This is a genomic window from Polymorphospora sp. NPDC051019 (assembly GCF_040683055.1).
Taxonomy (GTDB): domain Bacteria; phylum Actinomycetota; class Actinomycetes; order Mycobacteriales; family Micromonosporaceae; genus Polymorphospora; species Polymorphospora lycopeni.
On the sequence record NZ_JBFBCH010000003.1, the window covers coordinates 161,435 to 217,769 of the forward strand.

Below are 56,335 nucleotides of genomic sequence, written 5' to 3' on the forward strand. Positions count from 1 at the left end.
GGCATCCAGACCATCCGCGACCTCGGCGCGGCCAACAACTTCACCGTCACCACCACCGAGGACGCCGCGGCGTTCACCACCGCCAACCTCAACCAGTACGAGGTGGTCGTCTTCCTCAACACCACCGGCGACGTGCTCAACAACACCCAGCAGGCGGCGTTCGAGGCGTACCTCGCCGGCGGCCGGGGCTACGTCGGCGTGCACGCCGCCGCCGACACCGAGTACGGCTGGTCCTTCTACGGCAACCTGGTCGGCGGCTACTTCGCCTCGCACCCGGCCATCCAGCAGGCGAACGTCAAGGTGGAGGACCGGGCGCACGCCGCCACCGCCCACCTGCCACAGACCTGGACCCGCACCGACGAGTGGTACAACTACCAGACCAACCCCCGCTCCGGCGCGAAGGTGCTGGCCACCCTCGACGAGTCGTCGTACTCCGGCGGGTCGATGGGCGCCGACCACCCGATCGCCTGGTGCAAGTCGTACGGCGGCGGCCGCTCCTTCTACACCGGCGGCGGCCACACCCAGGCGTCGTACGCCGAACCCGCGTTCCGGACCCACCTGCTCGGCGGGATCCGGTACGCCGCCGGGCGGGTGCGCGCCGACTGCCGCGCCGAGACCGGCTACACCCCCCTCTACAACGGCTCGACCACCGGCTGGTCGCAGGCCGGGCCGGGCAGCTTCACCAACTCCGACGCCACCCTCACCTCGGTCGGCGGGATGGGCCTGTACTGGTACAGCGCCCGGCAGTTCACGTCGTACTCGCTGAAGCTGGACTGGCGGATGGCCGGCGACGACAACTCGGGCGTCTTCATCGGCTTCCCGCCGTCGACCGACCCGTGGTCGGCGGTGAACAACGGCTACGAGATCCAGATCGACGCGACCGACGCCGCCGACCGCACCACCGGCGCGGTCTACACGTTCAAGTCCGCCGATCTCGCCGCCCGCGATGCCGCGCTCAACCCGCCCGGTCAGTGGAATACGTACGAGCTGCTGGTCGAGGGGGAGCGGCTGCAGATCTTCCTCAACGGTGTGAAGATCAACGATTTCACCAACACCGACCCGGTCCGCTCGCTGGCCGGCCACATCGGGCTGCAGAACCACGGTACGGGCGACGACGTCTCGTTCCGCAACGTCCGGATCCGGGAACTCGGCGGCCCGCCGCCGACCGGCGGCACCGGTCCGGTGGTCGGGCTGGCCGGCAAGTGTCTCGACGTACGCAACGCGGCGAGCGCCGACGGCACCCAGGTGCAGCTCTACACCTGTAACGGCTCGGCGGCGCAGACCTGGACGCGTAACGGGCAGACGTTGCGGGCACTGGGCAAGTGCCTGGACGTGTCGGGCGCGGGTACGGCGAACGGGACGAAGATCCAGTTGTGGACCTGCAACGGGACCGGCGCGCAGAACTGGACGCCGCAGGCGAACCAGACGCTGGTGAACCCGGCGTCGGGCAAGTGCCTGGATGTCTCCGGCAACAACTCCGCCGACAGCACCCCGGTGCACCTGTGGGCCTGCGGCAGCGGAGCGAACCAGAAGTGGACACTTCCCTGAGTTAGAGTGTGGTCGGCGACCCTCGGCGGTGGCCGGTGACCTGGCGGGAGGCGCAACCCGCTGGGCCCAGGTGTGAAAGCACCTGTCGGACCGGGTGTGAAAGCACCCACCGGTGACCGCCGTGGCCGCCACGCACCATGGCCTCCTCGCGCCACCCCACCGGCGCCGCGTCAGCGTGCCGCCGCCCGCGAATCCCGCGTCACGACAGGGGAGTAGGACAATGGCGCGACCCATCACGCTTTTCACCGGTCAGTGGGCCGACCTCCCGTTCGAGGAGGTGTGCCGGCTGGCCTCCGAGTGGGGCTACGACGGCCTGGAGATCGCCTGCGGCGGTGACCACTTCGAGGTCGACAAGGCACTGTCGGACGACACGTACGTCGACCGCAAGCGCGAGACGCTGGCCAAGTACAACCTCCAGGTCTTCGCGATCTCGGCCCACCTGGTCGGTCAGGCCGTCTGCGACCACCCGATCGACGAGCGGCACAAGGGCATCCTGCCCGGCCGGATCTGGGGGGACGGCGAGCCCGAGGGGGTCCGGCAGCGGGCCGCCGAGGAACTCAAGAACACCGCCCGCGCCGCCGCGAAGTTCGGCGTCAGGACCGTCATCGGCTTCACCGGGTCGTCGATCTGGCACACGCTGGCCATGTTCCCGCCGGTGCCGCCGGAGATGATCGACCGCGGCTACCAGGACTTCGCCGACCGCTGGAACCCGATCCTCGACGTCTTCGACGAGGTCGGCGTCCGCTTCGCCCACGAGGTGCATCCCAGCGAGATCGCGTACGACTACTACACCACCAAGCGCACGCTGGAGGCGATCGGCCACCGGCCGGCGTTCGGCCTCAACTGGGACCCGTCGCACTTCGTGTGGCAGGAACTCGACCCGGTGAACTTCATCTTCGACTTCGCCGACCGGATCTACCACGTCGACTGCAAGGACGCGAAGGTCCGTACCGGGGACGGCCGGCGCGGCCGGCTCGCCTCCCACCTGCCGTGGGCGGACATGCGCCGGGGTTGGGACTTCGTCTCCACGGGGCACGGAGACGTGCCGTGGGAGGACTGCTTCCGGGCGTTGAACGCGATCGGCTACGACGGCCCGATCTCGATCGAGTGGGAGGACGCCGGCATGGACCGCCTGGTCGGTGCGCCCGACGCGCTGGCGTTCGTCCGTAGGCTGGCCTTCGACCCGCCGACCGCCGCGTTCGACGCGGCCTTCTCGACCAAGGACTGACCCGGCCTCTTTCGACCAGGGACTGACCCGGTCTTCTCGATCAAGGAATGACCTGGACGAAAAAAGGGGGGCCGGTCGCCAGGCGACCGGCCCCCCTTTCGCTACCCGGGATTAGAGGGTGCTGCCGTTGGTGTTCGGGCTCGACGGCTTCGGCGTCGACGCCTTCGAGGTCGAAGCCGATCCGCTGCCCACGGACGAGCCGGCGAAGTCGTCGACCGGGCTCGCCGAACCGCCGCCGATGCTCAGCTTCTCGCCGAGTCGGGTGTGGCTCAGGCGGTCCCTGCCCTCGGTGTAGAGGCGGTTCGCCTGCGCCTGGGCGACGCCGGCGGCCTCCTGCACCGTCGGATGGTCGAGGACCTTGCGGCCCTTGACGACCAGCTCGTCGTACTTTTCGCGGCCCGCCCGGGCGCCGAGTACGAAGCCCGCCGCGACCCCGGCGATGAACCAAAGCTTTCCGCGCATTGCGGCTCCCTCCATGCCTGACGCGGTGTTGCTCCCCGGGACCTGCCCGGCGGTCAACGGTGTCGCGCCTGCGTCGTCTGTCCTGCGTTACCTACCCATCCTCCTCCGAGACCATGCACATCTGGGTGCGCCACGGTGATTTGCCCAGATTTGATGGGGTGGCGTGTCGCGAAGAACCCCCTGGACCGAAGGTGGGGGAGTTGCTGTAAAGTTGTGCCGGCACCAGGGGCCGGAGAGATCCGGAACCCGGCGCACAGCAGTCCCCCGTAGCTCAATTGGCAGAGCAGCCGGCTGTTAACCGGCAGGTTTTTGGTTCGAGTCCAAACGGGGGAGCTTTTTGTGGGCACACCCATTGTCGACACCGATGTTCTCGTCATCGGCGCCGGTCTGGCCGGCCTCGCCGCGGCCCGCCGACTGCACCGGCTCGCCAACCCGCTGCGCGACCCCACCGGCGCACCCTTCGCCGCCCTGGCCGGCATCGGCCGGCTGTCCGACCGGCTCCGGTTCGCCGCGCTGGCCACCCGGCTCGCCACCACCGACCCGGACCGGCTGCTCGCCGCACCCGAGGTCAGCACCCAGACCGCGCTGCGCCGCGCCGGTCTGTCCCACCGGATCATCGAGGAACTTCTCCGGCCGATCCTGTCCGGCGTCTTCGCCGACCGCGAGCTGACGACCTCCAGCCACGTGTTCGCGATGGTCGTCCGCTCGTTCGCCCGCGGCCGGATCGGCGTACCCGCCCGGGGGATGGCCGCCCTGCCCCGGGCGCTGGCCGCGCCACTGCCCGCCGACCGCATCCGGCTGGACACCCCGGTCGAGCGCGTCGCACCCGGCGCCGTCCACACCGCCGCCGCCCGGATCGGTTGCCGGGCGGTGCTGATCGCCACCGATCCGACCACCGCCGCCCGGCTGCTCCCCGATCTGTCGGCTCCCCGGACGCGGGCCCTGACCACCTACTACCACGCCGCGCCCGAGGCACCGCTGCGCGAACCCGTCCTGCTGCTCGACGGCGACCGGCGCGAACTCGTCGCCAACACCGTCGTCGTCAGCAACGCCGCGCCGACGTAGGCGCCACCCGGCCGGCACCTGATCGCGACCTCGGTCGCCGGTCCGGCGGTACCCGAGCCCGTCGTACGGGCCGAACTCGCCCGCCTCTACGGGCGCCCCACCGCCGACTGGACCCGCCTGACCACGATCGAGTTGCCGTACGCCCTGCCGGCCGCCGACCCGCCCCAGGGGCACCTGCGCAAACCCGTCGCCCTCGGCGACCGGCGCTACGTCGCCGGTGACCACCGGGACAGCCCGTCGATCCAGGGCGCCCTGGCCAGCGGCTGGCGTGCCGCCGGCGCCGTCCTGCGCGACCTACGGGCTCACCACGCCGACGGGAAGTAGTCCTTCAGGAAGCAGCCGTACACGTCCTCGCCCTGCTCGCCGCGCACGATCGGGTCGTACACCCGGGCCGCCCCGTCGACCAGGTCCAGCGGCGCGTGGAACCCCGCCTCGGCCAGCCGCATCTTCGTCGGATGCGGCCGCTCGTCGGTGATCCAGCCGGTGTCCACACTCGTCATCAGGATGCCCTCGGCGAACATGTCGGCCGCGCTGGTGCGGGTCAGCATGTTCAGCGCCGCCTTGGCCATGTTGGTGTGCGGGTGGCCGGCGCCCTTGTAGCCCCGGCTGAACTGGCCCTCCATCGCCGAGACGTTCACCACGTACTTGCGCCGTGCCGGTGCCGCCGCCAGCACCGGCCGCAGCCGGCTGACCAGCACGAACGGGGCGGTCACGTTGCACAACTGCACCTCGAGCAGTTCCAGCGGGTCGACCTCGTGCACCCGCTGGCTCCAGCTGTTGACCGGGTCCAGGTCGGGCACCAGACCGCCGGCGTCGATCGCCGTCAGGGCCGCGATCCGGTCCGGGGTCGCCGACCGGCTGGTCAGCGCCAGCGCCGTCAGCGCCTGGGGGGTGAACATGCCGCCGCCGGCCTCACCGGCGGTCAGCTCGGACCGGCCGGCACCGCCGAAGATCACCAGCTCGGGCAGCGAGCCCTCCGGCAGCGGCGCCGATTCCGCCGCGACCAACTGCGCGTACGCCCCGGCGGAACGCCGTACGGTCTGCGCCGCGTTGTTGATCAGGATGTCCAGCGGGCCCTGCCCGGCGACCGAGTCGGCCAGGGCGACCACCTGCGCCGGGTCCCGCAGGTCGATGCCGACCACCTGCAACCGGTGCAGCCAGTCGGCGCTGTCCGGCATCGCCTTGAAACGGCGTACGGCGTCGTGCGGGAACCGGGTCGTGATCGTGGTGTGCGCCCCGTCGCGCAGCAACCGCAGCGCGATGTACATGCCGATCTTCGCCCGGCCACCGGTCAGCAGCGCCCGCCGCCCGGTCAGGTCGGCCCGGGCGTCCCGCCGATCCCGGTTGATCTTCGCGCACGCCGGGCAGAGCTGGTGGTAGAAGGCGTCCACGTCGTGGTAGCGCTCCTTGCAGACGTAGCAGGCGCGCGGACGCAGCAGCCGGCCCGCGCTCGCCCCGCTCGTCGGCGACACCAGCGGGATGCCCTTGGTCTCGTCGTCGATCCGGCCCGGCGCCCCGGTCGCGGTCGCCGCCGTCACCGCCTCGTCCGCGGCGAGCACCGCCTCCCGCCGGTCCCGGCGCCGGTGCTTCTTCACCGTCTTGAACAACCGGGCCGTCGCCCGCCGCACCCGCACCGCGTCCGGATGCTCGACCGGCAGGTCGTCGACCGCGGCCAGCACCCGCAGGCACACCTCGAGATCCGCCGGGTCGATCCCCGCCGCGCCCGCCGCCTGGTCGTACCCGTTCGCCGTCATGTCCCGAGCCGCTTCCGTTCCGCTTCCACCGGGCCGCCGACCAGCCCGCCCTGCGGACTCTACGCAACCGCCCGCCGCCCGCGAAAACCCGCCAAGATCCGCGTGATCAGGGAGCTGGGCCGTCGCCACGCCGGCGACACTCCCGACCTGGTCCCTGATCACGCGGATCTTGCGAGTGGGTCCGGAAAGAGGGACGTGGAAAGGAGCCGTCCGGCGTCCCAACCTGACCGGACGTCGCCCGAAAGTGGATCTCGCCGGAGTCGACCCGCCTCTAGGATCGCCGCCATGCCCGCACCCCTGCTCGCCCCCGACTTCGACGCCGCGACGGCGTTTCCCGAGGTGGCCGCGCTACGCACCGCACTGGCGGCGCACGACCTTCCCACCGTACGGGCCGTGTTCGACGCCGCGGACCCGGACACCCGCACCATGCTCGTCTGGGAGGCCGGCGAGCAGCGCGGGATCGAAGATCACCTGCTGCGGGCCGTCGACGCCGACCCGGCCGACACGCTCGCGGCCACCCTGCTGGCCGTCAACCACATCTCGATCGGCTGGGAGATCCGCACCGACGCCCGGGCACAGCACGTCAGCGCCGGGCAGTTCGCCGCACTGCACGACCACCTGCGCCGGGCCGAGCGACTGCTGATCGACGTCACCGCCCGGGAACCCGACAACGCCCCGGCCTGGAACCTGCGCATGACCACCGCCCGCGGACTCCAGTTCGGCCAGGCGGAAACCCGCCGACGCTACGACCGGCTGGCCCGGCACCACCCCCACGACCTGGCCGCCCAACGGAACCTGCTGCAACAGCTCTGTCCGAAGTGGAGCGGCAGCTGGCCGGCGGTGCACGCGTTCGCCAAGGAGTGCGCCGACGCGGCCCCACCCGGCGCCCCCAACGCCGTACTGGTCCTCGACGGCCACCTCGAACGTTGGCTGGACGCCGGCGACCAGGGACAGCGGTACCTGGCGGAGGCCACCGTCCGGCAGGAGATCCGGGAGGCCGCGCAACGTTCCGTGCTCCACCCCGACTTCCGGGAACGGGTCGGCTGGGTCGGGGTACGCAACACCTTCGCGATGATGTTCTGGCTCATCGACGACTACACCGCCGCGGCCACCCAGTTCACGGCCCTCGGCAACCTCGCCACCGAAAGCCCGTGGCACTACCTCGGCGACGCCGCCACCCAGTTCCAACGATGCCGCGCAGAGGCGTTCGCGAAAGGCGGACAGCAGTGATCACGCAGACCGAGGTCGACGGCGTACCGACCCTGCTCGCCCCCAACCCCAACGGACCCCTGATCGCCGGGCTGACCTTCCGGGTCGGCCAGGCCGACGAGACCCTCGCCCGCGCGGGAATCACCCACCTGCTCGAACACCTCGCCCTGCACCAGTTCGGCCTCACCGACTACCACTACAACGGCAGCACCGGCGCGGTCGTCACCCATTTCCACACCCAGGGCAGCCCCGAGAAGGTCACCGCCTTCGTCAACGGTGTCTGCGCCGCGCTCGGCAACCTGCCGATGGACCGCCTCGACATGGAGAAGGGCATCCTGCGTACGGAGCGAGGCAGCCGCGTCCCCGGCTACGGTGAGCCGCTCGCGGTCTGGCGGCACGGCGCGATCGGCTACGGCCTGCCCGGCCATCCCGAGTTCGGGCTGCGCTCCGTCGGCCCCGACGACCTGCGCGCCTGGGCCGCCCGCTACTTCACCCGGGACAACGCCGTGCTCTGGATCGCCGGCGACGCCGTCCCGGCGGGCCTGCGCCTCGACCTGCCCGGTGGCACCCGGCAACCGGTTCCCCCGGCCTGGTCCGCGCTGCCGGAGACGCCCGCCTACTTCTGCGGCGGCGCCTCCCGGATCGTCGCCTTCGACGCCGTGGTCAGGCGCTCCGTCGCCGCCGGCATCTACACCGCCGTCCTCGAACGGGAATTCTTCCGCGCCCTGCGCCAGGAGGACGGACTGTCCTACATGGCCACCGCGACCTACAGCCCGCGCGGCGACGACCACGCCATGGTCACCGCCGCCGCCGACGCCCTGCCCGACAAGCACGGCGCGGTACTCGGCGGATTCGTCGACGTCCTCGCCAAACTCCGCGTCGGCCGAATCGAGCAGGCCGACCTCGACACCGTGTGCGCGGCGACGGAGGAGACCTACAGCCGGGCCGACTTCGACGCCGCCCGGCTGCCCGGCGCCGCCCTCAACCACCTGACCGGCCAGCCCAACCTCAGCACCGACGAGATGCGTGCCGAACTGAAGGCGGTCACCCTCGCCGACATCCACGCGGTCGCCGTCGAGGCCGCCGGCACCGCCCTGCTGATGGTGCCCGGCAGCCGTGGTGCCGAGTGGGCCGGGTTCGCCGCCGCCCCCACCCACTCCACGTCCGCCGTCACCGGCCGGCGTGCCGCCTCCCGTACCGCGGGCGACGGGACCGGCCTCGTCATCGGCCCGTACGGCGTGACCCTCGACCAACCGGGCGCCCCGGTCACCGTCGAGTACGCCAACTGTGCCGCCCTGCTCGTCTGGCCCGACGGCGGCCGCCAACTCATCGGCGCCGACGCCCTCTTCGTACCGGTCGAACCCACGATGTACGGCGTGACCGCCGCCGACGTCGCCGCCATCGACAACATCGTGCCCGCCGACCGGCACGTGCCGATGCCGGCCCGCGACCCGGAGAGCATTCCCGTGCCACCGGCCGAGCAGGCCGTCGTGCCGAAGGGGCTGCGGCTGCCCAGGTGGTACGAGGCACTGGGGCTGCTCTTCTTCGGCATCCTCGCGCTCCCGTTGCTTCTTCTCATCGTGGTGCAGGGCATCCTCATCGTCACCGGTGACGCCGACGATCCGGACAGTTGGCTCTTCATGGGCGTGTTGCTCGGCCTGACCGCCGGAGTCGCCTGGCCGATCGTCGCCCTGCTGCGCCGGCTCCGCCGGCCGTTGCGGAGGTAGCCGGCGGGCCGGTGGGTCCGCCGGCGGCCGGCCGGGCCAACGTGAAGATGGTGGCAGGGCGGCTGGTCGCGGGTTAGGATCCCCGCGCCGGCACGGGGCGGTAGCTCAGCAGGTTAGAGCAGTCGACTCATAATCGATCGGTCACGGGTTCGAGTCCCGTCCGCCCCACTTTGATATTGCATGCGAACCACGGCCCCGGTGGTTCGCTGTCATCGGCTGCTGGTGACAGTGCTGGATGCAGTTATCTACGCTGCGCGGGTGTCTTCTTCGCTCAGTGCTGCCGAGCTCGACGCCTTGGTCGCCGAGGCGGTCGTGGACTGCTACGACGAGCATGAGCAGTTCAGTGGCCTCTTCATCATGATTCAGGACAATCTGGCGGCGCCTTTCGAGACCGAGGTTCTCGGTGTGCCGGTGGTGCTCCGGAAGGTGGATCTGCGCTCGTCAGGGATCGTAGCGATCTGCCATCGTGGCCGGCTGCGGCAGGCGATCGGGATTCTGGACCTTCCGTTGCCGGATCCTGCGCCGGATGGCGCGCAGTGGATCGAGGCGTACCGGCGGTGGGCGGGGGCCCGGTGAGCGAATACCAGTACTACGAGTTTGTGGCGCTCGACCAGGCGTTGACGGCGAAGCAGCAGGGCGAGTTGCGGGCGGTGTCGTCTCGGGGTCGGATCACGTCGTCGAGTTTCGTCAACGACTACCAGTGGGGCGATCTCAAGGCCGATCCGGCCAAGTGGATGGAGCGATACTTCGACGCGCACCTCTATCTGGCGAACTGGGGCACGCGGCGGATCATGCTGCGGTTGCCCCGAGCGTCGCTGGACCCGGGGACAGCGGCGAAGTTCTGTGTCGGTGAGTCGGCCGGCTCCTGGGCGACCCGTACCCATGTGATCCTGGACCTTCGTACTGAGGACGAGGACGGCGACGAGGAGTGGTGGGACGAGGAGGGGCGGCTCGCGGCGATCGTTCCGGCCCGGGCGGAGCTGGCCGGCGGTGATCGGCGGCTGTTGTATCTGGCCTGGCTGCTGTGCGTACAGAACCGGGAGTTGGATGATGACGAGCCGGAGCCGCCGGTCCCGGCCGGACTGGTGAAGCTGAGCGGGCCGTTGCGGGCCTTGGCCGATTTCCTTCGCCTGGACGCCGATCTGCTGGACGTGGCGGCAGCGGCGAGTCGGCCGATGACCGAAGCGGCGCCTTCGGCCGCTGTTCTCCGCCGCTGGGTGAAGGGCCTGCCGGTGGCGGACAAGGACGAGTTGTTGCTGCGGGTGCTGCGTGGTGAGGTCGGGTTGCTGCGGTCGGAGTTGTTGCGGCGGTTTCACGGTGCGGCGGAGGAAAATCCAACCGGGAAGGGCCGGACCGCCGGGGCACTGCTCGCCGCCGCCGAGGAGCGCTGGGCTGGGCGGCAGCAGCAAATGCGGGAGCGTGAGGCGGGCGAGCGTAAGCGTCGTGAGGAAGCGGCAGCCGCGGCCCGCGAGCAGCGTCTGGACAAGCTGGCACGGAACCCGGTGGCCGCTTGGGACCAGGCGGACAAACTGATCGCGACGAAGCGTCCGAAGGACTACGACACGGCGGTCACTCTGCTTTTGGATCTTCAGGCGCTGGCTGTACGGGAGGGCGAGATCTTCGAATTCGCGGAGCAGATGACCCGGTTGCGGGAGCGTCATGCCCGGAAGCCGAGCCTGATCGACCGTTTCGACCGGGCCCGGCTGGACTGACTCACCTGTCGGGCTCGCGGCGGCCGGCGTGTGAAGATTGGCCGGTGGTGTCCGTTGACGCGGTGACTGACGACGAGGTAGCTCGACTGCGGCGTGAGTTGGAGCGGGGCTGCGGGCGGGGAACCATCGGCTGTCGTGTCTGCTGGATCTGCGAGGTCAGGACACCGCTCCGGCTCCGGAGCAACTCGCCGTGATCGCTACGCCGGGACGAGGCGCACCGTGTCGAAGAGGAGGAACGGGAGCTTCGTGAGCATCTGGGCTGGAGTCAGTCGCAGCTTGCCCAGGCGGCGGGAATGACCCAGTCGGCGGTTGCCCGGCTCGAGGCGGGTGGCAGGGGTGGTACCTCCGGTCCACTCAAACGGATACCCGAACAGCCGTAGGCTACGGCTGATCTTCCGCCGCACTGCCATACCTGGGTCGGACACCGTACCTGGGGCAGTTCGGCGAGCGCGTTGTATGACTTGATCGCGCTGTGGAGCTGTGCCACCGCGGTCCGTGTGACCGGAGGATGTGTCCGGCGGGTGCCGAACGCCGGACGTGCGGTGTTGGTCAGATCTTGAGGACGTCCACGTCGTACAGCGCTATTGACGTGTCGCGGGAGGCGAGAGTCAAGCCTTCGGTGATCGCTTGTGCCACCAGCATGCGGTCGAAGGGGTCGCGATGATGCGGTGGCAGGCGGCCGGCGACGATGGCGTGGGCGTGCGTCACAGGCAGCTCACGGAAGTCCATGTCCTTCACCCGCTCGGCGAGGTCGGGCGGCCCGACGAGCTTCCCCGCATTCTGTTTGATGGTGATCTCCCACAGGCTGACGGGGGAGAGGAAGATGTCCGGGTCGTGGCGTAGCCGGTCGAGGAACTCGGCGCCGAGCGTCGCGTCGCCGGTGATGGCCCACAGGGCGACGTGCGTGTCCAGTAGGAGGGTCATGCGCCGATGCCGAAGTCGACGGCGATCTCGGCGTTGGTCTGGGGCGAGTCCCAGTCGCCTGACAGGTCCAGTTGCCCGGCGAGGGAGCCGACCGCGGTGCGGTTGGCCCGCCGCACCAACGGCACGACCTTCGCCACCGGGGTGCCCGCCCGGTCGATGATGATCTCTTCGCCGCGTTCCACCCGCTCGATGATGCGCGACAGGTGGGTCTTGGCGTCATGCATGTTGTAGTGCACGGCCTCGGGCGACATGACGAAACCTCCTTGCTTAGCTAACAGCTTAGTCCGCTTGGATCCGATGTCGCCACGGGTCCGTAGGTGCGCGTCGCGTGCTCGGTTTCCCGCCGTCAGGCCGAGGTCATCGAGTAGCGTCCAACGGCCCTGAGTCGGGCAGAGTCCGCGACGAGTCGTGCGACTCGCGGATCAGACGGCCGGCCTGGGGGGGGCGGAGCGTGGCAGGCCTCCGGTACGCCCATCGAGACACCGCCTGAGGTACAATTTCCTGTACTTGCCCTGGAGGTGATCATGCGGACCGTGAACTTCACCCAGCTTCGACAGAACCTGGCCGCCGAACTCGACAGCGTCATCAACGACGCGGAGGAAGTGGTGGTGACGCGTTCGGGCCACGAGCCGGTGGTCATCGTGCCGCTTGCGGAGTACGAGTCGATGAAGGAGACCGAGTACCTCCTTCGCAATCCGAGCAATGCCGCAGCCCTGCGCCGATCGATCGCGGAGCTCGAGGAGGGTGACGCGACCGAGCGGGAACTGATCGACCCGGCTTCGGTTCGGGACGTCGCGTGAGGCTGGTCTTCACGGCGACGGCATGGAACCAGTACCTCAGCCATACGGACCGTAAGTTGGTCAAGCGCATCAACGACCTCATCGCGGATGTGATGCGTAACGGATACGAGGGCATCGGCAAGCCGGAACCCCTTCGAGGCGAGCTGTCCGGCTTCTGGTCGCGCCGAATCGACCGCGAACACCGGCTGGTGTATCGGATCGCCAAGGACGACGTCGAGATCGTCGCCTGCCGGTATCACTACGGTGACAGGTAGCCGCTCAGAAAGTCGGGGCGTCGGTCGTCCTGCGCACCGAACCCACTGCCGAACGCCACCTGAGACAAGGGTGGCGCGTGGCGCGCCGATCGGGTCGGACTTCGCCCCGGCGCGGCGGGCCGGGCGATTCGGGGTCCCACTGCCACCAGCTATCAGCTCATCCTGCTGAACCGGCCCCGCCGTGCTCACAGTTGGCCGAGGCGATCCGCCCGGCCCGGCAGGTAGCGCTGTTCGAGCTGGTTCTCCGTCAGGGCGGCGGCCTCGCGGTACCGTGCCGCCGCGCCGGCCGCTCGCCGGTCATCTCCAGCAGATATGCGCGGACCGCGCGTTCCCGTTGCCGGGTCACGGTTGAGGTCGTCGAGCAGGGCCAGCCCCGCGAATCGGCCCGTACGCGTGTGCGACCGCGACCACGCGGCTCAGTCGTACCGGCGCGGTCGGACTGAGCCGTTCCAGTCCCAGGTACAGCGCCGCGATCAGGGGCCAGTCCGTCCGGTCCGGTGATTCGGCCGCGGCGGAAACTTGTGGCTGGAAGACGGATCGGCTCACTCCTCGGCCCGGCGATCATCGATATACGCCCGGTATATGTACGCGGGATATACACTCAGTGTATGGTCTGCGCATGAGCGTTCCCATGACCCTCCTCGGCCTGCTCGAGCGCGAGCCCAGTCACGGCTACGACCTCAAGCGCGACTACGACTCCTTCTTCAGCCGGGGCAAGCCGCTGCCGTTCGGTCAGGTCTACGCGACCCTCGGCCGGCTCGCCCGCGACGGCAAGATCGTGATTGGTGAGGTCGAGCCGGGCGTAGGCCACGAGCGCAAGCGGTACGTCATCACCGAACTGGGCGCGACCGAGGTCGAATCGTGGCTGACCGAGCCCGTCGAGGCCGAGCCCAACCTGCAGACGGTGCTGTTCACCAAGGTCGTGCTGGCCCTGATGCTCGGCCGGCCCGCCGAGGAGTACCTCGACAGCCAGCGCGCCGCGCATCTGCGGCGGATGACGGAACTCACCGAGATCAGACGCGGCGGCGACCTGGTCGACACCCTGCTGGCCGACCACGGCCTGTTCCGTCTGGAAGCCGACCTGCGCTGGATCGACATCACTGTCGCCCGGTTGGACGCCCTCCGGGAGACGGTGTTGCGGGGATGAAGGCGATCGAGGCACGAGACGTCGTTCTGTCCTTCGGCGAGACGCCGGCGCTGCGCGGCGCCAGCGTCTCGGTGGCCCCGGGCGAGATCGTCGCCATCATGGGCCCGAGCGGTTCCGGGAAGTCCACCTTGCTGCACTGCCTGGCGGGGATCCTCGTACCGGGCGCGGGCGAGATCTACTACGACGGCCGCCGGGTCGACACCCTGAACGAGAACGAGCGCAGCATCCTGCGCCGGGACCATTTCGGGTTCGTGTTCCAGTTCGGACAGCTCGTACCGGAGTTGACCGCCGAGGAGAACGTCGCACTGCCGCTGCTGCTCGGCGGCGCCCGGCGGGCCGCCGCGCTCGGCGAGGCACGGCCGTGGTTCGAGCGGCTCGGCCTGGCCGGGCTGGAGCGGCGCCGGTCCGGTGAGCTGTCCGGCGGGCAGGCGCAGCGGGTCGCGCTGGCCCGTGGTCTGGTCGCCCGGCCCGGGGTGTTGTTCGCCGACGAGCCGACCGGGGCGCTCGACTCGCTGACCGGCGAGCAGGTCATGGACCTCCTGGTCGCCTCGGCCCGTGAGCAGGAGACGACCGTGGTCCTCGTCACCCACGACGCCCGCGTGGCCGCGTGCGCCGACCGGCAGGTCATCGTGCGCGACGGCAAGGTGAACGCGCTGGTGTACTCATGATCCGGTTCGGTCTGCGACTGTCCCTGTCCGGTGGCCGGGAGGCCGCCACCCGGCTCGCCGTCATCGCCACCGCGGTGGCGCTCGGCGTCGGCATGCTCCTGACGACGCTCGCCGCGATGAACGCGGTCGGCGCGCAGAACCAGCGGTACGCCTGGCTCAACACCGCCGCCGCCCCGGCCGCCTCCGACGTGTCGGCCGATCCGATCTGGTGGCTGCTCCGGGAGGACTACCACCAGGGCCGGTCCATCGGCCGGGTCGAGGTCGCGGCGCCGGGTCCGGACGCACCCGTCCCGCCGGGCATCCCGCGCCTGCCGGGGCCGGGCGAGTTCTACGTCTCACCCGCGCTCGGCGAGCTGCTTCGGACCACCCCGGCCACGGAACTCGGTGACCGCTTCCCTGGACACGGGATCGGCACGATCGGGCCGGCGGCGTTGCCGTCCCCCGAATCGCTGCTGATCGTCATCGGCCGTACCCCGGCCGAGCTGGAGCAGTTGGGGGCCCGCCAGGTCACCCAGATCATGACCCCCGCCCAGAACGACTGTCGCAACGGTTGCCCGGTCGGACTCAACTCCGACGCCATGTCACTCGTGCTCGCCGTCGTCGCGGCCGCCCTGCTCGTCCCGGTGCTTATCTTCATCGGCACCGCGACCCGGCTGGCGGCCACCCGCCGGGAGCAGCGCTTCGCCGCGATGCGGTTGATCGGCGCCACACCACGGCAGATCTCCCTCGTCTCGGCCGTGGAGTCGACGATCGCGACCGCGACGGGCACCGTTGCCGGGTTCGGCCTGTTCTTCGCGATCCGGCCGGCAATCGCCACGATTCCGTTCACCGGCGAACCGTTCTTCACCGCCGACCTGTCGCTCGACCTCGTCGACGTCCTCGTGGTCGCGCTCGGTATCCCGGTCGGTTCCGTCGTGGCCTCCTGGCTGGCCCTGCGCCGGGTGCAGATCTCGCCGCTGGGCGTGAGTCGCCGGGTGACCCCGAAGCCCCCGCGCGCCTGGCGGCTGATCCCGCTGGTCGTCGGGCTCGCCGAGTTGACGTACTTCATCGGCCGGCGCCCCGACACGACCAACGGCCAGCTTGCCGCGTACCTGTCCGGGTTTCTGCTGGTCCTGACCGGGCTCGTGCTGTCGGGGCCGTGGTTGACCATGGTCGGCGCCCGGGTGCTGGCCGGGCGGGCGAGCCGGCCCGCCACGCTCATCGCCGGGCGACGTCTCGCGGACAACCCGCAGGCCGGCTTCCGATCCGTCAGCGGGCTGATCGTGGCGCTGTTCGTGACCAGCGTGGCGACCGGCACGATCACCACGTTCGTCGCCAACCGCGGCGAACCCCGGACCGACTCGGTGGCCGCCACGTCACTGGCGAAACAGTTCTGGCCGGAGGAGGGGCCCGCACCGACCGCCGACCAGATCCCGGCCGGCCTCGAGACGATCCCCGGCGTGCGCAGCGTGACCCTGGTGCACCTCAACCCCGACCGGGACGGCGGGCACGGCGTGATCACGTGCGGGGAACTGGACCGTCTGGTGGTGTTCGGCACCTGCCCCGCCGGGGCGCAGGTCGCGGCCGTCCACGGTGACCTCATCGGCATGCGCGCGTTCGACCTGACGAGAGACACGCACGTCTGGGACGCCGCCAGCATCGCCCCCACGGAGGTCGACCGGCAGCCGATCCTGTCGGTGGTCGTCGACACGACCAGCCGCACCGCGTTCGAGCAGGCCCGGACGATGCTGATCAACGCGTTTCCGCTGGGGCGCTTCCCGGCGAGCATCGGCGAGTGGGAGTCGAGCTCCGCACGGCAGATGATCCAGTTCCAGCGGCTGGCCGACGTGGTCATGCTGGCCAGCCTGCCGATCGCCGGTTGCAGCCTGGCGGTGAGCGTGGCCGGCGGGCTGAGCGACCGCAAACGGCCGTTCAGCATGCTGCGGCTCACCGGGGTGCGGCTGTCCACGTTGCGCCGGGTGGTCGCGCTGGAAACCGTCGTGCCGCTGCTGCTCGTCGCCGCGGTGGCCATCGGCATGGGGTTCCTGGCCGCCCATCTCTTCCTGCGGGCGCAACTGGGCTACACACTGCTACCGCCGCACCTGTCGTTCTACCTGACCGTCGGCGGCGGGCTGGTGGTGTCCCTGGGAATCATCGCCTTGACGTTGCCGCTGCTGCGCCGGGTCACCGGCCCGGAGACGGCCCGGAACGGGTGAGCCACGCGCCGAGGCCCAGCGTGCGTCGGCTCCTGGGGGTGCTCTCGGGCGCGGTGGTTCAGGCCACGAGTAGACGGAGGCCGAGTTCCGCCGCGTCGAGGGCGACGAGGTCGCGGTTGCGCTCCGCCCACCGGCCCGAGGAAAGGTCTGCGCGGAGCCCGGTCACCGCCCGCTGCTCGGCCTCGGGCCCGACCCTGGTCCATACCGACACCGCGCGGCGCACATGTTCGTCCAGGTACGCCTCGGGCCGGCGCCAGTGGGCCTCGAAGAAGCCGTCGACACAGTCCCACGGGATGAGCACCGGCTCCGCGCGTCCCCCGATCGCGCGGGTCAGGTCGGCCAGGGAAGGCCAGCCGACGAGAAGGTCGGCGAACTCGGGCAGGTAGTCGCGGGTGAGCCAGAACCGCCGGCGCCAGCCGGTGTCGTCGGCGTCGTACGTGAACACGACCACCCGCCGGGCCACCCGCCGCATCTCACGCAGCCCGGCGACCGGGTCCGGCCAGTGGTGGACGGTGCTGACCGCCATCGCGGCGTCGAAGGACTGGTCCTCGAACGGCAGGCTCTCGGCGGCGGCGGCCACGCACGGCGCCGTGCCGGCGGGACGCAGCGCCCGCATGACCGCCGACGGTTCCACCGCAGTGACGTCGCGGTCCGGGGGTTCGTAGGAGCCGGTGCCGGCCCCGACGTTCAGTACCGTCCGTGCGTCCCCCAGCGCGTCCCAGATGCGCGCGGCGATCCGTGGCTCGGTACGCCGTGTCGCCGGGTACGCGGATCCGATGGTGTCGTACAACCGTGTGCCGAACACTCTCAGCTGCTCCTCCGGTGTCGTCCTGATCCCCATTGCCCGCGCCTCCAGCTCCCGGTCGATGGCCGTCACCATGGCAGCGGCCCGGTCGCGCTGGTCCAGCAGCAGGCCGCGCAGCCGGCGCAGGTGCGCGGCCGCGTCGGTGGCCGGGTCGTCGACCAGATCCGCGATCTCGCGCAATCCGAAGCCCAGCCGCCGGTAGGCGAGCACCTCCCGCAGCCGTTCCACGTCACCCGCGGAGTAGGCCCGGTGCCCGGCCGCGGTTCGCGTGGACGGCCGCAGAAGGCCGATCTCGTCGTAGTGATGCAGCGTGCGGACGGTTATGTCGGCCAGTTCGGCGACCCGCCCCACGGTCAGGTGCTCCTCCACGCCACCGACTATGTGCCATGACGCCACGTGAGGAACAAGCCGAAGCAGCTGAACAGATCACCCGGTGTGCGTCGGGGTTTCGGCGATTCCGATCGGGCCCTCGCGCGGTCCCTCCGCCGAGGCCGGCTGCACCGCCAGCGACGGGAAGTCGGCCAGTTCGCCCTCCGGCTCGGCGTCCCACTCCGGGAAGACGAGATCGCTCTGGAGGTAGAGGCAGAGGAGTTGCGTGAGGTGGCGCAGCCCGTCCAGGTGGGTGCGTTCGTGGCCGTGGGTCGCGTCGACCCCGAAGCCGATCAGCGCCACCCGGGCGTGCGCGCCGGCCTCGACCGCCGCCGCGATGTCCGAGCGGTAGTAGTCGAAGACGTCGCGGACCAGGTCCACGTCGTGTTCGGTGGCGATCGCGGCCAGCTTGCGGGCCAGGTGGTAGTCGAAGGGGCCGACGCCGTCACCCATGACCAGCGTGGCGGCGTTCTCCCGGGACTGCTGGCCCGGGGCGACCACCGCGGCGTCCACCGAGACGATCTCCGCGACGTCCGGGTCGAGGCCGTGGCTGGCCCCGTGCCCGATCTCCTCGGTGACGGTGACCAGCAGGTGTGCGGTGACCTTGGGCTGGACGCCCGCGTCGATGATCGCCTTGAACGCGGTGAGGACGGCCGCCACGCCCGCCTTGTCGTCGAGGTGGCGGGACTTCACGTACCCGCTGGGGGTGATCGTCGGGTTGGGTAGAAAGGCTACGAAGTCGCCGGCGTCGATGCCGAGCGCGCGTAGCCCGGCGATGTCCTCGACCGGCTCGTCGACCCGTACCTCGACCCGGTCCCAGCCGACCCCCTGGAGATCCACGGCCTCGTTGTAGCGGTGCCCGCTGGCCTTCAGCGGCAGCACCTGGCCGGTGATCACCCGTTCCAGGTCGTCGGTGAAGATCCGTACGTGGGCGCCCTCGGCGAACCGGGCGCTGTGCGTGCCGATCGACTTCAGCTCCAGCCGGCCGTTCTCCTTCAGCCGTTTCACCATCCCGCCGATGGTGTCGGTGTGCACCACGATCGCCCGGTCGGCGCCGGTGGCGCGGGGACCGGGCAGGCAGGCGCTCAACGCGCCGCGCCGGGTCAGGGTGGAGGAGACGCCGAGGGCGGAGAGGCGCTCGCCGACGTACTGCTGCACATGGTCGGTACGCCCGGACGGGCTGGGGATCTCCAGGAGTTCCAGCAGCACCTGCCGCAGGTAGTCCAGGTCGAGCGGGAGCGGTACGGGTCGGGCGTCGGTCATGACGTCGAGGATGCCGCACCGGCCGGGGACCAGAGCCGCTGCGGTGCCCGGGTGCCGGGGAAGAGCAGGTCGACGAAGCGTTCGGCGGTCGGCTGCGGTTCGTGGTTGGCCAGGCCCGGTCGTTCGTTCGCCTCGATGAAGACGTGTTCCGGCCGGTCGGGGGACTCGACCAGCAGGTCCAGTCCGGTGACCGGGACGTCCAGTGCCCGGCTCGCCGTGACGCACGCCTGCGCGATCTCGGGGTGCAGGTCGGCGGTCACGTCGTGGATCGTGCCGCCGGTGTGCAGGTTCGCGGTCCGCCGGACGGCGAGCACGGTCCCTTCCGGCAGTACGTCGTGCGGGCCGTACCCGGCTTCGGCGATCACCTCGCGGGTCATGTCGTCGACCGGGATGCGGGACTCGCCGCCGGTGGCCGCGGCGCGGCGCCGGCTCTGCCGCTCGATCAGCTCGGTGATGTCGTGCCGGCCGTCGCCGACGATCGAGGCGGGCCGGCGTACGGCCGCCGCGACCACCTCGTGGCCGATCACGACCACCCGTAGGTCCTCACCGGTGCACAGTTCCTCGATGAGCACGTCCGGGCAGTACCGTCGGGCCAACCCGACGGCGGCGTGCAGCGCCTCCGTCGTGCGTACGCCGACGGTTATCCCGTTGCCCTGCTCGCCCCGGACCGGCTTGACCACCACGGCGCCGGCCTCGGCCAGGAACGCGGTGTCGGTGTCGTCACCGGCGGCGGCCCGGCCGCGTGGCACGCGCAGTCCCGCCTCGGCGAGGATCCGTCGGGTGACCCGCTTGTCGTCGCAGCGGCTCATGGCCACCGCCGAGGTCAGCTCGGAGAGCGACTCGCGGGTCAGGACGGTCCGGCCGCCGCTGGTGAGCCGCAGCTCGCCCCATTCCGGGTCGGTCACCTCGACCCGGATGCCGCGCCGCATCGCCTCGTCGGCGACGATCCGCGCGTACGGGTTGAGCTGGTCGTAGCCGTCGGGCAGGGCGGGCAGGAACAGCCGTTCGTTGATCGGGTTCTTCCGCTTCACGCAGAGCGTGGCGGTGCGGTAGAAACCGAGCCGCTCGTAGAGCCGGATCGCACCGTCGTTCTCGGCGAGCACGGACAGGTCGACGAAGGACCGGCCGCGTTCGGTCAGCCGGGCCGCCAACTCGGACAGCAGCGCCTGGCCGGTGCCGGGTGGGGCGTGGTTGAAGTCGACGGTGAGGCACCACAGGCTGGCGCCGTTCTCCGGGTCGTCGAAGACCTCGACGTGGTCCACGCCGGTGATGGTCCCGACGACCTCCCCGGTGCTCGACTCGGCGACCAGGTGGAGGAACCGTGGGGTGGCGGAGTTGGCGACCAGCACGTCCACCGGGCTGGTCACCATACCGTTGCTGGCGTAGATCCGGTTCACCGCTTCGGCGTCCGCGACGCTGGCCAACGGGCGGATTCGCAGTCCGGGCAGCGGGCCGTCGCCCGGTTCGACCCGCCGGCCGCGCAGCGGCAGCCGGTACGTCAGCGACGGGTCGATGAACAGTTCGTCGTGCAGCCGGGACACCAGCACGTGCGGGTCACGCAGGTAGATGCAGATGTCCCGGGAGCCGGCGGTCTCGGAGCGCAGCACGTCGGCGACGGCCGCCGGATCGTGGAACGTCTGGCCGAAGACCAGCCGCCCCCAGCCGCAGTCGAGCACCACGTCGCCACCGCTGGCCCGGGGGACCCCGGATCCGGGTTGGGGTGACGTACCGGTGGGATCGCCCTGGGCGACCGGGTCGCCGCCCGGCCCGACCCGTTCCCGCCGCCGGGCCGGCTTCCCGTCGGCCCGCGCTGTTTCCGTCGTCGACATGTCGGCCACGGTCAGGCGATCGCGTGGCTCTGGAGCCACATTTCCAGGAGTCCGATCTGCCACAGCTTGTTTCCGTTCAGCGGGGTGAGTTCGGCGTTCGGGTCGGCGAGCAGGGCGTCGACGTACTCGGGGCGGAACAGGTGACGGCGGCGGGCCTCCGGGGCGTGCAACGCGTCGCGTACCCGGTCGAGCACCTTGCCCTCGAGGTGGGTGAGGCCCGGCACCGGGAAGTAGCCCTTCGGCCGGTCGATGACCTCGCCGGGGAGAACCCGGCGGCCGATCTCCTTGAGCACGCCCTTGCCGCCCTGGGCGAGTTTCAGCTCCGGCGGGCAGGTGGCGGCGAGTTCCACGAACTCGTGGTCGAGGAACGGAACCCGGGCCTCCAGCCCGTGTGCCATGGTCATGTTGTCGACCCGTTTGACCGGGTCGTCGACGAGCATCACGGAGGTGTCGAGGCGCAGCGCGGCGTCGACCGCGGCCTGTGCGCCGGGCCGGGCGAAGTGGGCGGCGACGAACTCCCGCGCCGGGTCGCCGTCGGCCAGCCGGCCCGGGTCGAGGATGCGGGCCAGGCCGGCCGAGTCCCGGTCGAAGAACGCCGCCGCGTACGTGTCGAGGGCGCGCTCCCGGTCCACCCCGGCCAGCGGCGGATACCAGTGGTAGCCGCCGAGGATCTCGTCGGCGCCCTGCCCGGACTGGACGACCTTCAGCTTCTCCGACACCGTTTCGCTGAGCAGGTAGAACGCCACGCAGTCGTGGCTGACCATCGGCTCGCTCATCGCGGCGACGGCGGCCTCCAGCGGCGGGACGAGGTCGGTCGTGGCGATCCGGATCTGGTGGTGGTCGGTGTCGAAGGCCGCCGCGACCAGGTCGGAGTAGCGGAACTCGTCGCCCTCCCGGTTACCGACCGCCTCGAAACCGATGGAGAAGGTGGCGAGCCCGCGCTGCCCCTGTTCGGCGAGGAGCGCGACGACAAGGCTGGAGTCGAGGCCGCCGGAGAGCAGGACACCCACCGGCACGTCGGCGACCATCCGGCGACGTACCGCCGTGGTCAGCGACTCGTGCAGGGCGTCCTGCCAGTCCCGGTCCGACCAGTCGGCGCGGTCCGGGTGGCGGGTGAACGACGGGTTCCAGTAGACCCGTTCGGTGACCCGGCCGTCGGGTTCGTAGGTCCGGACGGTGGCGGGCGGCAGCTTGCCGACGCCGCGCAGGATGGTGCGGGGTGCCGGTACGACACTGTGGAAGCTCAGGTAGTGGGCGAGTGCCACCGGGTCGATGGTGGTGTCCACCCCGCCGCCGGCCAGCAGTGCCGGCAGTGTGCTGGCGAAGCGCACCCGGTCCGGGGTCTCGGCCAGGTAGAGCGGCTTGATGCCGAGCCGGTCCCGGGCCAGCACCAGGCGGCCGGTGTCCCGCTCGACGATCGCCACGGCGAACATGCCGATCAGGTGGTCCACGAAGTCGTCGCCCCACTGCGCGTACGCCTTGAGCACGACCTCGGTGTCTCCCGAGGAGAAGAAGCGGTGCCCGCGGGCCTGCAACTCCTCGCGCAGTTCCCGGTAGTTGTAGATGCAGCCGTTGAAGACGCCGGTCAGTCCCGACTGCGGGTCGACCAGGGGTTGCCCACTGGCCGCCGAGAGGTCGATGATCTTCAGTCGTTGGTGGCCGAGGGCGACCGGCCCCCGGGACCAGACCCCGCTGTCGTCGGGGCCCCGGTCGCGCATCGTCGCCGCCATCCGTTCCACCGCCGACACGTCGGCGCGTACGCCGTCGCGGCGCAGTTCCCCAGCCAGCCCGCACATGCGCAGCCATGTTGCCAGAGGATGGCCGGTCCTGCCTGTTGAGCGGATGGTTGCTGAGGTGGGCGTTCGATAGAATGCGCGCGATCTTGCCCGGGGCTGCCGATCGTGGGGAAGTGACGTCCCTCCTGGTCATGGATGACCCTTTTGTTCGGCAGTCGCGCTGTGACAAGGGCCGCAGCTTTTCTCCGGCGGTGCCGGTGCATTCCGGCGTCCGGGCCGGCTGGGCGCGGCCGGCCCGGACGTTCGACGGCCTCGGCCGACGTTACGACCGGGCGGTCCGCCTACCCGCCTACCCGCCGAGCCGGCGGTCGGCGTAGACGAACATCGCGTCGCGGAGGTACTCCACCAGCGCGTCGTCACCGCCGCCGATGTTGCGGCGGAAGCGCTCGTCGTCGACGTACATCTGGCCCAGGCCCCGGTAGGCATCCCGGTTCGGGGTCCAGAACAGGCACGTCACCTCGTGGTGGAACCGCACCAGTTCCTGCACCCGGTCGTCGGTGACCGGCACCCCGGCCGCCTTCAGCGGGGCCAGGCCCTCGTGGACCCGGACGTAGCCGGTGCGGGCCTTCTCCGCGTCGGCGGCCGACCAGCCCTGCATCCGCTCGTCGGCGGCGTCGACCGCGGCGTCACCCCACCGCTCGCGGGCCTCCGCCTCGTAGGGGTTCGACTCGAACCCCTCGAAGACCTTTCTCGGGGTCATCTCCCTTCCTTCCTGAACGTTCCCGATCGTGGAGTCGACGGTGCGGATCAGCCGGTCCAGCCGGCCCCGTTCCCGGACCAGCCAGTCCCGGTGCCGTACGAGCACCTCGACGGTGCTGTCCCGGCTCTGCCGGTCGAGCACCTCGGCGACGGCGTCGAGCCCCAGCCCGAGGTCCCGCAACAGGAGAATCCGCTGCAGCCGCAGCAGCTCCTCCTGGCCGTAGAAGCGCCGGCCGTTGTCGGCCGTGAAGGCCGGCGTCAGCAGTCCGATCGCGTCGTAGTGCCGCAGCGTGCGCGACGTGACGCCGGCCTCCTTCGCCACCTCGGCGATCGACCAGGCCATGCCCGTCCCTCCGATGATCGCGGCCGGTGTTTCCGGCCGTGACCACCACGGTATGGGTTGCCGTAGCGTCAACTTCAACCCTGATTCGCACCGGCCCCCCGAGGCGCCCCACGCCGTCGGGTTCGACGGGCCGCCACCCCGGCCGGGTGCGGCCCGGAACCGGGTGCGGCACGGTCGGGGTGGCGCCGGTTCAGCGGAAGCGGGGATCGTTGCCGGCCCGGGTGTCCACCTTCAGCGACAGCGCGTCGGCGATGTCGGCCCACGAGACGTACGAGAAGTTCGTGGCGTCACGGTCGGCGTTGACGTCCGGCCCCGTCTCCGGCTCGTCGTGGGTGACGAGCAGACCGTGCCGGTAGCCGCCGACGGGACGGTTCGTGACGGCCAGACCGTCGGACCCGTCGACGTCGTCGGCGCCGCGTACGCCCCGGACCCGGAAGCTGCCCACCGGGCGGTTCCGGCCCTGCCGGTCGTACACGGCGAACGTGTCGTCACCCTGGCTCGACACGATCACGTAGCCGGTGCCGCCCGGACCGTAGTAGATGTCGACGCCCTCGACGTCGGCGGTCAGCCGGGGGCCGCCGAAGCCCTCGGCGTCCGGGTCGACCGGTACGCACTCCTCGGACGCCTCGTCGTAGACGTCGTGGATGCCGAAGTCGGTGACCCGGTCGACGAGTTCCGGCCGGCCGCCCGAGCCGAGGGGAAGCGGCAGCCGCCACAGGCCGACGTCCTCCTGCGCGGCGTAGAGGACACCCGACCGCTGGTCGACCGCGACGCCCTCGAACTGGGGAAGCACGCCCGGCTCCTCGCACGGGACCCAGGTCGAACCGTCCGGCAGCGCGAACGTGCCCGGCATGACGACCTTCCGGATGTCGGTGTAGCCGAGCTTCCCGGCGATCTCGACGACGCGAACGGTCGCGATCGTCGTCCGGCCCTCCTGGGTGACGACGGCGTACGTCTCGCCGCGCCGGGGCTGCCAGACGGCCAGGCCGTACGCCGTGTGCTCCTCGTCCACGGCCGCCCGGTCGGGGTTGAACAGGAACCGCTGGTCGGCGGCGGTCACCTCGACCAGCGGGGTACGCGCGGCCGACCCGGCCGGGTCGATGGCGAAGAACCGGAGCTGGTCGTTGTAGCGGTCCGAGACGACCGCGACGTCGACCGTACGGCCGGCGAGCCGGATGTCGTAGGCGATGTCGACGTTGTTGTAGCGGCCCGGCGCCGGGTCGGTGCGCGGCGCCTCCGTCGCGGGAAGCGACTGGAGTTCGCGCGACCGCAGGTCGTACACGCGCAGGCCGCCCTCCTTCGCGGTCACGACGACGATCGAGCGGTGCGAGTCCTTCGGGTGCACCCAGATGGCCGGGTCGTCGCCGGAGGCGTTGCCGCCCGCCTCGTCGTCGTAGAGGACCGGGGTCTCGTTGTCGGTCGTCACGGTCGCGGTCCGGTCGCGGTGCGTGGCGGTCGGCTGGGCGGCGGCGGGGGCCGCTGCCAGCAGGGTCGCGACGACCGTGCCCAGCGTCAGGATGGTTCTCCGGGGATGAGTCACGCGGTGCAGCCTCGCCGACGTACCTTGCGCCGGATCGGGCGCGACATTGACGACAGTTGAAATCGGGGACGCGCGGCGCAATGTCCGCGCGGAGTGCCCGCACTCAGCCGACAGCGAACCGGGTGGACACGCTGCCGGTGATCCCGCAGCGTGTGGGGATGCGCCCCCTACGCTTCGGTCTTGTCTGGGACGGCACCGGATCGCCGGTCGACGTCGCCCGCCGCGCCGAGCAGGCCGGCTACGCCAGCCTGCTGTTCCCGGACCACACCGGCATGGTCGCCCCGATCCCGGCGATGGCCGCCGCGGCGGCCGTCACCCGCCGGATCCGGCTGGGGACCCAGGTCGTCAACGTCGCCTTCCGCCCGCTCGGCGCGCTCGCCCAGGAGCTGGCCGCCGTCGACATCGTCAGTGGCGGGCGCCTCGACGTCGGTCTCGGCGCGGGATACGCGGAATCCGAGGTACGCAGCCTCGGCCTGCCGTTCCCGTCCGCCGGTGAACGGATCCGGGAGGTGGCCCGGGCGCTCGACCTGCTGCCCAGGTTGTTCGCCGGCGAGACGGTGGACGAGGAGGGGGTCACGCCCGGCCGGCTGGCCGGCTTCCGGCTCGAACCGGTGCCGCCACAGGGGGCGGCCGTACCGCTGATGGTCGGCGGCAACGGCGACCGGCTCCTCGCGGTCGGCGCCGCACGGGCCGGCATCGTGCAGTTCAGCGGCTTCAGCCCGACGCCCGACGGCCCCGACTTCGGCAACTTCTCCGACAGCGGGCTGGCCGAACGGATCGGGCACGTGCGGCGAGCCGCCGGCGACCGGTTCGACGACATCGAGCTGAGCGTGCTGGTCCAGTGGGCCGGCGTCGTACCCGACCCCCGGGCCCGGATCGCGGCGATGGAACTGCCCGGCACCGGCGTCGACCAGGTGCTCACGAGCCCGTTCGCGCTGCTGGGCACCTCGGTCGACGAGGTCTGCGCCCGCCTGGTCGACCTGCGGGACCGGCACGGCGTGTCGTACGTGACCGTCTTCGACAGCCAGTCGTACGGCTTCGACGAGGTCGTCGCGAGGCTGGCCGGTGGCGCGGGGGAGCAGCGGTGAGTGCCGCCGTACCGGCCGGTGTCGCACCGATCCTCAGCAACTCGCCCGGCTCGCTGGCCTGGCACGTGTGGCACGAGCGGCACCCGGCGCTGATCGACCAGCTCGCGGCCGCGCACCCGTACCCGCCGGGACATCTGACCGCGCTGCGGACCCTGCTGGCCGAGACGCTCACCGGCCCGGTCCGGCCCCTGCCGCCGGCCGCGTCGGACCGGGCCACCTGGGACGGATGGGGCGCCGACCACTTCGGACGGTCGTGGCTCGACGTGCCGTTCCTGTGGGCCGAAAGCTACTTCTACCGCCGACTGCTGGAGGCGGTCGGATTCTTCACCCCCGGCCCGTGGCTCGGGCTCGACCCGTTCGCGTTCCTGAAGGCGGCCGAACTCGACGCCCCCGACCTCGCCGACGACCTTGGCACGCTGGAGGACACGGCCGGGCTCACCGCCGCCGAGAAGACCCGGGTCCTGCTGCACGGCGCACTGTGGGGCAACCAGGCCGACCTCGGCTTCCGGATCGGGGTCGCGGCCACCTCCGGCACCGTCGGGCCGTCGGCCCACCTGGTCGCCGACGACACCACCGCCGCGGTGTCCGCGCTGACCACGGGTAGGGGCACGGTCTGCCTGGTCGCCGACAACGCCGGTCGGGAACTGCTCTCCGACCTGGTCCTGGTCGACCACCTGCTGCACGCCGGGCCGGCGGAGCGGGTGACGCTGCACCTCAAGCCATACCCGTACTACGTCTCCGACGCGACCACCGCCGACCTCGTCGGCTGCCTGCGCCGGCTGGCCGCCGGACCACCCGCCGCGGCCGGGATCGCCGACCGGCTGCGCACCGCCGCCGCCGACGGCCGGCTCGACGTCGCCACCCACTGGTTCTACTGCGCACCGCACCCGTACCACCGGATGCCGGACGACCTCGCCGACACGTACGCCGAAGCGTCCGTGGTCGTCCTCAAGGGCGACCTGAACTACCGGCGGCTGGTCGGCGACTGCCGCTGGCCGGAGACGACGCCGTTCGCCGACACCGTCGACTACTTCCCGGCCCCGCTGGTGGCCCTGCGTACGTTGAAGTCCGACGTCGTCGTCGGCCTCGACGCGGCGGACGTGGCCGCCCTCGACGGCGACCCGGCGGCCGGGCGGTGGCGGGTCGACGGCCGGTACGCCTTGGTGCAGGTCCGGGCCTAGGTCGGGCACGGGGCCGGCCGGCGCGACCGCGCCGGCCGGCCCGGGTGTCAGCACCAGTTCAGGGACGAGTTGACCCGGGTGACGTTGCGGACGACGTTGTTGCTGCCGGTGCAGGGATTCTGGGTGATGTTGGTGTTGGTGACGGTCAGGTTCTGAATGGTGATGTTCGACGACGGCGGGAACTCCGACCGGGCGGCGATCCGGATCTCACCACCGCCGGTGACGGTGCCGGACTGCGCGGCGATGTTCACGTTGTAGCAGTTCTCCAGCAGGATCGAGTTGTTGCCGGTGTTCGAGATGGTGACCCGGTCGATCACCGCGCCGCCGCTCTCCGAGACGCAGAAGATGCCGCGCCCGCCACCGCGGGCGATGACGTTGCCGACCCGGATGTTGGTCGGGTAGCTGCTGCCGATCCGGCCGTTGCGGTTGGCCATCCGGAACGCCGCGTAGCCGGTGCCGGCGCCGGCACCGTCGGCGTCGACCGTGCCGATGGTCGCGTTGACGGTGTCGTTGAGGAGCAGGCCCGACTCACCCGTGTTGCGGGCGGTCACCGTGCCGACGGTCAGGCCGTCGACGCCGTACGTCTCCACCGCGTGCGAGCCGGTGCCCTGCGCGTAGACGTTGTCGATACGGATGTTGCGGACCTTGATCGCCCGGTCGCCGCCGTGATTGTCGATGCGTACGCCGAGCCCGCTGGAGACCCGCATGTCGATCTGGCCCAGCGTCAGGTTGTTGACGTTGCGGGCGAAGATGCCGTACCGGGGGACACCGGTCACGGTCAGGTTCTGCACCTCGACGTCGGTGGTGCCGCGGGAGTAGACGGGTGCCTGGTCACCGGTGCCGGATCCGGTCACGTTGACGGTGCCGCAGACGGCCAGCACCGTGTAGCTCGGCAGGGACAGCCGGGAGTTGGCGCTGATCGAGCCGGAGCCGCGCACCACGACCCGCTGCTTGCTCGTACGCCCCGGGGTCAGGCTGTTCACCGCCGCCTGCATCGCGGCGAGCATGTCGGAGCCGGTGTAGACGGTCGAGCCGCCGTTACGGGCGGTCCACGTGTTGCCGTTCAGGGTCGCCTCGGCGTGGAACGACCCGTCGCCGCAGCCGCCGCCGCTGCCGGAACCGACCCGGACCAGTTGCCACTGCTGGTTCCAGCCGCCGAGGTCCTGGTACTGCGAGATGATGCCGCCGTCGGCCGTGGACCATTCCCACACGTCCAGCGCCTTGCTGTTGTGCCGGTTGACGAAGCGGACGTGTCCGCCGTCGGAGTCGGCCAGCCGGAAGTGCTGCCGGGTGGTGCCGTTGTCGGCGTTCTGGATCAGTTGGGTGCCGTCGGTGGCGTTCGGCAGTTCGAGGAACTTTCCGCTGTGCCGCGACCGGATCTTGTAGTAGCCGTTGCCGGCGTCGACGAACTGCCACTGCTGCTGGTTGCCGTCGTTGCGGCTCCACTGCACGATCGGCGCGCCGTCGTTCGTGGCGAAGTTGTAGACGTCGATCGCCTTGCCGCTGTGCCGGGACGTGATGACGTACCAGGCACCGGTGTCGACGGTGGCGGCCGAGGCCGGGGGTGCCTCGGCGACCTGCCCGGCGACCAAGACACCGGTCGCCACCATGACGGTGGCCAGCCCGATGGCGAGGCCGCGGCGGGGTCTGCCGTGGGTGTGGGTTGCTGGCATGGGACCTCCCTGGGGGTGGGTGGGGAAAAGCCCGGCGTGCGGGACGGCACGCCTGTCGGAAAGGGCTTTCCGCGCCCCGCAAGGTATCGAACTACGTAGATCAGATCAAACGGTTGCCTACGTGCCGGGACGCGTGGCCATCGGTCGTACGGACGGTGACGCGGTATCGCGGCCGGCGGAACCGGTGTCCAGGGTGGTCGGGTGCCGACCCTCGGCGTCGACCTCGCGGCGGCCGACGTCCGGACCGCGACGGCGGGGGCCCTGACCGAGTTGGCGGCCGGCTAGCCGGCCGCCTCGATCGCGACACTGATCGCGGCCTGCCGGAGCTCGTCCGAACCGCGCCAGCCGTGCCCGGCCCGGCACATCCAGTGTGGACTTTCCTCCCCCTCGACACAGCCGCCGAGCACCAACAAACCACGCTCGGCCGCTTCGAAGGCCTCCAGGCTCGGCATGCCGATGAGGACCGGTCGGCCGGTCTGGCCGCAGCGCGGACACGCGGGTTGTTCGATCGACTGGGCCGGCCGTGTCGTGTCCACCGCTCTCACCCGTGCCGTAGCCGGTCGCGGGCGTCCATGAGGGCGAAGCCGAGCAGGTTCGGCCCCCGCCATCTTGCCGGGTCGGCGGCGCGGGGGTCGTCGGCGGCCAGGCCGATGCCCCACACCCGGTCCAGCGGGCTGGCCTCCACCAGCACCCGTTCACCGGTGCCGAGCAGGTAGGCCCGCAGGTCGGGGTGCTGGCCGAACTTCGCGACGCTGCCGGCCACCACGATCTGGTAGCGGTGCTCCACCCAGACGGCCTCGTCGAAGCCGCGAACCTGCCGGCCCAGCGCCTTCGCCCGCTGCGGATGCCCCGCCGCGAGGATCCGTCCGGCGGCCTCCGCGTCGCCGAACAGCGTCGCCTTCGACCACATCATGTAGTGCTCGGCGGTCGCGTAGCGGGTGCCGTCGACGGTGAAAGCCGCCGGCCACCACTGGCTCAGGCAGCCGGCGCCGATGCTGCCGTCGCGCTGCGGCTGGTGCCCCCAGAAGAACAGGTACTTGACCTTCGTCCCGGAGGCTCGGGCGGCGACGAGGGCGTCCACGGTACGGGCCGGCATGGCGGCCAGTCTGCCGTACGGGTCCGACGGTCCGCCGCCGAAAATACGGCCGGGATGTCGTACCCGGCCGGCATGCTGGGCGCCATGATCCCGTTGAGGTTCCTCAAAGGGGACGCGACCAGCCCACAGGCCAAGGGGCCGAAGGTGATCGCCCACGTCTGCAACGACCTCGGCGGCTGGGGCAGGGGCTTCGTGCTGGCGGTCTCCCGCCGCTGGCCGGAGCCCGAGCGCGACTTCCGTGACTGGCACCGGCACCGGGCCCGCAACGACTTCGGGCTCGGCGCGACCAGGCTGGTGCGGGTCACACCGGACACCTGGGTCGCCAACATGGTCGGCCAGCGTGGCATCCGGACCGGCAGCAAGGGGCCGCCGATCCGCTACGAGGCGGTCGAACGCTGCCTGACCGCGCTCGCCGACCAGGCGCTCGCGTTGACCGCGTCGGTGCACATGCCCCGCATCGGCTGCGGCCTGTCCGGCGGCACCTGGTCGCGGATCGAGCCGATCGTCACCCGTACGCTCTGCGAACGCGACGTGCCGGTGACCGTCTACGACGTGAGTGCCTCGACCAGCCGCTCACCGTCCGGCCACGGGCCGTAGCCGCTCGACGTGTCGAGGTGGCCCACGTCACCGGCGTCGAAGAGTTCCGCGCCCCAGTCCTCGGCATACTGCTCGAACTGCGGGTACGTGGTGTACGGATCGGTCCGGCTGGCGACGACGATCGTGCGGAACGGCAACCGGTCGCGGGGCACGTCGTAGGCGAACTCGTCCGACCGCGGAGTCTCCGGACCGAGGTACGGCGGCGTCACCATCAGCGCGGCCCGCACCGGACCGGTGTGGCGGGCCGCCCACACCGCCACGCTGATGCAGCCGGCACTGTGTGCGATCAGCACCGCCGGCTCGTCGTCGGCGGAGATGGCCGCGTGCAGCGCCGCCACCCGCTCGTCGACGACGTACGGCGGTCCGGGCGGGCGCGGCGCCCAGCGGGCTTCCGGGTGTGTGTCGGCCCAGCGCCGCAACCAGTGTTCGGGCCGGGGGCGCCCCCGCCCGGGCACGAGAAGGTGACGGGTCATCCCGCCGATATTAGGGTCGGCCACCGTGTCTCGCGGCCCGGCGAGGGTGATCGTCTGCGGTTCAGGCTGTGCCGGCACGGCGTGTCGACAGCCTGAATCGCAGACGATCATGGCGAGCCCGCGGCCTGGGGCCCGGCCCCGCGTGAACCGGCACCGGCCCGGTGCCTGGGCCGGTGCCGGATCAGGCGGCGGCCGGACCCAGCGCCGCGAGCAGGTTGTCGACGGCGGCGTCGGACGCCCGCCGTACGCTCTCGGCCGTCGCCGCCCCCAGGTGCGGTGTCGGCACCACCCGGGGATGGGCGAGCAGCGCCGACGGCTCCGGCGGCTCGCGGTCGAACGCGTCGACGGAGTAGAGCGCGATCCGGCCCGACCCGAGTTCGACCAGCAGCGCCGTCTCGTCGACGAGCGTCGAGCGCGCGGTGTTCAGCAGTACGACGTCGTCGCGCAGCAGCGCCAGCTCGGCGGCCCCGAGCAGCGGACCGTCCGGTGACGGCGGCACGTGCAACGACACCACCTCACTCGTACGCAGCAACTCGGGCAGCGGCAGCAGCGGCACGTCGCCGGCGTCGGTGACGTACGGGTCGTGCGCCACCACCCGCATCCCGAGCCCACGGCCGAGGTCGGCGAGACGGCGGCCGATGGCACCGAACCCGACGATGCCGAGGGTGCGTCCGGCGGCCTCCCGGCCGGGGCTGCGCCGCCAGTCGCCGGCCTTCAGCGCGGCGGCCGCCTCGGGCAGCCCGCGCAGGCCCATGAGCGCCAGGGCGACGGCGAGTTCGGCGACGCCCTGCGCGTTCGCGCCCCGGGCGGTCAGCACCTGGACGCCGGCCGCGGCCGCGGCCGCCCCGTCGATGGCGTCGCTGCCGGCACCGTTGCGGCTGATGACACGCAGCGCGTCGGCGTGCGCCAGCACCCGCGCGGGGACGGGCTCGACCCCGGCGATCCAGCCGACGACCCCCGGTACGGCGGCGACGAGTTCGTCGGTGGTCGGCTGCCGCCCCGGCGTCGGGGTGACGACCTCGTAGCCGGCGGCCCGGAGCCGGTCGACCGCCGGCGATCCCGCGACCGACATCGACCGGGGCGTCACCAGGATTCGCGCCCCGGTCACGCGTCCACCTCGCTCCGCTCGGCGGTCGCGTGAGTTCGCTTGAGCCTGCTCGTTCGCTTCGCTCACAGGCGCGCCGCCGTTCCCCGGGCGCCGAGTACGCCGAGCAGCCGCTCGACCTCCGCCGCCATCGCGTCGCGGGCCGGGGCGACGTACTTGCGGGCGTCCATCACCTTCGGGTCCGCGTCCAGCCTCTCCCGTACGGCGCGGGTGAAGACCTTGTTCAGGTGGGTCGCGATGTTGACCTTCGTCATGCCGCGGGTCACCACGGTCGACAGCGTCGCGTCGTCGACGCCGGAGGAGCCGTGCAGCACCAGCGGCACCGGCACCGCCTCGGCGATCGCGGCGACCAGGTCCAGGTCGACGACCGCGTCCCGAGACGCCATCGCGTGCGAGGTGCCGACCGCGACGGCGAGCGAGTCGACGCCGGTGTCGGCGCAGAACCGGCGGGCGTCCTGCGGATCGGTGCGTACGCCGGGGGCGTGCACCCCGTCCTTGCCACCGACCTCGCCGAGTTCCGCCTCGACGGCGACCCCGTTGGCGTGGCAGTGCTCGACGACCCGGCGGGTGGTGGCCCGGTTCTCGTCGTCGGGGAGCTTGGAACCGTCGTACATCACCGAGGTGAAGCCGAGGTCGACAGCCTGGTGCACGAGGTCGACGTCCTCGGCGTGGTCGAGGTGCACGACGACCGGAACGGTCGCCGCCTCGGCGAGGGCGAGCGTGGCGAGCGCGATCGGGCGCAGCCCGCCGTGGTAGCGGACCGCGTTCTCGCTGACCTGCATGATCAGCGGCGCGCCGGCGGCTTCGGCACCGGCGACCAGCGCCTCGCCGTGTTCGAGCAGGGTGGTGTTGAACGCCCCGACGCCGTACCGCCCGCTGCGGGCGGCGGCGAGGATCGGTCGTGGATCGGCGAGGGGCATGGTTTCTCTCCTATTTGCTGGCGGTTGCGGTCGCGTGGGTCCGGGTCGCGGACCGGGCGGCGTCGAAGCGGACGCGCGGCAGCGCGTACGCGTCGGCGAGTTCCGGGCGCGGGTCGACGCGCAGCGCGGCGTGCCGCGCGGCCCGCAGCGGCCCGGTGCCGGTCCAGGCTCCGGTGCCGAGCAGGGCCAGGGTGGCGGCGCCGAGGGCCGCGCCGTGCTGGGCGGCGTCCGGCCGGCTGACCGGGCGGCCGATGAGGTCGGCGAGGACCTGGAGCATCAGCCGCCCGCGGGCACCGCCGCCGGTCGCGGTGATCTCCGCCGGTACGTCGACGAGCATCGCCCGCGCGGCGTCGGCCAGGCTGAAGCCGATCCCCTCGACCAGGGCGCGGGCCAGGTGGCCGTGGGTGTGCCCGAGGTCGAGGCCGAGGAAGGCGCCGCGTACGGCCGGGCCGCCCTCGGCGACGGTGCCGCCGGCGAGGGTCGGTACGCAGGTCAGGCCGTCGGCGCCGACCGGTGCGGCGGCCGCCTCGTCGAGCAGGGCGTCGAGGTCGCCGTCGCGGCCGAGTACCCCGGCCAGCCAGTTCAGGCTGCTGCCGCCGCCGAACGTCGACAGGGCCGAGATGTACAGGCCGGGCAGCACGTGGTCGAAGACGAACGGCCGGCCGACCGGGTCGAGTACGGGTTCGGCGGCGGCGACCGTCACCCAGTTCGACGAGCCGAGGGAGACGTACGCCTCGCCGGCCCGGTCGAGCCCGGCGCCCAGCGCCATGCACGAGTTGTCGACGCCGCCGGCGACGACCGGGATTCCGGCCGGCAGTCCGGTCGCGGTCGCCGCGCTGGCGGTGACGTGGCCGACGACGGCGGTCGAGGCCACCATCTCCGGCCACCAGTCGGCGGGCAGGTCGAGGGCGGCCAGCACGTCCGGCAGCATCCGCCGGGTCGCGAGATCGTAGGCGCCGCTGCCGGAGGCGTAGCTCTGGTCGGTGCGCTGGACGCCGGTCAGCCGCGCGTTGACCCAGTCCTTGCTGCCGAGGATCCGGACCGTGCGGGCGGCGACGTCCGGGTGCGCGGAGCGCAGCCACGCCGCCTTGAAGACGGTGTACATGCCGCGCGGGAAGCCGTTGCCGGTCCGGCCGTACCAGGCGTCCTCGGCGCCGGAGGCGTGGGTCGGGCCGGCGGCGGCGAAGTACGCGGCGGCGGCGTCCTCGCCCCGGGTGTCGGACCAGATCGGTACGGCGGGCAGCAGCGGGTTCGCGTCCGCGTCGACCGGCACCATCGCCAGGCTGTGCCCGGACAGCCCGACCGCGACGACCTCGTACCGGCCGGCGTCGGAGGCCAGCAGTTCGCGGGCCGACCGGACGACCGCGTCCCACCAGTCGGCCGGCCGCTGCTCGTGCCGGCCCGGCGCCGGATAGCCGGTGTCGTACGCGACGAAGGCCGTGCCGACCACCCGGGCGGCCGGATCGACCAGCGCCGCCTTGCACCCCCCGGTCCCGAGGTCGAAGGCCAGAACCGCTTTCGTCATGACGCCCACTCGCTTCGCTCGCGGTCGCCATGACCAGACCTGAGCCGGATGATTCGCTCGCTCATGTCCGCCGGTCCGTGTCGAGTACGGCCTCGTGGTGCAGGCCGGAGCGCATGTGCGACAGCCGGGACTTCATCGTGCGGATGTCCTCCAGTGCCGTACCGTCGCGGCGCAGCAGGACCATCGTGGCGAGGATGTCGACGACGACGAGTTGGGCCAGCCGCGAGATGGTCGGCGTGTAGATGTCGGTGTTGTCCAGCGACTCGACGATCAGCGGGATGTTGCTCAGCTCGGCCAGCGGCGTCTTCCCGCCGGTGATCCCGATGACCGTCGCGCCCCGTTCCCGGGCCACCCGTACGGTGTCCAGGATGGACACTGTCCGGCCGGTGTTCGAGATGGCCACGAACGCGGTCGTCGGCGTACTCGTCGACGCGGCCAGGAACTGCTGGTGGGTGTCGACCGGTGCCGAGCACGGCACGCCGAAGAGCGGGAACTTCTGCTCGGCGTCCATCGCCACGATGCCGGAGGCACCGAGTCCGATGAAGGCGATGTGCGTCGAGGCGGCCAGGGCGGCGACCGCGCTGTCGAGGGCGGCGAGGTCGAGGTGCCGCCGTACGTGGTCCAGCGACGTGATCGAGAAGTCGAAGATCTTGCTGACCGTGGTGGCCGTGCCGTCCTGCGCCTCGATCACCGACTGGGTGGCCGGGATGCCGAGCGCGACGCTCTGCGCGAGCTGGATCCGGAAGTCGTGGAAACCGTCGCAGCCGATCGCGTTGGCGAACCGGACGATGGTCGGCTGGCTGACCCCGGCGGCCTCGGCGAGTTCGGCGAGCGTCATCGGTACGACCGCGTGCGGGTCGGCGAGCACCACGTCGGCGACCTTGCGCTCGGAGCGGCGCAGCGACGGGAGGCTGCTGTTGAGGCGTTCCAGCACCGGCGGGTTGCTCATCGGGCGGCCGCCAGGTCGAGGGTGCCGCCGTGCTCCGGCACGCGTACGGTGACGCCGCCCCGGGCGGCCAGGTCGAGGTCGAAGCCGTCCGGATCGACGGTGTTGAAGGCAAACATGCCCCAATGATGTGGCACCAGGATTCCGATGCCGGACCGGACGCACAGGTCGACCGCCTCGGCGAAGTCGAAGTTGCCCGGGACCCCGTTGGCGAGCCGGTGGGCGTCCCGCCCGTTGACCGGCAGCAGCGCCACGTCGACCCCGAGGTCACGCAGCCGTTCGGCCTGCCCGTCGAAGGGCACGCAGTCGCCGGAGTGGTAGACGCGCAGGCCACCGGCCTCCACGACGTACCCGAGGAAGCGGTCGTCGCCGTTGTCGTCGCGTACCCGGGTCTCGTGGGCGGCCGGGACCGCCGTGACGGTGAACGGCCCGTAGGTGACCCGCCCGCCGTCGGCGAGCGCGTCGATCCGGTCGGCCGGCGCGGCGGAGCGGCGCAGCGCCTCGTCGATTACCGGCCGGGGACAGGCGAGCCGGGTCGCGGGCCGCGCCGCCAGCAGCGGGGCGAGGGTGTCGGGGTCCATGTGGTCGGTGTGCGCGTGCGAGCAGAGCACGGCGTGCACCGGCGGCAGGCCGGCGACGGTGACCGGGGCGGGGCGCAGCCGGACGTGCGGGAAGAGCGTGCCGGCGTACTTGCGGGCCAGCGAGTCCGACAGGTACGGGTCGACGAGCAGGTGCGCGTCGCCGTACGTGAGTTGGAATCCGGCCTGCCCCAGCCACCTGGCCCGCACCGTCACCGCACCTCCTGCGCGGCGTCGTACAGCCGCTCGAAGTCCGGCCCGGCGGTCGGGATGCCGAGATCGAAGACGGCGTCGACCGCCCGGGTCCAGCCGTGCACGAAGTAGCGCCAGCCGTCCTCGACGGTCAGCCCGTCGGCCTCGGCGCGGGCCCGCGCCTGCCGCAGGAAGCCGAGTTCGCCGCGGTAGTTGAACTCCCACGCGTACCCGCCGGGCGGGAAGACGGCGGCGTCGGTCAGCGGCGAGCCGGGCCGGTCCTTGCCCATGCCGGTGGCGTTGACGACCACGGCGCCGGGGGCGAGGCCGGCGAGCAGTTCGTCGTGCGTCTCGCCGGGGGAGAGGCGGTGCGTCACCCAGTCGATCGCGGGGTTGCCGCCGCCGATGTCGGTCCGGATCGAGGCGAGCCGGTCGTCGGCGATGTCGGTGACGACGACCCGGCCGGGCGCGTCGGTGCCGGCCCGGTGGGCGAAGTAGTCGCAGAGCGCGAGGGCGGCGCCACCGGCCCCCATCACCAGGACGTCGCGGCCGGCGAGCCGCGGCACGATGGCCTGTAGCGACAGTTGGCTGGTGATGGTGTCCAGGGCGTGGCCGTCGATCCAGCCGTCGCGGGCCACCAGGGCGCTGACCTCGCGCAGCCGGGCGGCGTCGTCGTTGACCCGGCGCAGCAGGTCGGTGCTGGCCGCGTACAGGTCGAGCTTGTGGGTGGTGACCAGGGCGCCGCGGGAGAGTTCGTCGTCGCGCAGGTGCGCGACCACCCGCCGGTAGACGGCCGCGTCGGCGCCGACCGGCACGTCGATGCCGACGAGTTCGACGTCGTCGAGGCCGAGCAGCGGCCGCCAGGCGGCGAAGACCCGGTGGATCGCGGACGAGCCGGTGGTGACGCCGACGAAGTACATCGTCGGGCTCGTGGCCGGGCGCAGCGTGTCGGGGGTCAGGGTCTCGGCGGTCACGGCGCGGTCCCTCCGGCCTCGGCTACCAGCCGTACGGCGTACGCGGTGTTGATGCCGAACCGGGTCGCGCCGGCGTCGAGCAGGGCGCGCACCTGCTCCAGGGAGCGGATGCCGCCGGACGCCTTGATCTCCCGGTCGGGCCCGGCGATCTCCCGCATGACGCGGACGTGTTCGGGGGTGGTCGCGATGCCCTGCCAGCCGGTTCCGGTCTTCAGCGACTCGGCGCCGGCGTCGACGGCGGCCCGGGCGGCGTCGCGCAGTCGACCCGCGTCGAGCAGCCCGACCTCGAGGATGACCTTGACCGGCACGCGTCCGTCGACGGCTTCGAGTACGGCGGCGACGTCGCGGGTGGCGGCGGCCAGCTCACCGGAGCGGACCAGGCCGACGTTCATGACGACGTCCATCTCCTGCACCCCGGCGTCGAGCAGCCAGCGGGCCTCGGTGACCTTGACCGGGGTGGCCGAGCCGCCGGACGGGAAGCCGACCGGGGAGCCGGCGTTGGTGGTCGACCCGGCCAGCAGCGGCCGCAGCACGGGCAGCCAGGACGGCAGTACGTGGGCGGCGACGAAGTCGCCGGACAGTGCGTGCCGGGCCAGTTCCTCGACGTCGGTCCGGCCGTGCTGGGCCTGTACGGCGCTGATGTCGACCATGCGGGCCAGGGCCGGCCCGGTCAGCTCACCGGGGGACATAGCTGGTGTTCTCCTCCAGTCGCCACCCCGTGCCGTCGGCGACGGCCCGGTGCCGCATACCACCGGAGCGGGCGATGATGCCGTAGTCCTGTCCGGCGTCGGCCGGGTAGCAGAAGAGCGTGACGAGGTCCTCGTCGCCCAGGTTGACGCTGCGGTGGATGTGCACCGGCGGGACGTACGCGACGACGCCGGGCCGCAGCTCGGTCACGACGGTCTGTCCGTCGAGGGTCTCCATGAGCATCAGCCCGTGGCCGGACAGGCAGTGGTAGATCTCGGTCCGGTCGTGCTGGGCGTGGATGTGGCCGCGGGTCATGTGGAACTCGGTGCCGACCCGGCCGGCGGACAGGGTCGAGATCCCGGTGATCAGGTCACCGGCCGCGCCCGAGGGCCGGAACTCGTCGACGTGGTAGATCACCCGGTCGGCCTCGGTCGCCAGCCGGGCGGCGAACGCCTCGGCGTCGGCGAACAGTCCGTCGAGATCGGACAGCTTCTTCTCGTAGCGGCCGGTGCGACCCGTCATCCCCTCGGGCTTGATGACGAGTGCCGGTCCAGGCAGCGGTTCGGACACGGTGCTCCTTCTGTTCGTGCCGACGGCGGGGGCCAGCGCTCGGGTGGTGCGAACCCCGTCCGGCCGCGCTCTTCCTGATCACTTTGTAGCAAACTTACAAGCCGCTGTCATTCGCTGGCAATGTTGGCAAGCTGTGGGTGTAGCGTTCTTTCACCACCGCAGTGGCGATCTTGGGAAACCAAAACCTCATACCAGCGCTAAAAGCGGACAAATTCTCTCGCGCTGAATGTGGGTTCGAGTCATCTCGGTGTAACGTTTGAAAATCTCTCGTTGACATACCGGTAGCCAAATGTAGTGTTGCTCCTCGAAATCTGTGGCTTCACCCACACGACACAGGTGGGAAACCACAGCGACCCGCTGGAGGGAGGCGTCGCGATGAACGTGTCCGCCCGCCGTCGTGAGATCGTCGACCTCGTACGCGCCGCCGGCCGGGTCGAGGCCGCCGAGCTGTCCAGCCGCTTCGCGGTCAACGCCGAGACCATCCGCCGCGACCTCTCCGCGCTGGAAGCCGCCGGTGATCTCCAGCGGATCCACGGCGGCGCCGTCGCCCGCGTCACCCTCGCCGTCGAGGGCCGGGTCTCCGGACGCATCGCCGAACGGCGCGACGAGAAGCTCGCCATCGCCCGGGCCGCCGCCCGCGAGATCCCGCCGTTCGGCGCCATCTTCATCGAGGCCGGATCGACCACCGGACACCTCGCCAGGCTGCTGCCCGACCGCGGCGACCTGCTCATCGTCACCAACGCTCTGCAGATCGCCCTCGAACTGACCGACCTGGGCCGCTCGACGGTCATGACCATCGGCGGCCGGGTACGTCCGGCCAGCTACGCCGAGGTCGACGCCTGGGCCCTCGAACGGCTCGCCCAACTGCGCTTCGACGTCGCCTTCGTCGGCGCCAACGCCGTCGATCCGACCTGGGGGCTCTCCACCCCGGACCCCGGCGAAGCCGCGGTCAAGTCGGCCATCCTCGCCTCGGCCCAGAAGGCCGTACTCATGACCGACCACACGAAGTTCGGCCTGCGGGCCGCCTGCCGGTACGGCGCGATCGGGGACGTCGACCTGATCGTGACCGACCGGGGGATCGGGAGCGCGACCGTGGACGACCTGCGGGCGCTCGGCACGGAGGTGCGCCTCGCTGATGGCTGACCCCGCACGGCGACCGATCGGTGATCACAACGCACACCCCACCACCCTGGAGGAAAGAATGTCTTCCCGAACACGAGTAAAGGCGGTCACCCGCGGCGCCGCCGCACTGCTGGCCGTGACCCTCTTCGCGACCGCGTGCGGTGGCGGCGGCGGATCCGACGACGGGCCGAGCGACCCGATCGCCGGCCGGCCCACCCCGACCGACCAGGCCGCCGACGGCGAGGTCCGGATCGCGATGATCGGCTTCGCGAACAACCCGTACTGGGTGAACGTGAAGGCCGGCGCCGACTACGCCAACCGGGTGCTGTCCGACAAGGACGGCAGCGTCACCTGGATCGTCGCGGGCGAGAACATCGACGTCCAGACCGTCTCCAGCGCCATCCGCGCCGCCGACGCCCAGGGCTACGACGGCGTCGGGTTCTTCATCGCCGGCGAGGGCAACTGCGCCGACATCCAGACGCTGTCCGGCAAGGGCAAGAAGGTCGGTGCCTACAACACCCTCTTCGACTGCGTCGAGAGCTCCGGCGGCACCGTCAACTACGCCCAGGAGCAGTACAAGGCCGGCCAGCTCGCGGCCCAGGAGATGATCAAGGCCTCCAACGGCCAGACCGGCAAGGTCGGCATCATCGTCAGCCAGTTCACCGCGCCCGGCTCCGAGCAGCGCCGCCAGGGCTTCGTCGACGGCCTGGCCGGCTCCAACCTGACCCCGGTCAGCCAGGGTGTCGAGGCCCGGGACTCGGCCTCCAACACCTACACCGCGGCGCAGAACTACCTGCAGTCCAACGCCGACCTGCTCGGCATCTACGCCACCGCGGGCGGCCCGTTCGGCGCGGCCCAGGCCGTCGCCGCCGCCGGCAAGCAGGACACCGTCAAGGTGATCGGCTACGACATCAGCACCGAGAACATCGCGGCCATCAAGGACGGCTCGATGTACGGCGTCATCGGCCAGGACGCCTTCGGTCAGGGCTACAACGTCGCGATCGAACTGTTCAACGCCGCCGTCACCGGCCAGAACCCGAGCCCGGTGGCGCAGGAGGCCAACGCGCCCTTCGTCACGGCGGAGAACCTGGCCGAGCACGACCCGTCGGTGCTGCCGGTCGGTGCCGTGGGCGCCTCCTGAACCGCCCAGAGCCTGAACGCCTAGAGAAGGCCCGTACCCCATGAAGCCCACCCAGGTGGACGACGTCAAGCCGGCGGCCCTCGCGGCCGCCGGCCTGGCGAAGTCGTTCGGCGCGGTCAAGGCACTGCGCGACGTGTCGCTCGAGTTTCCGGCCGGCCAGGTCACCGGACTCCTCGGTGAGAACGGCGCCGGCAAGTCCACGCTCATCCGGCTGTGCTCCGGCCAGATGCAGCCGGACCGCGGGCACCTCACGCTCGACGGCGAGGAGGTCTCCTTCGGTTCGCCGCTGGAGGCGATCGCCGCCGGTGTCGTCGTGGTCAACCAGGAGCCGCTGCTCATCGGCGAGCTGACCATCGCCGACAACCTGTTCCTGTACGACCTCGGCGAGCGCCCGGCGTACGGGCTGGCCCGGCGCGGGGAGAACGTGCACAAGGCCCGGGAACTGCTCCACCGGCTCGAGATGGCCGACTACCTGCCCGACCCGGCGACGCTGTGCCGCGACCTGTCCGCGGCGTCGCGCCAGATGGTCGACATCGTCCGGGCCCTGTCCCGCCAGCCCAAGGTGCTCTTCCTCGACGAGCCCAACTCCAGCCTCACCCACGAGGAATCCGAGCGGCTTTTCGCCGTGATGCGCAAGCTGCGCGACGACGGGGTCGCCGTGGTCCTGGTCAGCCACCGGCTCGCCGAGGTCTACTCGATCGTCGACAACGTGATCGTGCTGCGCGACGGCACGTTCGTCGCCGCCGGCCCGCCCGACGAGATCGACCAGAAGCGGGCCGTCGCGCTGATGGCCGGCGAGAAGAAGCGGGCCGTCGTCGCCGAGGTGGTCGCCGAGCGGGCCGAGGGCATCGAGACCGCCGAGGTCGCCCTCCAGGTGACCGGACTGACCGGTGAGGGCTTCACCGACATCGACTTCAACGTCCGGCGCGGCGAGATCATCGGCATGGCCGGTCTGGTCGGCGCCGGCCGTACCGAGATCGCCGAGGCCGTCATCGGGCTCCGCCCGGTCGACCGTGGCGAGATCGCCGTCGGCGGGCGGACGGTACGCATCTCCGGTCCCGGCCGGGCCCAGCGGCTCGGTATCGCGTACGTCGCGGAGGAACGCCGTACCGAGGTGTTCCACGCGCAGAGCGTCGGCTACAACATCACCGCCCGGATCCTGTCGACGCTGGGCCACCTGGGTTGGGTGTCGGGACGCCGGGCCACCGCGACCGCCCGCGACCTCGCCCGGCGCTTCGGCGTCAAGGCCGCCTCCACCGAGGCACCGATCACCTCGCTGTCCGGCGGCAACCAGCAGAAGGTGCTGCTCGCCCGCGCGCTGGCCGCCAAGCCGAAGGTGCTGATCCTGGACGAGCCGACCCGCGGCGTCGACGTCGGCACCAAGGCCGAGATCTACGCGACGCTGCGCGAACTCGCCCACGGGGAAGGACTCGCGGTCTGGTTCATCTCCTCCGAGCTGGAGGAGGTCGTCGAACTCGCCGACCGCGTCGTCGTCATCCGGCAGGGCCGGGTGACCCGTGACGCCCCGAACAACGCCGGACCCAACCCCATCGTCGCCGCGGCGATGGGTGCTACCGAAGGATGAACATGTCAGCCACCACCGTTGCGAAGCAGCCGGGGCGGTCCTGGAAGGACAGCGCGCTGTCGCTCGTGAAGCGCCAGGAGACCGGCCTGCTCGGCGTCATCATCGTGCTCGGCCTGCTGGTGAGCCTGGCCAACGAGAACTTCCTGACCCGGGACAACCTCTACAACGTCCTGCAGACGGTCGTGGTGATCGGCATCATCGCCATCGGCCAGACCTTCATCCTCATCGGCAAGGAGATCGACCTCTCCGTCGGCTCCGTGCTCGCCCTCTCGGCCGTCTCCGCCGGTGCGGCGTACGGCAGCGGGGTCAACCCGTGGCTGGCGATGCTCATCGGCATCGGCGTCGGCGCGCTGAGCGGTCTCGCCGTCGGCACCGTCGTCGTCCTCGGCCGGGTCAGCTCGTTCATCGTGACCCTGGGCATGCTCTCCATCGCCCGGGGCCTCACCCAGCTGCTCACCGGCGGCCTGCCGCAGGCGATGCCGCGCGAGCTGTCCTTCATCGGCCAGGGCCGGATCTTCGGCGGCATCCCGGTCAGCGTGGTCATCTTCCTGGTCCTGGTGATCCTCGGCCAGCTCCTGCTCACCCGTACCGTCTTCGGCCTGCGGGTCACCGCCGTCGGTGACAACGACACCGCCGCCCGCACCGGCGGTATCCCGGTCGGCCGGACCCGAATCCTCAGCTTCATGCTCATCGGCACGCTCGCCGGTGTCGCCGGCATCGTCTTCTCCACCCAGGTCGGCGTCGCCGAGGCACAGGCCGGCATGGGGTACGAGCTGGACGTCATCGCCGCCGCCGTCATCGGTGGCGCCAGCCTCTCCGGCGGCCGTGGCTCGATCATCGGCGCCTTCCTCGGCGCCTGCCTGCTCGGCGTGCTGCGCAACGCGTTCATCCTGCTCGCGCTGTCGCCGTTCCTCCAGCAGCTGTCGATCGGTCTGGTCATCGTCCTCGCCGCCCTGTTCGACCAGTGGCGCCAGGGCAACCTCCGGCACCTGCACCCCAAGGCGCTGACCCGCCGCTTCGCCGGCCGCAAGGCCTGATCCCCGCGTTTCGAAAGGACCACGAGCACCATGAAGCCGCAACCATTCCGCGTCCACGACCAGCGGGTCGTCCGGGCCTTCGTCGAGGCCCGGCGCAACCACACCGCCGACGAGCCCAAGCTGAAGTTCGGCTGGAGCAACTGGGGCTTCGGCACCGAGGACCTGGCCGTGTCCGCGGCCCGCCTTTCGAAGAACGGCGTGCGGTACATCGAACTGCACGGCAACCTCTACTCCGAGGACCTCGGCTACAAGCCCGACGAGACCCTGCGGATCCTCGGCGACCACGGCATCACCGTCTCCGGCATCTGCGGCATGGTGACCCCGAACCAGGAGTTCGCCCACAACCTGCCGCACGTGCGGGCCCGGGCCATCGAGTACTTCCGCCGTCAGGCCAGGTTCGCCCAGGCCGTCGGCGGCTCGTACCTGCTCTTCGGCGCCGCCTCGGTCGGCCGGCCCACCGCCTTCGACTCGTACGAGGTGGAGCGGTCGGCGCAGACCATGAAGCTGGTCGCCGACGACTTCGCCGCCGCCGGCATCCGGGGCGCCGTCGAGCCGATCCGGCCCGAGGAGACCAGCATCGTGCACACCTTCGAGCAGGCGCTGCGGCTGCTCGAACTCGTCGACCACCCGGCGATCTCGCACCTCAACGGCGACCTCTACCACATGCTCAGCGGCGAGCTGCACATCGGCGCGACGATCCTCGACCACGGTCACCGCATGCTCAACCTGCACATGGCGGACTCGAACCGCCGCGCGCTCGGCCACGGCCTGCTCGACCTCGACGTGATCATCATGGCCCTGTACGCCATCGGCTACCAGCGCGGCGACAACTACTGCTCCGCCGAGCCGCTGGGTGCCGGCGGCAACCCGTACGCTGCGATGAACCTGCCGCCGCAGACCGACAAGCTCGACGAACTCGTCCGCGTCTCGGCGGAGACGTTCCGCGAGCGCGAGGAAGAGGTACTCGGTGCCAGCGACGAGGAACTTTTCGCCCTCTACCAGATCGACTCCGAGTAGCGCGGTGTCCGGCTTCACGCTGCACGTCGTCTGCCCCAACCCGGCACTCGACCGGCTCCAGGTGGTCGACCGGTTCCACCCGTACGAGGTCAACCGGGTCACGACCGTACGCAGCCTTCCCGGCGGCAAGGGCATGATCGTCTGCCGGGGGGCACGGCGGCTCGACGCCACGGTCAGCGCGCACGGCTTCGTCGGCGGGTTCACCGGCCAGGTGATCCGGCGCGGCTGCGCCGACCTGGGCGTACTCGACCGGCACATCGAGGTCGAGGGCGACACCCGGGTGACCCCGGTCGTCATCGAGGAGAGCACCGGGCGCTCGACGGTGCTCAACGAACGCGGCCCCGACATCGCACCCGGCGAGCCGGAGAAGCTGCTCGCCGGCCTGGCCGCCGACGTCGTACCCGGCGACGTGGTCGTGTCGACGGGCAGCCTGCCACCGGGCTGCCCGCCGGACCTGCACGCCCGGATCGCCCGGCTCGCCCTGGCCGCCGGCGCGACCGCGATCGTCGACGCGCACGGCGGGCCACTCGCCCGGGTCATCGACGACGTCCGGTCGGCGCCGCCGGCCGGCCGGCTCGTCGTCAAACCCAACGTCCACGAACTGGCCGGCGTGCTCGGCCGTGACCTGCCCGACCTCGCCACCTCCACCGCCGCCATGCGCGACCTGCACGCCGAGACCGGGGCGACGTTCGTCGTCACCCTCGGCACCGACGGCGCACTGTGGATCGACGGGGCCGAGCGGCTGGCGGTCGACACGCCGAAGGTCGAGACCCGCAACGCCACCGGCTCCGGCGACTCGTTCCTCGCCGGTCTCGCGGTCGCGCTCGGGCGTGGCGACAGCCCGGCCGACGCGCTCGTCCTCGCGTCGGCGATGGGCGCGGCGAACGCCGCCTCGCTCACCCCCGACGTCGACCCGGACCTCGTCGCGAAGCTCCGCGACCAGGTGACCGTCACCACCCCGGTGACACCGTGAGTGAGCGGAGCGAGCGAGCCATTGGGCTCAGTGGTGCACACGGTGGTGCCGAGCGAAGCGAGGCGACACCGTGACCCAGTTCCTCGGGGTCGACATCGGCACCACCCGGACGAAGGTCGGCTGCTACGACACGGCCGCCGGCCGCCTCGTCGCGCTGCGGCACGCCCCGACCGTCGTCGAGGACGACGCGTGGGGTGGCCGGCGCGACGCCGGCCGGCTCGCCGCCTCGGTCGAGGACCTGCTGGCGGGGTTGCTCGCCGACCCGGCCGTACGCGTCGGCGAACTCGCCGGCGTCGGTGTCGGCTCGGTCGGCGAGGAGGTCGTCCTGCTGGCCGCCGACGGCACCGTCACCGCCCCGGTCCTGGCCTGGTACGCCACCCACGGCCGGGAGGCGAAGGCGGAACTGGCCGGCACCGGCTGGTCCGATGTGGACGAGACGTTCTCCGTCTTCAAGCTCCGCTGGCTGGCCCGGCACCTGCCGGACGCGTTCGCCGCCGCCCGCGGCTTCACCTGCCTCGCCGACTTCGTCGCCCGCGATCTGCTCGCCGACCGGGCCGCCCCGGTCTTCCTCAACGTCTCGCACGCTTCGCGGACCGGGCTGCTCGACGTACGCCGGGGGGTGCTGCGCGACGACGCGCTGCCCGATCTCGGCCTGACCACCCTCGCCCTGCCGGAACTGGTCGGCAGCGCCACCGTCGTCGGCCGGACGACCGGCGCGGGCGTGCTGCCGGCCGGCGTACCCGTCGTCACCGGCGGCCACGACCACATGTGCGGCGCGTTCGGTGCCGGCGTACGCAACCCCGGCGACGTCTACGTCTCCGCCGGCACCTCCGAGGCGCAATTGCTGCTGCTGGACGAACTGCCGGACACCCTCGAACCCGGTATCGACGAGGGCGTCTTCGTCGCCGGCGGGCTGCGGTTCGTGCACCGGGCCACCCCGTCCGGCCGCTACTACCAGGCGTGGCACAACATGCTCTACGCCGGCGTGGACGACGCGGTGATGTGGGACGAGATCGGTGCGGTGGTCGACAGCGTCGGCCCGGCGGTGATCGACGCCGACCACCGGCGGGTCCGGCTCGCCGACCTGCCGATGGACGCCACCCGCGCCCACGCGATGGCCAGCCTGCTCAAGGGGCTGGCCGTCGAGGCCGAGGCGACGACCGTACGGCTGGGGCATCTCGGCCGGACCGAGATCGCCGACGTCACCATCGCCGGGGTGGCCGCCGGGTCGCCGGTGTGGCGCCGGATGCGCCAGGACGCCACGGATCGCCGGCTGCGGTTCGTCGTCGAACCCGAGGCGACGGTGCTCGGGGTCGCCGTCCTCGCCCAGCTCGGTGTGACCGGCACGGCGGACGTACCCGCGCACCTCAGCCAGGATTGATCGTCTGCTGCTCAGACATTCGACCCGCCGTGCCGTGACTGTCTGAGCAGCAGACGATCATCGAGAGCCGCGTCGAGCGCTCGGCCGCGTCGAGTGCCCGGCCGCGTGGGGAGTGGTCAGCCGGCGTCCCGGCGCCGGAACGTGACGACCGCGAGCAGCAGGAGCGCCACGCACCAGCCGAGCAGCACGAGGATCCCCGTACCGGGTGACAACGCCCCGGGCGGGAGCGGCCCGAGGTGGAACGCCTGCTTCCCGGCGACGTCGGGCAGGAACCGGGCGGCCCCGCCGAAGCGGGCCAGGTAGGGCGACACGAGCAGGACGAGCGTGAGCGTGGTCGCCACCGTCGCGACCGCGTTCCGCAGGAGGAACGCGGTCGCGTAGGCGAGCAGGCCGATCAGCACGAGGTAGCCGACGGCCCCCGCGTGCGCCCGGACGACCTCGCCGCCGTCCCGGGCCGGTGCCCCGTCGAGGCGCACCACGAGGTACGCGGCCCCGTACGACGTCGCGACGCCGAGCAGTGCGGTGCCGAGTGCCGCGCCGAGCCAGGCGACCGTCTTCCCGGTCAGGAACAGCATCCGGTCCGGGACGCCGGCGAGGCTGGTGGCGATCTGCCCGTCGGCGTACTCGCTGCTGACGGCGAGGACGCCGAGCAGGACCAGCCCGATCTGGACCAGTCCGACGGATTGCAGCGCGGCGGCGGCGACATCCACCGCGCCCGCCGCACCCGTTTCCGCCGCGCCGGCCTCGGCCGCACCCGTTTCCGTCGTGCCGGACCGGCCGAGGGCCGCGTTCGTCACCGCCGCCGACAGCAGGGCCGAGGCGCCGACGGTGCCCGCCACCGTCCACCGGACGGCCGGCAGGGTGCCGAGTTTGCCGAGTTCCGCGCCCGCGACACGACCGAGCGCCCGCAACCCCATCAGGCGTCCCGGCGGACGAAGACGGTGCCGGCGGCGGCGAGCAGCGCGACGGCCCACGCCGCCATGACGAGGCCGCCGGTGACCGGGTCGAGCATGTCCGGCGCGTGGTATTCGCGGGCGAACATCTGGGCACCGGCCACGTCCGGCAGGAACCGCGCGGCGGGAACCGACCGGGCGAGCAGGTAGGTGACCGACACGAGTGAGGCGTTGGCGACGATCACGACCAGGGGAACGATCCCGCTCCTGGTGAACAGCGTGATCCCGAACGCGAGCCAGGCGGTGAGGAGCCAGTACAGGCCGGCGCCGACGGCCCGGGCCGGGTGGTCGCCGTACGACTGGGCGTGGTCGCCGAGCAGGAACCCGCTGACGGCCAGGGTGAGCGGGACGGCGACGGTCGCGAGCACGACGACGAGGGCGGTGAGAACGGCGAGCTTGGCGGCCAGCACCCGCAGCCGGTGCGGCGTCGCGGTGAGGGTGGTGGTGACCTGACGGCCGCCGCCGGCCTTGACCCGGTTGGCGGTGTATTCGCTGCTGACGATCACGACGCCGAGGATCGCCGCCCCGACGACCCCGATGCCCAGCTCACCGAACCCGCTGTCGACAGTCGACGGATCGGCGAGGGTGGCGGCCCGGCCGCTGTCGAGCGCGCCACGCAACGAGAACGCCGAGAGCGCGGCGATACCGACCGGTACCACGATGGCCAGGGCCGCGCCGACGACGACGCCGGGCAGGCCGAGCGCCTTCCTGAGTTCCGCGCCGAGAGTGTCGAGCACCGTCAGCCTCCCTGGCCGGACCGGTGCGCCGCACCGGCGTCGGTGAGCGCGAAGAAGGCGTCCTCCAGGCTGGCGTGCCCGGCGGTCACCGTCCCCAGTGGACCCCGCGTCACGATCCGCCCGGCGCTGATGACGACGAGGTCGTCGGCGGTGTCGGCCATCTCGCCCATGAGGTGACTGGAGAGCAGCACGGTGCGGCCACCGGCCGCGTACCGCCGCAGGAACGTCCGGACCCACCGGATGCCGTCGGGATCGAGCCCGTTCACCGGCTCGTCGAGCACCAGCACCTCCGGCTCGCCGAGCAGGGCGGTGGCCAGGCCGAGCCGCTGCCCCATGCCGAGGGAGAAGAGCCCCACCGGCCGGCGGGCCGCCTCCGCCAGGCCGGCCGTCTCGAGCACCTCGTCGACCCGGCGTTTCGGGATGCCGTTGCTGCGGGCGACCCACGACAGGTGCGCCCGGGCCGTACGGGACCGGTGCGCCCCGCTGCCGTCCAGCATCGACCCGACCGTACGCAGCGGGTTCCTGAGCCGGCGGTATTCGACGCCGTCGAACAGGGCCCGGCCGGCGTCGGCGCGGTCGAGGCCGAGCAGGATGCGTAGCGTCGACGACTTGCCGGCCCCGTTCGGGCCGAGGAACCCGGTGACCCTTCCGGGCTCGGCGGTGAAACTCACGTCGCGGATCGCATACTTCCCGCGGTGTCTCTTGGTCAGGTTGTCGACCTGGATTCTCATCGAACGGCTCCCGGAACGCTGTGGACCGCCAGCGTCACAGGAGCGGCCGCGCCCGGTGTCCCCCGAAAGTTGACACCTACGGACGGAGCAGGCCCGCCTCCACCGCCAGCACGGCGAGCTGGGTGCGGTCCCGCACGCCGAGCTTCGCCAGCATCCGGCTGACGTACGTCTTCACCGTCTCCGGGCTCAGGAACAACTCGCGGGCGATCTCGGCGTTCGAGAGCCCGCCCGCCACCAGGCCGGCGACCTCGATCTCCCGCTCGGAGAGCACGACGCCGGGCGGCATCAGCCGGCGCTGCGTGGCCGGGGCCGGGCGGGTGGCGAACACCCGGATCAGCCGGCTGGTCACCTCCGGCGCCAGCATGGAGTGGCCGGCGTGCACGACCCGGACGCCGCGCAGGATCTCCTCCGGCGGAGCGTTCTTCAGCAGGAACCCGGACACCCCGATCCGCAGCGCCTCGTACACGTACTCGTCGGTGTCGAACGTCGTCAGCACCAGCACCCGGGTGGCAGCGGTCCCGTCGAGGATGGCGCGTGCCGCCGCCAGCCCGTCGGTGCCGGGCATCTGGATGTCCATCAGCACCACGTCGGGACGCAGGTCCCGGGCCAGCCGTACGGCGTCGGCACCGGTCGCCGCGTCGGCGACCAGCCGCAGGCCGGGGTCGCTGCGCACCAGCGTGCACAGCGCGGCCCGGATCCGCGGTACGTCCTCGGCGACGAGGACCCGTACCGGTTCGTCGTCAGCCATCCGGCTCCTTCCTCGGCAGGCTGACCCGCACCTGGAAACCACCGTCGGGGTGATTGCCCAGGTTGACGGTGCCACCGGCCAGGGCCGCGCGTTCCCGGAGGCCGGCGAGACCGTTGCCGTCGGTGCTGCCGGCCGGTCGGCCCGGCCCGGTGTCGCGGACCGTGACGACCGTGCCGCCGGCATCGGCACGTATCTCGACCCGGCAGGCCGCGCCGGGGGCGTGCCGGACGCTGTTGGTGACCGCCTCCTGCACGATCCGGTACACGGCCAGCTCCGTGCCCGCGTCCAGGCCGGGCGTTCCGGCGACCGTGACGGTGGTCGGTGACCCGGCCCGCGTCGCCCGCTCGCCGAGGCCGGGCAGGTCGGTCAGGCCCGGGGTCGGCGTCCGGTCGATCTCCTCGTCGTCGCGCAGCGTGCGCAGCAGGCTTTGGATCTGCCCCAGCGCCTGCCGGGCCGACGACTCGATGGACGCCAGCGTGCGACGCATCTCCTCCGGGGGCGTCGAGGCGACGTGCCGGGCCACCCCCGCCTCGATGCCGATCGTGCCCAGCGTGTGCGCGACGACGTCGTGCACCTCGCGGGCGACCCGCAACCGGTGTTCCGCCGCCCGCCGGTCCGCCTGTGCCCGGGCCGCCTCCGCCGCCGCCCGCGCCTGGCGGCCGACCAGGCTGCCCACGATCCACGACCCGGCCAGCAGGGCGACAGCCGCCGTCACGTGACGCACCGTCTCGAGGGCGGCGGTGGTGGCGGGTGCGCCCACCATCGTCGCGCCGGCCACGACCGCCACGAACAGTGCCGCCGGAAACCACGGCGAGCGCGAACCCCACCGCACGGCGGCCGGATACAGCGCCCACGCGGCGGCCACGAACGGATCGTCCGTCACACCGAGCACGGCGGCGAGCCCGGTCGCGGCGAAGACCGCGACGGGGCTGGCGAGCGGCAGCCGCCACCGGGCCGCCGTACCGGCGACGACCACGGCCGCCAGCGCGACCCCGGCCCACCGTGCCGCCGCCCCGGCCGCACCCAGCGCCGGCAGCCACAGCACGACGACGACCGCCAGCGCGAGCCCGATGTCACCGAACGGGCGCAGCACCCGCCCGCGCCCGCCGCCGTTCACCCCGCGAGCAGTTCCAGGATCGACCCGCCGTACTTGGCCAGCTTGTTCTCGCCGACCCCGCTGACCCGGCCGAGTTCGGCCAGCGACGTCGGCGCGTCGGCCGCGATCTGGCGCAACGTCGCGTCGTGGAAGACGACGTACGCCGGCACCCCCTGCTCCTTCGCGGCCGCGGCCCGCCAGGCCCGCAACCGTTCGAACAGCTTCGTCGCCTCGGGGTCCAGGTCCTGCGCCGGGCTCCGGTCGGCCTTCTGCTTCGGCGTACGGCTCGCCGCCGGCCGCTCCGGCTCGCGGCGCATCATCACCGTCCGCCGCCTGGCGAGCACCTCGGCGCTGGCGTCGGTCAGCACCAGCGTCCCGTAGTCGCCCTCGACGGCGAGCAGCCCCTGCGCCAGCAGTTGCCGGACCACGCCCCGCCACTGCGGCTCGCTCAGCTCGGTGCCGATGCCGAAGACCGTCAGCGAGTCGTGGCCGTGCTGGACGACCTTCTCGGTCTGCCGGCCGAGCAGAATGTCGATCGACTGGCCGGCGCCGAACTTCTGGTTCCGTTCCCGCTTCAGCCGCAGCACCGTCGACAGCAGCTTCTGCGCCGCGATCGTGCCGTCCCACGACTCCGGCGGCTCCAGGCAGGTGTCGCAGTTGCCGCACTTCTCCGCCTGGGCCTGGCCGAAGTAGGCGAGCAGTTGCCCGCGCCGGCACTCGACCGTCTCGCACAGCGCCAGCATCGCGTCGAGATGCGCGGCCAGGTTGCGGCGGTGCGCCTGATCGCCCTCCGACCCGTCGATCATCTTCCGCTGCTGCACCACGTCCTGGAGCCCGTACGCCAGCCACGCCGTGGACGGCAGCCCGTCCCGGCCGGCCCGCCCCGTCTCCTGGTAGTAGCCCTCGACCGACTTCGGCAGGTCCAGGTGGGCGACGAACCGTACGTCGGGCTTGTCGATGCCCATCCCGAACGCGATCGTCGCCACCATGATCAGACCGTCCTCACGCAGGAACCGCTTCTGGTTCTCGGCGCGGGTCGCCGCCTCCAACCCCGCGTGGTACGGCAACGCGGCGATCCCGTTCTGCACCAGGAACTCGGCAGTCTTCTCCACCGACGCCCGCGACAGGCAGTAGACGATCCCGGCATCCCCGGCGTGCTCGTTGCGCAGCAGGTCGAGCAACTGCCGGCGTGGCTCCCGCTTCGGCACGATCCGGTACTGGATGTTCGGCCGGTCGAAGCTGGCGACGAAGTGCCGGGCGTCCTTCAGGTCGAGCCGGGTCGCGATCTCGTCGTGCGTCGCCGTCGTCGCGGTCGCGGTCAGCGCGATCCGGGGTACGTCCGGCCAGCGCTCGTGCAGCATCGACAGTGCCAGATAGTCGGGGCGGAAGTCGTGCCCCCACTGCGCCACACAGTGCGCCTCGTCGATCGCGAACAGCGCGATCTTCCCGCTCTCGAGCAGCCGGACCGTGCCGGGGGAGCCGAGCGCCTCCGGCGCCAGGTACAGCAGGTCGATCTCGCCGGCCCGGAACTCCGCCTCCACCATCCGCCGGGTGTCGAGGTCCAGCGTCGAGTTGAGGAAACCGGCGCGTACGCCGACCGCGTGCAACGCGTCGACCTGGTCCTGCATCAGCGCGATCAGCGGCGAGACGACGACCGCGACACCGTCACGGATCAGCGCCGGGATCTGGTAGCAGAGTGACTTGCCGCCACCGGTCGGCATCAGCACCAGCGCGTCACCGCCACCGACCACCTGGTCGATGATCTCCCGCTGGTTGCCCCGGAACTCGTCGTAGCCGAACACCCTGCGGAGGATCTCCAACGGGTTCTTGCCGTGCGTCTCGACGGGGGAAGCCATCCGCGCAGTCTACGAGTCACCGCTTTCCGCCGGGTGCGGCGTCGTACCCGACCGGCCGACGAGGCGGGAGGGCACCGCCGTCGGCGCTGCCCTCCCTTGCCGGTTCAGTCGTCGGTGACCGTTATCTCCAGTGGCCCGCCCGCAAGCGGCTGGCCGTTCACCCCGTACGACGACCGCAGTCCGCTCGCGTCGTAGAGGGTGAAGCCGTACGAGTAGGTGCCGGCGGCGATGTCGTAGGGCAGGTAGCCGTACAGCCGCAGCGTCCCGTCCGGTCCCGCACCGCTGGTGCCTCCCGACTGCTGGGCGACGATGTTCCCCACGGCGTCGTAGAGGTAGAGGGCGTACTGGTTGACCGGGGCGATCGGCGCCGTCACCTGCATCGTGAGGGTCGGCCACACGTTCGGGGCCTCGCTACGGGTGACGGTCGTCGGGGTCAGGGTCGCCGCACTCACGGCCGGTGGCGTGGTGTTCGGCAGGCGGTTGATGGTCAGCCCCGGGCCGGGAGCCTCGTATCGGCTGCCGTAGACGGCGACGTTGCCGGCCCCGTCCACGATCACCAGGCCGGTCACCACGCACTTCGCCGTGCCCTGGGAGACGAAGACACCGACCGAGATTCCGCCGTCCGGATCGACGACCGGTTCGCCGTTGTCCTGCCGGCACCCGTGCGTGTCGAAGTCGAGTCGCACGGTGCCGACACCATTCTGGGTGCCGGTCACGTCCATGCGAATCCGGGTGGTCGCGTTCTGGGTCCAGTTGTTGACCGGATTGGGAACGGCCGCGAAGTTGGCGGCGCTCACCACCTCGTTCGACGTGACCGAGATCGGTGTCGGGTCCGGTGGGGTGACGGTCGTCTGGTTCCCGACGTTGTCGAACAGCACCAGCCCGGACACCTGCCAGGTGCCGGCTGTCGTGCCCGCCGGCACATCGACCGTGATACCGCAGGAAACCGAGTTGATGTCGCCGCCGGTGTAGGGGCCGCATCTCGGGTCCGGATGGAACCATCTCGACTCGAAGTCGGACGTGAGGAGTTCCCCGCTGGGACCGGTCAGCCGCAGAGTGCCCTTCCAGAACCCTGACTCCCAGTCCTGCAACTGTGCGTAGAAGTCGAGGTGGGCGGACTTGTCCCGGACATAGGCGTAGGGGCGCGGCGTACTCAGCGGCTCGAGGTAGAACCAGTTCATGCCCGGTGGCGTCGAGTCGACCAGCGTCCTGACCTTCAGCGCCGACCGGTACGGGGCCAGTTGGCTGCCCTCGATGCTCAGCGACGCGCCCTTGTCGTCGGTGACGACGAAGCTGGATACGACCCACGACGCCTGTGCGGTCCTGCCGTAGCGGGGCACGGTGAAGTCGTATTGATAGGTCGACTCCTGTGGGGTGCCGGAGACGAAGCGGGCACGCGTGTACCAGGTCTCACCGAACTGGAAGTCGACGTGGTACGACTGCCCGACATAGGCGCCGGGTGCGTCTCCCACCATGCGGATCTGGAGTGAACCCGTCAGGTTCGTGGCGGTGGTGTCCGTGTTGCGGACCGTCCAGTTGAGAGCGACGACCGCGCTGTTCTCACGGACGTCGACCCGCTTCGAGGCGAAGGCGAGCGAGGTGAGACTCAGAGGACCGGATGGCTGGGCGGTGGCCGGTGGTGCGGCCAGGGTGAAGGCGGCGACGCACGTGGCCATGATCAGAGCCACGCGCGCCAGCCACCGCAAGCGGGGGGTTGGTCGCATGCGAGGTGTATAGCACCCACTACCGACAGTCCTCGAAGCGTTTATCGATGCCCCGGATATCCGGTCCCGGCCGGCACCGTCGCCGGGTAGTCTGCGGTCCATGTCCAGCACCGGTCTGTGCGTCCCGTCGGCTCGCCGCGAGCGACGGGCGGCTCGCCTGCGAGCCCTGCCAGACCGCCTGCACTGACCTTTTCCGTGTCCGGCGGATCGATCCGCCGGATGCCATCTCACCGTCGACCGGTCCGCCCCGTCGGGCCCGTGGCCGCACCGTGGCCGGGCCGAGATTGGCGTACCGATGAATCTCGAAAAGCTGCTCGCCGACCGGCTGGCACCGGCGTTCGCGGCGGTGACCGCCGCCGGCGGCGAGGCCGGCCCCGGCGAGCCGGTCGACCCGGCCGTACGGCGGTCGCAGCACGCGGACTTCCAGTCCGACGCCGCCCTGTCGCTGGCCCGCCGGCTGCGCCGGGCACCACGGGACGTGGCCGCCGAGGTGGTGCGCCGGGCCGACCTTTCCGACCTGTGCGCGTCCGTCGAGGTGTCCGGGCCCGGTTTCGTCAACCTGACCGTCGCCGACGGCGCGCTCGGTTCGCTGCTGTCCGGGATGGCCGCCGACGACCGGCTGGGCGTCCCGGCCAGCACCACGCCGCAGACCGTGGTCGTCGACTATTCGGGACCGAACGTCGCCAAGGAGATGCACGTCGGCCACCTGCGGTCGACGGTCATCGGCGACGCCGCCGTACGGCTCTCGCAGTGGCTCGGGCACACCGTGCTCCGGGCGAACCACCTGGGTGACTGGGGCACGCCGTTCGGGATGCTGATCGAGCACCTGCTCGACCTGGGGGAGTCGACGGCGGCGCACGAACTGTCGGTCGGTGACCTCGACTCGTTCTATCGGGCGGCGCGGGTGAAGTTCGACGCCGACGACGCGTTCCGGGAACGGGCCCGGCGCCGGGTGGTGGCGTTGCAGGGCGGCGACGAGCTGACGTCGCGGTTGTGGCGGCTGCTGGTCGCCGAGTCGGAGCGGTATTTCCTGTCCGTCTACGGCCGGCTCGACGTCACCCTGACCGCCGCCGACTTCCAGGGGGAGAGCCGCTACAACGACCGGCTCGCCCCGGTGGTCGCCGAGCTGGACCGGGCCGGGCTGCTGCGCGACAGCGGTGACGCCGCCTGCGTCTTCCCGGCCGGCTTCACCGGCCGGGACGGCGAGCCGTTGCCGGTCATCGTCCGCAAGCGGGACGGCGGGTACGGGTACGGCACCACCGATCTCGCGGCGATCCGGCACCGGATCGTGG

51 protein-coding genes, 2 tRNA genes and 2 pseudogenes (2 of these 55 cut by a window edge) are annotated in these 56,335 nt (G+C 71.7%); 26 read left to right on the plus strand and 29 right to left on the minus strand.

Features of this window, described 5'->3' with window-relative positions; all coding sequences use genetic code 11:
* Nucleotides 1-1,548 carry the 3' portion of a ThuA domain-containing protein gene (locus AB0M79_RS07720; RefSeq protein ID WP_364209189.1) on the plus strand. It extends 168 nt beyond the left edge of the window, so the window shows 1,548 of its 1,716 coding nt (coding positions 169-1,716); its start codon lies off the left edge, out of view; it ends in the stop codon at nt 1,546-1,548.
* A 220-nt stretch (nt 1,549-1,768) separates the two neighbouring features.
* Nucleotides 1,769-2,776 carry a sugar phosphate isomerase/epimerase family protein gene (locus AB0M79_RS07725; RefSeq protein ID WP_364209192.1) on the plus strand — a complete coding sequence of 336 codons (1,008 nt, stop codon included), beginning with the start codon at nt 1,769-1,771 and terminating at the stop codon, nt 2,774-2,776.
* Between the two features lie 111 nt (nt 2,777-2,887).
* On the opposite strand, the gene AB0M79_RS07730 is transcribed toward AB0M79_RS07725, so the two are convergent.
* Nucleotides 2,888-3,238, minus strand: a complete 351-nt coding sequence (locus AB0M79_RS07730; protein WP_364209195.1) for a hypothetical protein — start codon at nt 3,236-3,238, stop codon at nt 2,888-2,890.
* Nucleotides 3,239-3,498: 260 nt separating this feature from the next.
* Here AB0M79_RS07730 and AB0M79_RS07735 point away from each other — a divergent pair.
* Nucleotides 3,499-3,571 (plus strand) — tRNA-Asn (locus AB0M79_RS07735).
* 18 nt (nt 3,572-3,589) lie between these two features.
* Nucleotides 3,590-4,627: pseudogene (locus AB0M79_RS07740) on the plus strand (FAD-dependent oxidoreductase).
* Here AB0M79_RS07740 and AB0M79_RS07745 read toward each other — a convergent pair.
* A complete protein-coding gene (locus tag AB0M79_RS07745) occupies nt 4,606-6,057 on the minus strand; it encodes an SDR family NAD(P)-dependent oxidoreductase (RefSeq protein ID WP_364209198.1) in 1,452 nt (483 codons plus the stop codon). The pseudogene AB0M79_RS07740 and the gene AB0M79_RS07745 sit on opposite strands and share 22 nt — an antisense overlap.
* Nucleotides 6,058-6,342: 285 nt before the next feature.
* Here AB0M79_RS07745 and AB0M79_RS07750 point away from each other — a divergent pair, with 285 nt between their 5' ends.
* From AB0M79_RS07750 to AB0M79_RS07775, 6 genes and pseudogenes are all read left to right on the plus strand, one after another.
* Nucleotides 6,343-7,287, plus strand: a complete 945-nt coding sequence (locus tag AB0M79_RS07750; protein ID WP_364209201.1) for a hypothetical protein — start codon at nt 6,343-6,345, stop codon at nt 7,285-7,287.
* Nucleotides 7,284-8,993: an insulinase family protein gene (locus AB0M79_RS07755; RefSeq protein ID WP_364209204.1), complete on the plus strand. Its 1,710-nt coding sequence runs from the start codon at nt 7,284-7,286 to the stop codon at nt 8,991-8,993. Before AB0M79_RS07750 ends, AB0M79_RS07755 begins: the two co-directional genes overlap by 4 nt.
* A gap of 94 nt (nt 8,994-9,087) precedes the next feature.
* A tRNA-Ile gene (locus AB0M79_RS07760) sits at nt 9,088-9,161 on the plus strand.
* 90 nt (nt 9,162-9,251) lie between these two features.
* Nucleotides 9,252-9,569 carry a hypothetical protein gene (locus AB0M79_RS07765; protein ID WP_364209207.1) on the plus strand — a complete coding sequence of 106 codons (318 nt, stop codon included), beginning with the start codon at nt 9,252-9,254 and terminating at the stop codon, nt 9,567-9,569.
* Entirely contained in the window at nt 9,566-10,705 is a 1,140-nt protein-coding gene (locus AB0M79_RS07770) for a hypothetical protein (protein WP_364209210.1), read from the plus strand. Before AB0M79_RS07765 ends, AB0M79_RS07770 begins: the two co-directional genes overlap by 4 nt.
* Nucleotides 10,706-10,953: 248 nt before the next feature.
* Nucleotides 10,954-11,085, plus strand: a pseudogene (locus tag AB0M79_RS07775) (helix-turn-helix transcriptional regulator); the annotation flags it as partial.
* Between the two features lie 169 nt (nt 11,086-11,254).
* Here AB0M79_RS07775 and AB0M79_RS07780 read toward each other — a convergent pair.
* Together AB0M79_RS07780 and AB0M79_RS07785 are read right to left on the minus strand one after the other, a co-directional pair.
* Nucleotides 11,255-11,629 (minus strand): type II toxin-antitoxin system VapC family toxin, encoded by a 375-nt coding sequence (locus tag AB0M79_RS07780; protein ID WP_364209213.1) that lies wholly within the window; start codon nt 11,627-11,629, stop codon nt 11,255-11,257.
* Nucleotides 11,626-11,880 carry a type II toxin-antitoxin system prevent-host-death family antitoxin gene (locus tag AB0M79_RS07785; RefSeq protein WP_364209216.1) on the minus strand — a complete coding sequence of 85 codons (255 nt, stop codon included), beginning with the start codon at nt 11,878-11,880 and terminating at the stop codon, nt 11,626-11,628. The genes AB0M79_RS07780 and AB0M79_RS07785 overlap by 4 nt, the downstream gene beginning before the upstream one ends.
* A 273-nt stretch (nt 11,881-12,153) precedes the next feature.
* Between AB0M79_RS07785 and AB0M79_RS07790 the strand changes: the two genes are divergently transcribed.
* From AB0M79_RS07790 to AB0M79_RS07810, 5 genes are all read left to right on the plus strand, one after another.
* Nucleotides 12,154-12,429, plus strand: a complete 276-nt coding sequence (locus AB0M79_RS07790) for a type II toxin-antitoxin system prevent-host-death family antitoxin (protein WP_364209219.1) — start codon at nt 12,154-12,156, stop codon at nt 12,427-12,429.
* The gene (locus AB0M79_RS07795; RefSeq protein ID WP_364209222.1) at nt 12,426-12,683 is read left to right on the plus strand and encodes a Txe/YoeB family addiction module toxin; all 258 of its coding nucleotides are present in this window, start codon (nt 12,426-12,428) and stop codon (nt 12,681-12,683) included. The genes AB0M79_RS07790 and AB0M79_RS07795 overlap by 4 nt, the downstream gene beginning before the upstream one ends.
* A gap of 619 nt (nt 12,684-13,302) precedes the next feature.
* Nucleotides 13,303-13,830 carry a PadR family transcriptional regulator gene (locus AB0M79_RS07800; RefSeq protein ID WP_357539386.1) on the plus strand — a complete coding sequence of 176 codons (528 nt, stop codon included), beginning with the start codon at nt 13,303-13,305 and terminating at the stop codon, nt 13,828-13,830.
* A complete protein-coding gene (locus AB0M79_RS07805; protein WP_364209226.1) occupies nt 13,827-14,498 on the plus strand; it encodes an ABC transporter ATP-binding protein in 672 nt (223 codons plus the stop codon). The genes AB0M79_RS07800 and AB0M79_RS07805 overlap by 4 nt, the downstream gene beginning before the upstream one ends.
* On the plus strand, nt 14,495-16,693 hold the full coding sequence (locus AB0M79_RS07810; RefSeq protein WP_364209229.1) for an FtsX-like permease family protein: 2,199 nt from the start codon (nt 14,495-14,497) through the stop codon (nt 16,691-16,693). Before AB0M79_RS07805 ends, AB0M79_RS07810 begins: the two co-directional genes overlap by 4 nt.
* Nucleotides 16,694-16,751: 58 nt before the next feature.
* On the opposite strand, the gene AB0M79_RS07815 is transcribed toward AB0M79_RS07810, so the two are convergent.
* From AB0M79_RS07815 to AB0M79_RS07840, 6 genes are all read right to left on the minus strand, one after another.
* Nucleotides 16,752-17,867, minus strand: a complete 1,116-nt coding sequence (locus tag AB0M79_RS07815) for a MerR family transcriptional regulator (protein WP_364209232.1) — start codon at nt 17,865-17,867, stop codon at nt 16,752-16,754.
* A 57-nt stretch (nt 17,868-17,924) separates the two neighbouring features.
* A complete protein-coding gene (locus AB0M79_RS07820; RefSeq protein ID WP_364209235.1) occupies nt 17,925-19,130 on the minus strand; it encodes an osmoprotectant NAGGN system M42 family peptidase in 1,206 nt (401 codons plus the stop codon).
* Entirely contained in the window at nt 19,127-20,959 is a 1,833-nt protein-coding gene (ngg, locus tag AB0M79_RS07825) for an N-acetylglutaminylglutamine synthetase (RefSeq protein ID WP_364209238.1), read from the minus strand. Before ngg ends, AB0M79_RS07820 begins: the two co-directional genes overlap by 4 nt.
* Nucleotides 20,960-20,970: 11 nt before the next feature.
* Nucleotides 20,971-22,755, minus strand: a complete 1,785-nt coding sequence (locus AB0M79_RS07830; protein WP_364209241.1) for an N-acetylglutaminylglutamine amidotransferase — start codon at nt 22,753-22,755, stop codon at nt 20,971-20,973.
* A 289-nt stretch (nt 22,756-23,044) separates the two neighbouring features.
* Nucleotides 23,045-23,797 (minus strand): MerR family transcriptional regulator, encoded by a 753-nt coding sequence (locus AB0M79_RS07835; RefSeq protein WP_364209244.1) that lies wholly within the window; start codon nt 23,795-23,797, stop codon nt 23,045-23,047.
* Between the two features lie 190 nt (nt 23,798-23,987).
* Nucleotides 23,988-25,337 (minus strand): phytase, encoded by a 1,350-nt coding sequence (locus AB0M79_RS07840; protein WP_364209247.1) that lies wholly within the window; start codon nt 25,335-25,337, stop codon nt 23,988-23,990.
* A gap of 158 nt (nt 25,338-25,495) precedes the next feature.
* Between AB0M79_RS07840 and AB0M79_RS07845 the strand changes: the two genes are divergently transcribed.
* The gene (locus AB0M79_RS07845) at nt 25,496-26,425 is read left to right on the plus strand and encodes a TIGR03621 family F420-dependent LLM class oxidoreductase (RefSeq protein ID WP_364209250.1); all 930 of its coding nucleotides are present in this window, start codon (nt 25,496-25,498) and stop codon (nt 26,423-26,425) included.
* Nucleotides 26,422-27,606, plus strand: coding sequence for a damage-control phosphatase ARMT1 family protein (locus AB0M79_RS07850; protein ID WP_364209253.1), 1,185 nt, complete (start codon nt 26,422-26,424; stop codon nt 27,604-27,606). Before AB0M79_RS07845 ends, AB0M79_RS07850 begins: the two co-directional genes overlap by 4 nt.
* Nucleotides 27,607-27,653: 47 nt before the next feature.
* Here AB0M79_RS07850 and AB0M79_RS07855 read toward each other — a convergent pair whose 3' ends face one another.
* The 3 genes from AB0M79_RS07855 to AB0M79_RS07865 all read right to left on the minus strand — a co-directional run bounded on the left by AB0M79_RS07855 (nt 27,654) and on the right by AB0M79_RS07865 (nt 30,375).
* Nucleotides 27,654-29,216: an RICIN domain-containing protein gene (locus AB0M79_RS07855; protein ID WP_364209906.1), complete on the minus strand. Its 1,563-nt coding sequence runs from the start codon at nt 29,214-29,216 to the stop codon at nt 27,654-27,656.
* Nucleotides 29,217-29,560: 344 nt separating this feature from the next.
* Nucleotides 29,561-29,815, minus strand: a complete 255-nt coding sequence (locus AB0M79_RS07860; RefSeq protein WP_364209256.1) for a hypothetical protein — start codon at nt 29,813-29,815, stop codon at nt 29,561-29,563.
* A gap of 5 nt (nt 29,816-29,820) precedes the next feature.
* Complete coding sequence (locus AB0M79_RS07865) at nt 29,821-30,375, minus strand: NADAR family protein (protein ID WP_364209259.1); 555 nt, start codon at nt 30,373-30,375, stop codon at nt 29,821-29,823.
* An 84-nt stretch (nt 30,376-30,459) separates the two neighbouring features.
* On the opposite strand from AB0M79_RS07865, the gene AB0M79_RS07870 reads away from it, so the two are divergent.
* Complete coding sequence (locus AB0M79_RS07870; protein ID WP_357539370.1) at nt 30,460-30,972, plus strand: macro domain-containing protein; 513 nt, start codon at nt 30,460-30,462, stop codon at nt 30,970-30,972.
* Here the strand turns inward: AB0M79_RS07870 and AB0M79_RS07875 are convergent.
* From AB0M79_RS07875 to AB0M79_RS07915, 9 genes are all read right to left on the minus strand, one after another.
* Nucleotides 30,921-31,445 (minus strand): alpha/beta hydrolase, encoded by a 525-nt coding sequence (locus AB0M79_RS07875; protein ID WP_364209262.1) that lies wholly within the window; start codon nt 31,443-31,445, stop codon nt 30,921-30,923. The two genes, AB0M79_RS07870 and AB0M79_RS07875, sit on opposite strands and share 52 nt — an antisense overlap.
* Nucleotides 31,446-31,626: 181 nt before the next feature.
* The gene (locus AB0M79_RS07880) at nt 31,627-32,553 is read right to left on the minus strand and encodes an NAD(P)-dependent oxidoreductase (protein ID WP_364209265.1); all 927 of its coding nucleotides are present in this window, start codon (nt 32,551-32,553) and stop codon (nt 31,627-31,629) included.
* A 62-nt stretch (nt 32,554-32,615) separates the two neighbouring features.
* Nucleotides 32,616-33,470 (minus strand): class II fructose-bisphosphate aldolase, encoded by an 855-nt coding sequence (locus AB0M79_RS07885; RefSeq protein ID WP_364209268.1) that lies wholly within the window; start codon nt 33,468-33,470, stop codon nt 32,616-32,618.
* Nucleotides 33,471-33,480: 10 nt separating this feature from the next.
* Nucleotides 33,481-34,995 carry an FGGY family carbohydrate kinase gene (locus AB0M79_RS07890; RefSeq protein WP_364209271.1) on the minus strand — a complete coding sequence of 505 codons (1,515 nt, stop codon included), beginning with the start codon at nt 34,993-34,995 and terminating at the stop codon, nt 33,481-33,483.
* A 61-nt stretch (nt 34,996-35,056) separates the two neighbouring features.
* On the minus strand, nt 35,057-35,944 hold the full coding sequence (locus AB0M79_RS07895) for an SIS domain-containing protein (RefSeq protein ID WP_364209274.1): 888 nt from the start codon (nt 35,942-35,944) through the stop codon (nt 35,057-35,059).
* Nucleotides 35,941-36,735 (minus strand): MBL fold metallo-hydrolase, encoded by a 795-nt coding sequence (locus AB0M79_RS07900; protein ID WP_364209277.1) that lies wholly within the window; start codon nt 36,733-36,735, stop codon nt 35,941-35,943. Before AB0M79_RS07900 ends, AB0M79_RS07895 begins: the two co-directional genes overlap by 4 nt.
* Nucleotides 36,732-37,685, minus strand: coding sequence for a hypothetical protein (locus AB0M79_RS07905; RefSeq protein WP_364209280.1), 954 nt, complete (start codon nt 37,683-37,685; stop codon nt 36,732-36,734). The genes AB0M79_RS07900 and AB0M79_RS07905 overlap by 4 nt, the downstream gene beginning before the upstream one ends.
* Nucleotides 37,682-38,374: a deoxyribose-phosphate aldolase gene (gene deoC, locus AB0M79_RS07910; RefSeq protein WP_364209283.1), complete on the minus strand. Its 693-nt coding sequence runs from the start codon at nt 38,372-38,374 to the stop codon at nt 37,682-37,684. The genes AB0M79_RS07905 and deoC overlap by 4 nt, the downstream gene beginning before the upstream one ends.
* Entirely contained in the window at nt 38,361-38,942 is a 582-nt protein-coding gene (locus AB0M79_RS07915; RefSeq protein WP_357539361.1) for a glucose-6-phosphate isomerase family protein, read from the minus strand. The genes deoC and AB0M79_RS07915 overlap by 14 nt, the downstream gene beginning before the upstream one ends.
* Nucleotides 38,943-39,236: 294 nt before the next feature.
* Here AB0M79_RS07915 and AB0M79_RS07920 point away from each other — a divergent pair, with 294 nt between their 5' ends.
* From AB0M79_RS07920 to AB0M79_RS07950, 7 genes are all read left to right on the plus strand, one after another.
* Nucleotides 39,237-40,085: a DeoR/GlpR family DNA-binding transcription regulator gene (locus tag AB0M79_RS07920; RefSeq protein ID WP_364209286.1), complete on the plus strand. Its 849-nt coding sequence runs from the start codon at nt 39,237-39,239 to the stop codon at nt 40,083-40,085.
* Nucleotides 40,086-40,143: 58 nt separating this feature from the next.
* The gene (locus AB0M79_RS07925; RefSeq protein ID WP_364209289.1) at nt 40,144-41,205 is read left to right on the plus strand and encodes a sugar ABC transporter substrate-binding protein; all 1,062 of its coding nucleotides are present in this window, start codon (nt 40,144-40,146) and stop codon (nt 41,203-41,205) included.
* Nucleotides 41,206-41,245: 40 nt separating this feature from the next.
* Nucleotides 41,246-42,790, plus strand: a complete 1,545-nt coding sequence (locus AB0M79_RS07930; protein WP_364209292.1) for a sugar ABC transporter ATP-binding protein — start codon at nt 41,246-41,248, stop codon at nt 42,788-42,790.
* A gap of 2 nt (nt 42,791-42,792) precedes the next feature.
* On the plus strand, nt 42,793-43,827 hold the full coding sequence (locus tag AB0M79_RS07935; protein ID WP_364209295.1) for an ABC transporter permease: 1,035 nt from the start codon (nt 42,793-42,795) through the stop codon (nt 43,825-43,827).
* Between the two features lie 30 nt (nt 43,828-43,857).
* Entirely contained in the window at nt 43,858-44,844 is a 987-nt protein-coding gene (locus tag AB0M79_RS07940; protein ID WP_364209298.1) for a sugar phosphate isomerase/epimerase family protein, read from the plus strand.
* A gap of 4 nt (nt 44,845-44,848) precedes the next feature.
* Nucleotides 44,849-45,817 carry a hexose kinase gene (locus tag AB0M79_RS07945; RefSeq protein ID WP_364209301.1) on the plus strand — a complete coding sequence of 323 codons (969 nt, stop codon included), beginning with the start codon at nt 44,849-44,851 and terminating at the stop codon, nt 45,815-45,817.
* Nucleotides 45,818-45,887: 70 nt separating this feature from the next.
* Nucleotides 45,888-47,198, plus strand: coding sequence for an FGGY family carbohydrate kinase (locus AB0M79_RS07950; protein WP_364209304.1), 1,311 nt, complete (start codon nt 45,888-45,890; stop codon nt 47,196-47,198).
* Nucleotides 47,199-47,314: 116 nt separating this feature from the next.
* Here the strand turns inward: AB0M79_RS07950 and AB0M79_RS07955 are convergent, their stop codons facing one another.
* From AB0M79_RS07955 to AB0M79_RS07985, 7 genes are all read right to left on the minus strand, one after another.
* A complete protein-coding gene (locus AB0M79_RS07955) occupies nt 47,315-48,115 on the minus strand; it encodes a hypothetical protein (RefSeq protein WP_364209307.1) in 801 nt (266 codons plus the stop codon).
* On the minus strand, nt 48,115-48,888 hold the full coding sequence (locus AB0M79_RS07960; protein WP_364209310.1) for a hypothetical protein: 774 nt from the start codon (nt 48,886-48,888) through the stop codon (nt 48,115-48,117). Before AB0M79_RS07960 ends, AB0M79_RS07955 begins: the two co-directional genes overlap by 1 nt.
* A gap of 2 nt (nt 48,889-48,890) precedes the next feature.
* Nucleotides 48,891-49,619 carry an ATP-binding cassette domain-containing protein gene (locus AB0M79_RS07965; protein ID WP_364209313.1) on the minus strand — a complete coding sequence of 243 codons (729 nt, stop codon included), beginning with the start codon at nt 49,617-49,619 and terminating at the stop codon, nt 48,891-48,893.
* 76 nt (nt 49,620-49,695) lie between these two features.
* Nucleotides 49,696-50,367 carry a response regulator transcription factor gene (locus AB0M79_RS07970; protein ID WP_364209316.1) on the minus strand — a complete coding sequence of 224 codons (672 nt, stop codon included), beginning with the start codon at nt 50,365-50,367 and terminating at the stop codon, nt 49,696-49,698.
* Nucleotides 50,360-51,484, minus strand: coding sequence for a sensor histidine kinase (locus tag AB0M79_RS07975; RefSeq protein ID WP_364209319.1), 1,125 nt, complete (start codon nt 51,482-51,484; stop codon nt 50,360-50,362). The genes AB0M79_RS07970 and AB0M79_RS07975 overlap by 8 nt, the downstream gene beginning before the upstream one ends.
* The gene (gene recQ / locus AB0M79_RS07980) at nt 51,481-53,319 is read right to left on the minus strand and encodes a DNA helicase RecQ (protein ID WP_364209322.1); all 1,839 of its coding nucleotides are present in this window, start codon (nt 53,317-53,319) and stop codon (nt 51,481-51,483) included. The genes AB0M79_RS07975 and recQ overlap by 4 nt, the downstream gene beginning before the upstream one ends.
* 104 nt (nt 53,320-53,423) lie before the next feature.
* Nucleotides 53,424-55,007, minus strand: a complete 1,584-nt coding sequence (locus AB0M79_RS07985; RefSeq protein ID WP_364209325.1) for a hypothetical protein — start codon at nt 55,005-55,007, stop codon at nt 53,424-53,426.
* A 331-nt stretch (nt 55,008-55,338) separates the two neighbouring features.
* Here AB0M79_RS07985 and argS point away from each other — a divergent pair, with 331 nt between their 5' ends.
* A protein-coding gene (gene argS / locus AB0M79_RS07990) for an arginine--tRNA ligase (protein ID WP_364209328.1) crosses the window boundary here: on the plus strand, nt 55,339-56,335 show its 5' portion. Its footprint extends 746 nt past the window's final position; the window shows 997 of its 1,743 coding nt (coding positions 1-997); the start codon lies at nt 55,339-55,341; its stop codon lies off the right edge, out of view.

Excerpts from the sequence above, each read along its gene's own strand:
- AB0M79_RS07725 (WP_364209192.1), top strand. The coding sequence starts at position 1,769 with ATGGCGCGACCCATCACGCTTTTCACCGGTCAGTGGGCCGACCTCCCG.
- AB0M79_RS07730 (WP_364209195.1), bottom strand. The coding sequence starts at position 3,238 with ATGCGCGGAAAGCTTTGGTTCATCGCCGGGGTCGCGGCGGGCTTCGTA.
- AB0M79_RS07745 (WP_364209198.1), bottom strand. The coding sequence starts at position 6,057 with ATGACGGCGAACGGGTACGACCAGGCGGCGGGCGCGGCGGGGATCGAC.
- AB0M79_RS07750 (WP_364209201.1), top strand. The coding sequence starts at position 6,343 with ATGCCCGCACCCCTGCTCGCCCCCGACTTCGACGCCGCGACGGCGTTT.
- AB0M79_RS07780 (WP_364209213.1), bottom strand. The coding sequence starts at position 11,629 with ATGACCCTCCTACTGGACACGCACGTCGCCCTGTGGGCCATCACCGGC.
- AB0M79_RS07785 (WP_364209216.1), bottom strand. The coding sequence starts at position 11,880 with ATGTCGCCCGAGGCCGTGCACTACAACATGCATGACGCCAAGACCCAC.
- AB0M79_RS07790 (WP_364209219.1), top strand. The coding sequence starts at position 12,154 with ATGCGGACCGTGAACTTCACCCAGCTTCGACAGAACCTGGCCGCCGAA.
- AB0M79_RS07800 (WP_357539386.1), top strand. The coding sequence starts at position 13,303 with ATGAGCGTTCCCATGACCCTCCTCGGCCTGCTCGAGCGCGAGCCCAGT.
- AB0M79_RS07805 (WP_364209226.1), top strand. The coding sequence starts at position 13,827 with ATGAAGGCGATCGAGGCACGAGACGTCGTTCTGTCCTTCGGCGAGACG.
- AB0M79_RS07810 (WP_364209229.1), top strand. The coding sequence starts at position 14,495 with ATGATCCGGTTCGGTCTGCGACTGTCCCTGTCCGGTGGCCGGGAGGCC.
- AB0M79_RS07820 (WP_364209235.1), bottom strand. The coding sequence starts at position 19,130 with ATGACCGACGCCCGACCCGTACCGCTCCCGCTCGACCTGGACTACCTG.
- ngg (WP_364209238.1), bottom strand. The coding sequence starts at position 20,959 with ATGTCGACGACGGAAACAGCGCGGGCCGACGGGAAGCCGGCCCGGCGG.
- AB0M79_RS07830 (WP_364209241.1), bottom strand. The coding sequence starts at position 22,755 with ATGTGCGGGCTGGCTGGGGAACTGCGCCGCGACGGCGTACGCGCCGAC.
- AB0M79_RS07835 (WP_364209244.1), bottom strand. The coding sequence starts at position 23,797 with ATGGCCTGGTCGATCGCCGAGGTGGCGAAGGAGGCCGGCGTCACGTCG.
- AB0M79_RS07845 (WP_364209250.1), top strand. The coding sequence starts at position 25,496 with ATGCGCCCCCTACGCTTCGGTCTTGTCTGGGACGGCACCGGATCGCCG.
- AB0M79_RS07855 (WP_364209906.1), bottom strand. The coding sequence starts at position 29,216 with ATGGTGGCGACCGGTGTCTTGGTCGCCGGGCAGGTCGCCGAGGCACCC.
- AB0M79_RS07865 (WP_364209259.1), bottom strand. The coding sequence starts at position 30,375 with ATGCCGGCCCGTACCGTGGACGCCCTCGTCGCCGCCCGAGCCTCCGGG.
- AB0M79_RS07870 (WP_357539370.1), top strand. The coding sequence starts at position 30,460 with ATGATCCCGTTGAGGTTCCTCAAAGGGGACGCGACCAGCCCACAGGCC.
- AB0M79_RS07875 (WP_364209262.1), bottom strand. The coding sequence starts at position 31,445 with ATGACCCGTCACCTTCTCGTGCCCGGGCGGGGGCGCCCCCGGCCCGAA.
- AB0M79_RS07885 (WP_364209268.1), bottom strand. The coding sequence starts at position 33,470 with ATGCCCCTCGCCGATCCACGACCGATCCTCGCCGCCGCCCGCAGCGGG.
- AB0M79_RS07890 (WP_364209271.1), bottom strand. The coding sequence starts at position 34,995 with ATGACGAAAGCGGTTCTGGCCTTCGACCTCGGGACCGGGGGGTGCAAG.
- AB0M79_RS07895 (WP_364209274.1), bottom strand. The coding sequence starts at position 35,944 with ATGAGCAACCCGCCGGTGCTGGAACGCCTCAACAGCAGCCTCCCGTCG.
- deoC (WP_364209283.1), bottom strand. The coding sequence starts at position 38,374 with ATGTCCCCCGGTGAGCTGACCGGGCCGGCCCTGGCCCGCATGGTCGAC.
- AB0M79_RS07925 (WP_364209289.1), top strand. The coding sequence starts at position 40,144 with ATGTCTTCCCGAACACGAGTAAAGGCGGTCACCCGCGGCGCCGCCGCA.
- AB0M79_RS07930 (WP_364209292.1), top strand. The coding sequence starts at position 41,246 with ATGAAGCCCACCCAGGTGGACGACGTCAAGCCGGCGGCCCTCGCGGCC.
- AB0M79_RS07935 (WP_364209295.1), top strand. The coding sequence starts at position 42,793 with ATGTCAGCCACCACCGTTGCGAAGCAGCCGGGGCGGTCCTGGAAGGAC.
- AB0M79_RS07940 (WP_364209298.1), top strand. The coding sequence starts at position 43,858 with ATGAAGCCGCAACCATTCCGCGTCCACGACCAGCGGGTCGTCCGGGCC.
- AB0M79_RS07955 (WP_364209307.1), bottom strand. The coding sequence starts at position 48,115 with ATGGGGTTGCGGGCGCTCGGTCGTGTCGCGGGCGCGGAACTCGGCAAA.
- AB0M79_RS07965 (WP_364209313.1), bottom strand. The coding sequence starts at position 49,619 with ATGAGAATCCAGGTCGACAACCTGACCAAGAGACACCGCGGGAAGTAT.
- AB0M79_RS07970 (WP_364209316.1), bottom strand. The coding sequence starts at position 50,367 with ATGGCTGACGACGAACCGGTACGGGTCCTCGTCGCCGAGGACGTACCG.
- recQ (WP_364209322.1), bottom strand. The coding sequence starts at position 53,319 with ATGGCTTCCCCCGTCGAGACGCACGGCAAGAACCCGTTGGAGATCCTC.